Source organism: Kitasatospora sp. NPDC091207 (genome assembly GCF_044768625.1).
GTDB lineage: Bacteria > Actinomycetota > Actinomycetes > Streptomycetales > Streptomycetaceae > Kitasatospora.
Window position 1 is genome coordinate 1 of sequence record NZ_JBIVVS010000038.1, and the last position, 55,617, is coordinate 55,617.

Consider the following 55,617-nt stretch of genomic DNA (forward strand, 5'->3'; position numbering starts at 1 on the left):
AAGAAATCTCCTTCAAAGGGGACTTTCCGAAACCCGCACAGCGCGCGCTCCGAGTCACCGCGATGAGCACCCACCCGGGGAAGAGCCGGGAAACAGAAAGGCGCCTGCGATACATCAGCAGGCGCACACAAAGTTCATGGGAACCACTACTGCAACTGAGACGACTCTAGCAGGCCCCGGCCCGCCACGGGCGGATATTTCACCCCCGGTTCCACGAGGCCCCTTCCCCGGGCCGCCGGCCGCGAGGCGCCAGGACCATCAACACACCTGGAGAGCAGCCTCGTTGAGCATGCCTCCTGCCCTGTCGGCGCCGCCGACTCCAGGGAGGGGAGGGCGGCCAACGCGTGTGCGCAGCGCCTGCCCCGGCCGCGAACAGCGAGGCGCCGACGCCCGCCGGCGCCATCCGGGGGCCCGGGCCCGCCATCCGGCCGGCGACGCCCGGCCCCGCACTGTGGGCGCCCGGCAGCGCGATTTCACCCGCCGCTCCGGCGGCGGCGGCGAGCTCGACGCCGACCACCATCCGTTCCTCTCCCGACCGGCAGCTGCCACTGAAGCCGTGACGGCAGTGAGCAGATCCTGCACAGAATCGCGGGCAGAGCCTTCGGTGGCTCTGGCGCGAGATCCGTGAACAGTCTTGAACCTGACGCAATCCCGGGGTGAGCGAGCTCGACCGACCGAAGGGGGCCGTACGGAGTGAGGTCCCGTCAGCATTCACTCCGCAAAGACCGTCCGCTGTCGCCCATGGGCGCTCATCGCACGACATGCACCGGCAGGTGGCACCGATCCGCCTCATCGGCGGCCCAGGCCAGCACCATGTCGTATCGAATCAGCCGGCCCCCGACGCCCGCGAGGTCGCCGGGCGGGAAGGCCGAGCCGCTTCTACGGTATTCCCGAGCCGCTCAGAGATCTGCCGGACTGCGCGGCCAAGAAACGACCCGAGGGCCTATGGCAGTGTGACGGTATCGCACGGCGGCTGCCACTTGGCGGAAAAGCAAAAAGGCCGCCTCCGCATCTCTGCGGAAACGGCCCACGCCCTGCATAAACACTGATCCGAACAACAGGATTTGTACCTGCGCCCCCGACGCCTAAGTGGTCCCGCTATCTCCCGCCCGAAAAGCCGGGTAGGGATTTCGCGATCACGAGCCGCAGAATCAGGGCTCCTGCTTCTCTGATCTGCATATGTACCTCCTCGTGATCGTCCTGCCGGTAACTTCTCCGGCACTGTCCAGGCTACTCCGGCAGAGCGTGAATTCAGGCACGTCAGGCGCACGAATACCGTCGCGCCAGTTCCAACGCGGTTGTCGGGCCGCCCGGGACAGGCACCGGCCGTGGGGCCGACCGCCCCACGGGGTCCGGGCCCACCGGATCCTGGAGCGAGCCCGCCGTCGCTCCGCCACTTCTGGCTCACCTGAACAGCGGCGCAGGGATGGCCCCGGCGCGGGAAGGGTTGGCAGCCTGCAGTCATGGACCAGGTGGCACAGCAAACCGGTGATCTGCCGGCGCCCGATCGCGGAGGCTCCGCGGACACCGGCACGGCGTCGCGGGCACCGGCCGTACGGGTGGAGAAGGACCTTCTTGCGGTGACAGCGGTGATCCTCGACCGCTTCGCTGCTCTCGCCGATCAGCCGGCCGGCGTCGGAGCCGCGGAGGTGGCATGGCACCTCCGCGAGGCGGCCGGCCGACCGCCTCGACCGTCGCAGCCCTTGGACCGGGAGCTCCTGGTGAACGCGGCCGAGAAGGTGCTGGGCAATCGCTCCGCCGGGAGGCGGTGCGTGGTGGACGCAACGACGGTGTACGAAGCCGTCGCCGCGCTGCGGCACCTGGACACGGTCCTGGTGGGCGAGCCGCTCGGCCAGGCCTGCCGCCGTCTGTGGGAGCGCCTGTACCTGTGCGTTCCCTTGACGACGATCCTGTCCAGGGGCACCCGGCCGGCTGCGTCGGGCTTCGACCTGCGCCGGCAGTGCACTGGGGAAGGAGGCAGGGAGCCGGGCCGCCGGCGGACGCGGGCGCCGCGCGTGGGGGATGGCAGGTCAGCGAGTCCGGTGTCGGCCTGAGCCCCGCCCCGAGCCCACAGCGAGGAACACCACATCGGCGATGAGGAGCAGGACGCCGATGGCGAGCAGGTACAGCATCCCGTGGACGACGACGCCGACGATGCCCAGCACGATCGCGACGATGGTCACGAGAAGGAACAGGACCACGGCGCGGACGGCTCCTTGGTCGGGAAGGGGCCCTCAACGGCGGGCGAGTTGCCTCTCGCCTGCAGCGCCGGGCCGGCAGGTCAGGCCGTGGTGCCGGAAGACGGTTTCCTCGTCCTCCGGGGGCACGACGTCATCCGTGCCGATCGGCGGGCAGTCCCTCACCGGCGGCTTGTCGGAGACGACCTTGACGTAGCCCGGCCCGACCGCCGCGCCGTCCAGAGGTACGAACACCAGGCGGTGCCGGGTGGACAGGCCGACCTGGACGGTGGCGCGGAGTGTCCGGGTCAGCCGCGGTCCGGGAGCCGGGGCGTGGGGCGGCCGTTGACGTTCGGGTCGGCGGCCGATGCGCCGGCCGTCGAGGTCGCCGCGGAGTGCTGGAGGGACCGCAGTATGGCCAGCCCCTGGCTGGCGATGCCCGCCGCGATCTGGTTCACCCCGTCGCTGCCGTTCAGGACGGTCAGATCGGCGCCCGCCATGCCCCGGGCCGCCGCGTCGGTGAGTGCGGGCAGGTTCTCCACGATCCGGTTGGCCGCGATCAGCTCCTGGTTGCCGTCCCGCAGTGACGCCGCGCGGGCGGCGTTGGCGTCCGCCTGGGCCTGGGCCAAGGCCCGTTCGGCGTAGGCGCCGGCGTCGGCCTCGAACTTCACCCGGTCGCGGTCCGCCTCGGCCAGCGTCCGCTTCCGGTAGGCCTCGGCGTCGGCCGGGCGCCGCACCTCCGCCTCCAGCCGCTGCGCCGTGAGTGCCGCATTGCGCTGGGCGAGGGCGGTCTGTTCCTCGATGACCTCCTGGGTGGCCCGTGCCTGGGCGAGCGGCCCGGCCTGTGCGGCGTGCGCCTTGGACCGCTCGGTCTCCGCGAGGAAGCCGGCCCGCTTGATCGCGGTGTCCCGCTCGTACTCGGCCTTGAGCGCGGCGGCCTGCTGCTCCCGTTCGCTCGCCTCCTGGTCGGCCTTGGCCTGGGCGATCCGGGCCTGACTGGCGACCGCTGCCGCGTGCGGCGCGGCGAGGTTGTTGATGTAGCCGGTGGCGTCCTCGATCTCCTGGATCTGCAGGGCGTCCACCACGATGCCGAGTTTCTCCATCTCGCCGTGGCTGCCCGCCATGACTTCCTGGGCGACGCGGCTGCGTTCCCTGATGATCTGCTCCACGGTCAGCCCGCCGATGATGGAGCGCAGGTGGCCTGCGAATATCCGTCCGACCAGTTCCTGCATCTGGTTCTGCTCGGACAGGAAGCGCCGGGCGGCGTTGGCGATCGACACGGCGTCGTCGCCGACCTTGAAGACGCAGACGGCGCGGACGGTGAGCCGGATGCCCTGCTGGGTGACGCAGTCCTCGGCGATCTCCGCCTCCTGCAGGGCCAGGGACAGCATGCGGGCCTTCTGCTTGACGGGAACGACGAAGCTCCCGTGGCCCGTGACGATCCGGAACTGGGTGTCCTGCGACTGCCGCTTGGAACCGGAGATGAGCATGGCCTCGTTGGGCGCGGGCACGTGCCAGAACAACATGACGAACCACCTGACCTGCAACAGCTCGACGAGGGCCGCGGGGCCGCCGGACTCAGGGCGGCAGCGGCTCGACGAGCACCGACCGGGCGGAGATCGTGTCGATCACGACCACCCGGGTGTTGACCGCGATCGGCCCGGCGGACCAGGCCGCGAACACCTCCGACCCGCCGCGCAGGCCGACCAGCACCTCGCCCGGCCCGCCCGTCGGGATCGGCACCGTCACCCTCCCGACGGCTCCGACCGGGGTCTGGCGGGAGTCATCAGCCGCGTACATGACACCTCATACGGTGCGGCACGACGGCGCGGTGGGGGGCCGGAACACGAACGGCCACGGGCGGCACCCCTCCTGGAGGCACCGGGCCCCCGGTCGAGTCCTTCGGCAGAATGCCTGCGAGCAGCGCGTGCGGCGCGTCCGCCCCGGCCCCTCCCACGGTACTCCGGCCGCAGCGGGGAGGCGTTTGTCGGGTACCCGGCTCGGACCCCGGCCCGGGAGTCCCGGCCCGACGCCCACCGGGCCCGGCTCGGAGGCTGGGCCGGCAACCACCCGGACCGGCGGACTTCCGGGCCGCCCGGATGATGTCGCCACCGTCGTCAAGGCGGCGGGCGAGCGCTACACAGCGGCGCTCCCGTCGTTCGGTGCGTGACCTGCGGCCGCGCCAGGCCCTGCTGCTGACGCCGGCGGCCCGGCGCGTCGATGGTGTGCAGCTGTGCTCCGGTCGAGGGGGCCTGTCGTACGGTCGAGGCCGGAGACCGGTGTCCACGCTCACGCCGGCGAACAAGATCCCCGACAGAGTCGAGCTTATGAGTCACGCCGCGTGGCGGGCAGACGCTCCGTGTCGGCGCCGAAGGGTAGGAACGTGGCTCGGGCGGAGAGGAGCCACGCGCCTCCGACCTTCCGAAACGTGTCCTCGTAGTGGCCGACGTTGGCGGGGAGCCGCGGCGGGAGCATCCCGTCAACGTAACCGTCGACCCGGTAGGTCGTGAGATACGAGGTCGCGGTCGCCGTCGTCGCGGAGCCCACAGTGACCAGGATGTTCGTCATCATGCGACGTGACAACCGGTCCGCCGGCCGAGAGCCGAAGTACGCACGCAGCGCTTCCCGGCCCTCGATACGGCGGCCCCCGTGGGGCCACTCCCAGATTCCGTCGACGGTGAACAGATCGGCCACCGAAGCGGGGTCCCCAAGGTCGAGGCGGCGAACGAAGTCGACGATCAGACGTTCGCAGGCTCGCTCAGCGAGCAAGCGGTCCATGGGGTCGATCGCTTCATCAATCATCTTCACTTCCTACCAGCCCCACCCCGATGCTGGACAACGCTTTTCGAGGCCCCCGTGTTGTAGACCGCGGGCAGACCCCTCGTCCAGTGACTGTCCGTCAAGAGCGCCACAGGATCGCCGAGGAATCCGCGATAGTCGAATACGCGAGCTCACCGGTATCAACCCCTGGTCCAGCGCATCCGGGCGCCGGCCACGGGCGCGGGGGCGGAGCACGCCTCGCCCGGCCGGGCACCAGTCCGACGGGCCGCCACGGTGGCCCGGCTGCCGCCCGGACCCGGTCGTGCGGCAGGCAGATGCTGCGCCTGACCGGGGTCGGGAAGAGCGAACGGGCGGTCGGTAGGCAGTCGGGCACCCACCGGTCGCCGGGCTGGTTCGCGGGCTACCGGTCGGGCAGCAGTTCGGCGAGCATCGCCACGAGCGGGTCGAGCTGGTCGGCCTGGACGACGACCGTCGGGCCGGCCCCGTACTCGGCGTCGTCCAGGTGGAACACGGTCGTGCCGGGGCCCCGGCGGCGGAACTCGGTGGGGAGCAGGTCGAGCAGCTTCTCCAGGACGCCGGCGAGTTCGGCACGGGCGTGGTCGATCACGTCGATGGACAGGGAAGCCTCAGGTGCGGGAGTGGTCATGACAGCCATGCTGGCGCGTCGGGCACTGGCCGGGACAGTGGTCCGGCCGAGGATCACCGGAAGGGAGTAGAGCGCCCGCGGGTACGAGCGCGGCTCGATGAGCGGCTGAGCGCCGTGATACCCGGGGCGGTCTTCTGACCGTCAATCGAACGGCCGTCGCACTCCCTCGCGATGTGACGATGTGATTCCGGACAGTGACCGCGCGGATCGGGACACCCCCGCTCAATACGCCCCCTGCCTGGTGGAGCGCCCACCACGCTTGGCCCGGGCACGGGCCCACCGCCGCGCGCTGCCACCGGGAGGGCACATGACGAGGACCGCTGACCAGATCGCGCTTCTCCGGACCGAAACCGCCCCTGCCTTACTGAAGGAACTACGGGGACTCCAGGCCGGCGGCGAGGAGTTGCGCACCGAGCTGGTCACGACGATCAGCCAGGGCCTGGACGAGACCCGCACGCAGGTACTCCGCGTCCTTGACCGCGATCAGCGTGAACTCGCCCAGGCACGTCAGGAGATCGGCGACCTGCGCCGGGAGCTGGCCGAGGCCCGGGCCGCCTGGGAGACCAGCATCGCGGAGCTGACGACGACACCCCCGCCCGCCCAGCCGGACGCCACCGACCCGGTGACGACAGCCGAGGGCTCCGCCCTGGCAGAGCCGGCCGACGCCGCGAACCCGGGCGCTGACGTAGGCACCCCGACCACCGAGCCCGCGAAGGAGACCGCCGTGTCCGACCAGCAGCCCGACCAGTCCCCCGACACCACCGAACAGGCCGCCACCGACATGCTGACCGAACTGACCGCGGTCGCCGGGCACCAGGTACCGGTTCCCCAGCCGGCCGCCGTGGCCCCGACGCCCCCGCCGACAGCGGAACAGGCACGGGCCTCCCTGGAGGCGGCGCTGTTCGACACGTTGAAGACCGCCGCCCGGATCAGTACGGCAGAGCTGGTCTGCCACCCGCACACCTGGCAGTTCATCGCCTCCCGTACCGCGGCCGCCGAGTACTTCCGGCTGCCCTCGGCCGAGGGCGACGGCAAGGACGACATGGTGACCGTCCGACTGCCCGGACTCAGCCTCATGGCCGCCGTCAACTCACTCTTCACCACCTATTGGGAAGCCAGTACCGGCCCGGTCCGAAACCTCCAGGACAGCGCCATGGCCCTGGCCTACTACATCGACCTGTCCAGCGCGATCCGCCGCACCCAGCCCGCCGACTCCGGCACGCAGGTCGACGGCCGCCCCCTGACCCGCATCGTCATCGACAACCGACCCAGCCCGGCGGCCTGACCCCACCCGACCGCTCCCGGCCCTCCACCAGGCGCACGTACGCTGATGGCCGGGTCCCTCACGTCGACGAGCGTGAGGGACCCGGCCACTTCGTCGTCGCGACGCGGCCGGTCGGCCTCGCGGGGAGCGGCCGGGTGCGCCTGCGCCAGGTCCCCGGCACGACCGACCCGATGGCCGAAGGCCGCGTCGGCCCGGACCGCATCCCGCCCAACGCCTCTTCCTCCCCGGCCGAGGCCTCTTCGTTCCCCGCTGAACACTGCCGCGCGCCCCGGCCCGCCGTACCGTACGCCGCGGCCGGGCCCTCACGATCTCCGTGTGAGGGCCCGGCCGTCTCGGCACTCACACTGCTACCGGCGCAGCGCTGCGGGGTTGAGGTCGAGGGGGAACGGGGGTCGGTGAGCTGGGTGGTCTCAGCTGAGGGGCGCCGCGGCGGGCTGCGTGGGCGCGCAGGGTCACACCCTGGTGACATCCCGCGTCCCGGTTCCGGGCCGGATGATGTAGATCCCGGATCCAGGGAGGGTCTCCCGCGAATCATCCCGGAGCCGGTCGACGCTGATCTCCGCCGGCCAGCGCGTGTGCAGCTCGGACCAGCGGACTCCTGCGAGGTCGACGCGGGTGAGGTCGGCGGTACTCAGATCTGCGGTGGTGAAATCGTCCAGGACTTCGGAGAGGAATTCCAGGTCCAACGTTTCCGGCTCACCGAGCCCGAGCAGTTCACCGATCTGTGCGGCCAGCGCCCGGGTAAGGTATTCAACCTCCTCTACCGCGCGGGTCAGATCACCGCCGCGCACCGCGTACATGAACACCTGACAGGCCCGCAAGAACTCCGCAATCGCCGGATGATTCGCGCTTCTCACCCGATGGTCGATCGTCGCCGCCATCTCTCGTACGAGGACCTGCCCGACCGTTCCCGCCTGGTCGATCGCCGGATAGTGGGGCTCCAGCAACGCCACGATCTCGTGCGCCATATCTCGCAGTTCCCACGCGAGAGCCGCCCGCCCGTCCAACTCGTGGGCGATGCCCCGGGCAATCCCCTGAGCGGCGAATACGGCTCTCTTCAACGACATCCCGTGATACCGGCCGAACCCAAGACCGTAGGTGAGATCCTGTGCCAGCACCACCGTACGGATCAGAAGATCGGCAAGGATCGCCGATGTGACCAGCGGATGCTCGCGCAGCACAAGCCGCTGCTCGGGGCCGATCAGTTCAAACCGCTGGTGCATCAGGCCGACGTCGTAAAGAGGCGCAGCCGCTTCCTCGAACTCCGTCCGGGCCGTGGTTCGGGACATGATGGACACAAGTCCGGCCTCGACGTCCAGCACCGTGTCCAGGCTCTCGGCGAGATCTTTGTGTCGAGCACACAGCATCACCTCACGCAGCCCGGCTTCCAGGTCCAGATGACCGTCAAGCCCGTCCAGAAACGCCTTCTGCAAAGCCGCAAGCCGGTCCGAGGAGTCACTGGCACGGCGCTCCGGAACGAAGTTCTCTCCCATCAATCCCCCTCTCGCTCGGTCATCCTGCTGGAAACAGTCATGCGCGCTTTGAACAGACTGGCCCGAACAGCTGCTGGATTCATTCCCAGCTCGGCCGCAATCTCTGTCGGCGTGTAGTCGTCCAGCGTCCAAGCCATCACCTGTCGCTGGCGGGCGGGGAGACCGCTCAACAGATTCAATATCTCCTGCCGCCGCTCCCATTCAGCCGCCTCGCCGGGCGACGGCAACAATGAGGTCGGTTCGAGAGTGAGTTCCTCGATGCTTTCCTCGACCCGGCTAAAGGCGCGCACCAGCTCACGGGACGCAACTCTTCGACTCCACGCTTCCGGCGACTGAATGCGGTCCCACCGCTCGTACGCCTTGAGCATCGTGTCCTGGGCCAGATCCGCGGCCAGGGCCGCCGAGGCTCCCTGCCACATGAGGAACGCCACCAGCTTGCGGAGGCAGGTGCGATAGAAGTACGCGAACTCTCCGTTCCGGGAGCTGGTTTCGATTCCGCTGTCGGAGGCCGGCAGACGTCCGAGGGACGCTGCCGAGGCGGCCTCCCCGTCCGGACCGGTTTCATTCATGCGCGCCGCAACCCCGCTTCTCCTGCTCCACCGACTGCCCCGGGCCGACTTCGGCGGCATCACGCTCGAGGAGCGCGAGGACGACCACGACCGGGGGCGGCGGAGGTAGTTGGGGCCGGCCCCGCAGGCGTGGCCGTACCTGTCCTACGAGGGTGACCAAGGCCCCCACTACCCCCAGCACAGCTGCCACAACCGAGCCCGTGACGGGATCCACCAGCACTCCCTGCTCTCGTTCAACACTTCTACAACTAGGAGTGCTGAGAGGGCAGAAGCGTTAACTTGCCCAAGCCCAAAAGTCCTGTTGCGGTCCAACCGACTCTCAAGGCGGGTCTCCTTCATCTAGCCACGACCGGCGCGCCTGAGGTCCGCCAGGTAGGCGTACACCTCGGGGAGCTTGGGGTGCTGCGGGCCGCCGGCCCGCACCAGGTCCGCGATCAGCCGTTCGGTCGCCGCGATCGCCTCGGCGAGCCGCCCGGCCTGGTCGTAGCCGGAGATGAGGGAGATCAGGGCCTCCAGGGTCCCCGGGTCGTCGAGGCCCCGGCTGTGTTCGCGCGCGGCGAGGGACGCCTTCAGGTACGGCAGGGCCACCTCCGGGCGGCCGGCTTCCAGGTGGGCGATCGCGAGGTTGTGGTAGCGGTAGGAGATCGCGTCGCTGTCGGCTCCATGGATCTGCTCGAAGCCGCGGACGACCCGTTCGTAGCAGGCGATGGCGCCGTCGAGGTCACGGGCGTCGTGGAGGAGGTGGGCCAGGTTGTCCACCCAGATGTAGGTGCTGAGGTGGTCCGGGCCGTAGAAGCGCTCCTTGTCGGAGATGATCTCCCGGCACAGCGCCGTGGCCTCGGGCCGGCCCGCCTTGTGGTAGGCGGAGAACAGTTTCTGCTTGCGGGCGTCCAGCCGTTCGCCGCCCGGCGGCAGGATGCGCCTGCTGCCGGCCAGAGCCTCCTCCAGCAGGGCGGTCGCCCGGTCGCTGTCGCCCGCCGCCGCGTAGGCGTCCGACAGCTTCTCGCGGCGGTCAAGGATCCGCTCCTCGTCGCGGTCGGGGCCGAGTTCACTGCCCTCCAGAGCCCGTCGCAGGTACGGGAGGGCCTCGGTCGGGCGTCCCGCCGAGAGGTGGGCGCTTCCGATCCCGTCCAGGGTCAGCAGGGTGTCGCGGGCGTACGGGCCCAGGCTCGCCGTCTGGTGATCCAGGTTGACCAGGAACAGGGGGATCGCCCGGTCCTGCATGTACGTGTCTCCGGGCGGGGCGGCGGCCGACCAGACGCACAGGAAGAAGGCGTAGTTGTGGCGCAGCCCCAGGACGTCGGGGTGGCCCGGGCCCAGCCTCCGTTCCGCGTCGAACAGGTTGTCGCGCATGCGCAGGATGGTGTCGATGCCGAGGTGCGTCGGCCCCTCCTCGTGCTCGCCCAGCCGGAGGTCGAGGGGGTCTTCCGGACTGCCGGACTCCTGCGGCGGGTTCGGTGGCCGCTCGGGGAGGTCAGGGTGCTCGGGGAGGTCAGGGTGCTCGGGGTGGTCAGGGTGCTCGGGGTGCGTCGGCCTTCCGGGGTCCGGCGGGGTGCCCTTGGCGCGTTTCCTGCGGAACATTCGCGGTCACTCTCCCTGCCTCGGTGGCGGTCACATGGGGGACCCGAGGTCCCGTACGAGCTCCAGCAGTTCGCGGATCGCGGCCGACGGCGCCCTCCCCCGGTCGAGGTAGGCGCCGAGGAGCTCCCGGTCTGCCGGGGTGAGCGAGGCGAGCGGTCTGCCCACGAAGGAGAGCGGGTCGCCGAGGTCGTGCACGGCCGAGCCGTGGACCACGTGGCGGCCTCCGGGCGAAGCTGCCAACAGGCGCGGCGGGTCCTCGCGCGACGCCCCCGCGAGCAGGCGCGGCGCCGGTACCGGGGCGAGGGTGACCGAGTCGTGGAAGTGCGTCCTCGCCCCGCCGCGGGACCGGCCGCCGACGACGCGCCATCCGGGGACGGCGATCAGGTCCTCCAGCGGCGGCCCGACGTGCCAGGCGGTCACCATGGTCCGGTCGGACTCCTGCTGGAACAGGTAGACGCCGCCGGTCGACGCGGCGGTGACGAACTCCTCGGGGGACAGGAACACCGCGGACTCGACCGTGCCGTGCTGCTCGGGCACTCCCCACCAGCCGTCGGCCGACAGCGGCTCCAGGGCGGCGTCGGTGAGGAGCACGCGGCGCCGGTCCGCCAACAGGAGCCGCTCGCCGGAGGGGTCGACGGCGTGGACGGTGACGTGCTCCAGACCGAGGTCGTCGTACAGGTCGACCTGCTCCAGCCGACCGTCGTGCGTGCCGATCAGGGCAGCCGTCGTGCCCCGCAGCAGGACGACGAAGACGCGCGAAGTGGCGAAGATCCGGGCCCCGTCGAGGGCCCGGCCGTGCGCGAGGACCTCCGCCCCGTACGGCCCGTAGCGGACGAGTTCCGATTCCGCCCGGTACGGTCGCGTGCGCAGGGCCACGACCGCGTCGGCGCCGAGACAGGTCACGGCGGCGGAGCCGGTCCTGCGGTGGTCGGCGGACCAGAGCACGGAGCGGGAGCGGAGGTCGTACACGTCGATGCGCGTGGCGAGCACGCCGTCGGGCCGCGCCCCGCCGGGCAGGTACGCCTCCCGGGCCATGACCGGCGCCCGCCCCGGCCCTCCGGGGGCGAAGGAGAGCAGGCCGACCCCCGACAGACCGGCCGTCCCCAGACCCCCGCGGTCGGGCAGCCGCCACACGGCCGGCTCGGCGGCGGCGCGGGCCGTGCGCTCGGCGGCCCGCGGCCTGTGGCGTCGCGAGGTGAGCCGGGCGACCAGACCACGGGGGTCCTCCGGCGGGGCCCAGCGCTCGGGCGGGTGGCGGTGGGCGATCCGCAGCGCGTCAGTGACGGGGACCGCTTGGATGAGGCTCCACAGCCCCGCCGGGTCGGCGGCCCGTACGAGCCGCTCGGCCGCCGCGTCGATCTCGGCCGGCGCTCCCCAGGCCAGGCGGTCGGCGCCGCGCCGCTCCCGTAGGTAGCGCAGCGCGGTGCCGATGGCACGGCGTTCGGCTTCGGCGGCGGCCCGGCCGTCGGCGGTGTCCGGAAGGCGGGCGAGGCGGTCCCGGCGCAGGGCGAGGCTCTCCTCGACGATCGCGGTGGCCTCGGCGTGCCGCTCCAGGGAGATGAGCTTGGCCGCGGCGTCGTGGAGACGGGCGGCGAGGAGGTCCTGGAAGCGGGGGCCCACCTCGGCGAGTTGGCGGTAGAGGCGGATGGATTTCAGGAGCGCGTCGACGGACTCGGCGTGCCGCCCGGCGTCCCACAGGTGCAGGCTCTCGGTGTACAGGCCGCCCGCGAGTTCCTCCCCGTGGCCGGCCGGGTGGAGGCCCGCCATCCGGGTCAGGAACTCCACCATCTGGCCGGCGCCCTCGGCGGCCTCCGCCGAGCGCCCGGACTTGGCCAGCAGGTAGCCGCTCACCATCTCCAGGCCGTTCACGTCCGCCGTCAGGGCCAGGTACAGCATGGGATCGCGGTCCAGGATCTTCCCGAAGAGCCGCCGTGCCTCGGCCACGGACTCGTGGGCGGCCGCCGCGGCCCCGGTCTGCCAGAGCGCGAAGGCGAGCCGGGTGTGCGCCTGGGCCAGGGAGACCAGGGGTTCGTCGTCCGCCGCCTCCTGCTCCAGCAGCCCGATCGCCTCACGAAGGAGTTCGACCTGGCGCTCGGAGTCGATTTCCTCGATGAAGAGGCCGCCCAGGTTGAGGAGGGCGTCGGCGTAGTCGGGCCGGTGTGCCGGATCCTGTCGGGCGGCCTCCCGGGTGAGCCGTACGACCTCCTCCATGAGGGCCAGCGCGTCGCTCCTGCGGTTCGCCTTGAGGTGGGCGGCGACCAAGCCCGGTAGGAGCCGGGCCCGTTCCGTGGGGTCGGCGGCCCCTTCGAGGCGGTGGGTGGCGAGGCGCGAGGCCAGGACTGCGGTGCCGGTCTCCACCCGTACGTCGCGCGAGGACACCAGCGGCTCGACGGCCTCCAGGATGTCGAGGTCCACGGAGTCCAGGGCGGCGAGCGCGGCCAGGACGGCGCCGCCGCCCCGGACCGCGAGGGCGGGGTCGCGGCGCAGCAGCGGGAAGAGGACGGCGGGGCCGACGTGCGGCCAGCGTTCGGCGGCGGCGATGAGGAAGGTGAGGGCGCGGGGGGTCCAGGGGGGTGCGGCTCGTCCGTCGCGCTGGAGGACGAGGGTGGTGCCGGTGACCGACCACAGGTCGGTCGGGTATCCGGTGACGGGGCTCCCGGGGAGGGTGAGGGCGAGGTAGTCCTCGGCGAGCCGGTCGGGGAGCAGGGGTTCGAGTACGTGGGCGGCCGCCGGGTCGGTGGGCGGGTAGTGCACGGCGTGGGCGGTCAGCGCGTGGTCGGCCGGGGTCCGTAGCAGGAGGCGGTCCAGCAGGGGGCGGGCGGCGTCGCGGCGCATCGGGCCGGTGAGGACGGCGGTGAAGACGGTACGGGCGAGGTCGAGGCCGCGGCGGTCGTCGGCGGCGGCGTCCGCGACCGGGGCGCCCGGGTCGCGCGCGTCGGGGCGGCGCCAGTTCTCGTGCTCGCGGTCGAGGAGGTAGGCGGTCATCCCGGCGAGGTCCTCGGGTGGTTCCCGGCCGGCGGCGCGGGCGTCGACGGCGGTGAGCGCGGCCATGTGGACGGCGAGGGTCAGCCCGAAGTCGGGGCGGGCGAGGTCCTCGTGGGGCGGGCGGAGGGCTTCGAGGGCGCCGGGGTCCGGGTAGTGGGCTGCGAAGCCCCGGCGGGCAGCCTCGAACATCCGGGCGCGCTCCGCCTCGCGGCCGGAGTCGGCCAGCGGCTCCAGCGGCTGGTCGGAGAGTTCGGTGGGGAGCCGCCGGCGGCCGAGCTGGGCGCGCAGGGCCGGCCAGGGCCGCACGGAGCGGGCGACGAGCAGGACCCGTGCGGGGAGTTCGCCGCGCAGGAGGCCGTTGTGGAAGAGCCAGGCGAGGTGGACGTCCGGCCAGCGGTCGGCGTAGTCGACGAGGATCAGCACCCCAGCGCGGTGGTCGGTGCGCAGGTCCTGGCTGCCCTCGGCGGGCGGGTGGGTGTCGGTTCCGTGCACGGCGTCGACGACGAGCCAGCCGGCGTCGGCGCATTCGGCGGCGAAGCGGGCCGCGAGGCGGGACTTGCCCGCGCCGCCGGGTCCGTGCAGCCAGCGCACAGCCGTCCGCGCGGGCTGGTCGCGCCACGCGCGGAGCCGGCCCAGCTCCGCCTCGCGGCCGGTGAACTCCACGATCTCGCTGCGGGCGTCGAGCATCCTGCTGGGCTGGGCGCGCAGCCAGGCGGAGTCCCGCCGCAGGCCGTCGGCGGCGCCGTGGGTGTCGCGGGCGTACAGCAGGTAGACGGGGGTGCCGTCGCCGAAGACGTGGATGTCGGCGCCGACCGCGCCGTAGGCGAAGCCGGCGACGGCGCGGACCTGCTGGTGGACCTCGTCGGGGAGGCCCACGGTCAGCCGGTCCCGTCCGCGCCGTCTTCGTCGGCGGGCGGTGGCACCTGCCCTTCGGCCGCCTGGTGGTAGTGCAGGCTGCCGCCCTGCACGGCGAAGAGGGTGCCGTGGTCGCGGGCGGTGTTCGACTGCGTCCACACCTGGCGTCCGGCGGGCAGGCCGTCCTGTACGCGGGCGACGATTTCCCGCAACTCGCCCTCGGAGTCGGGGTGTTCCTCCAACAGCAGGAGCAGCCGCCGACGCCATACGGGCAGCAGCTCGGCCCTGATCTCGTCCGCGCCGGCCGGCTCGGCGCGGCCGACGAGGACGGCGTCCTCGTCGAGCTGCGCGCCGATCGCCTCCCCGCGGGCCTCGCCGCCCCGTCCGAAGAGCCGGACGACCCCGCCGCGGGCGCCCTGCCACAGGTCGGTGGCCATGGCTCCGATCAGCGCGCTGGCCCCCGCGCCGGCGAGCGCCGTCAGTGACTCGGCCAACATCCGTCCTCCCGACTCCGATGTGGCGGGCGGCCCCGAGAGACCCAACTCCGCACGTCCCGGACCAGGTTAGCCCCGGGTCGGGCCGGTCGTGGCTGGATGACTGAGCCGGCCTCGGCAAAACCCGCCGGACTCAGCCACCTGCCTGGTCAGGTCCGCGTGGATCGCCGGGTCGTCGCCCGGCCCCGGATCCCCGGGAGGGTACGCGCCGCCACCGGCCGGGCGGGGAGAGCGAGGGGGCGGAAGCCGGGATGAACGCACGGTTCATCGTGGTGAATGTGGTGTCCCCCGAAAGGGAAGGAGATGCTCCTGGCGGCGCTTGCCGCCCGGTGGGCCGCGATCGAGGGCAACTACGAGGCCGTCGACGACTTCACCCGCGACGTCCTCGGCCACGCCAACGCGGTGCAGTGGCGGGACGCGGTGATCGACGCGCTGCCGGGCGACTGGGTCGACCGGCTCGGCAGCTACCTCACCGACCCGGAGCCGCTGGCGATCCTGCACCGCTGCACCGCCGCCGAGCGACGACGATGGACGGAGCCGTGGGAACGCAAGGCAGCAGGGTTCAGGCGCAAGGGCCGTGACGGCGTCGTCCGCACGTCCACCGGGACGCGGGTGGGACTCCTGGAGGCGCCGAACGAGTAGTCTCGCTGCCGCCCCGGCCCTTGCCGCCGGCGCCGCCGGGGTCCGCGCGATCCGGGCCCGGCTGAAGCGGTGGCCGACCACGAACGGCCCCGGTCAGTTCGGCCGGGGCCGGTTTCGCCGGCCCCGGCCAGGATCGCCCGCTCCGGCCCGCCCGACTTCGAGCAGGCCACCCTGTGCTGAGTCCCTGGTTCCCCCGCCACTCCTGGCCCGGCACGGAGGCGGGTCCTGTCGGCCGGATTCACCCACGACGTGTCAGAGAGCGACTACCTTCTGCAACATGAGTGAGACTCGACCGGTCGACGACCGTTCCGCGCCGCAGGCCCGCCGGGCGGAGCCGCTATCGGGCGCGCTGCCCCTCGGTGACAAGGTGTGGTACGCGGCGTACGGGTCGAACATGCACGCCGACCGCCTCGCCCACTACATCGCCGGCGGCCGCCCGCCCGGCGGCGCCCTCACCTATCCGGGCTGCCGTGACCGCCGACTGCCAGAGCGGACGCTGCCGGTGCTGCTGCCCGGCGCGCTGTACTTCGCCCTGGAATCCGCGGTGTGGACCGGTGGCATGGGCTTCTACGACCCGGCCGCCGACGGTGAGATGCCCGCCCGCGCCTACCTCGTCACCACCGAGCAGTTCGCCGACATCGCCGCCCAGGAGATGCGCCGGCACCCCGGCACCGACCTGGACCTCACCCGCGCCCTGGCGGCCGGCAGCGACCACCTCGGCCCAGGACGCTACGAGACCCTGGTGTGCCCGGGCGCGATCGAGGACGTCCCGGTGTTCACCTTCACCGCCCCCTGGGCGCTCGCCGACGCCGAACTCAACGTGCCCTGCGCCGCCTACCTCGCCAACTTCGCCGCCGGCCTGGCCGAGGCCCATGGCTGGAGTCCGGAGCAGGCCGCGGCCTATCTTGCTGATCGGCCCGGCGCCGCCGGCCACTGGAGCGCCGACGCGGTGCTGGCCGCCCTGCGCCCCGCATCGGCCCTGCCGTGAGCGCCCGGGCCGGGCCGGACGAGCCGCTGGTGGAGTGCCCGCGGTGCCGGGCGCGGCCCGGGGTGATGTGCGGCGGCCGCGACCGGGCCCGGCGGCCTGACCCACCCGACCGCTCCCGGCTCACCACCAGGCGCACGTACGCTGATGGCCGGGTCCCTCACGTCGACGAGCGCGAGGGACCCGGCCACTTCGTCGTCGCAACGCGGCCGGTCAGCCTCGCCGGGATACGCCGTTCGAACCTGGGCGCGCGGCCGGCCGTTTCCACCTCGGCCAGGACGCGTGCCCGCGTACTCCTCGGCCCGCTCGGGCTCGTCGGGCCGAACGGGCCTTCCGGTCGGCCTCCTCCTGCTCGGCGCGGGGGAGGACGCGTCGCCGGATCGGCGGAGTGCGCGCTGTCGTACGGGCCCGGAAGATCACCCCGACGTTCCCGCGCCCCGGTGTCTCGGACCTTCGAAGACCTTCAGTCGAGGGTCCCGGGGAAGCGGTCGATGTTGAGTTCGACCCAGTCGCGCAGGTGGGAGAGGGGGGCGCAGGCGTCGGCGCCGAGGGGGGTGAGGCTGTACTCGACGCGGGGCGGGACCTCGGCGTGGATCTCGCGGTCGACCAGACCGTGCTCCTCCAGACGGCGCAGGGTCTGGGTGAGGACCTTGGGGCTGACGCCCTGCAGACGGGTGCGCAGCATGCCGAAGCGCTGGGGGCCGTCCTCCAGGGCTCCGAGCGCGAGGGCACTCCACTTGTTGGCGAGCAGGTCGAGCATGTCCCGGCAGGGGCAGGCGGCGAGGTAGACGCTCCTGGGGTCGTCGCAAGTGCCGGCGGTGGTGGCGGGAGTCGTCGTCATGCTGCAACAGTACCCAATGGGTACCAATGGTCCTTGCGGGTAACCACTACCTGTTGCATACCGTCTCTGACGTGCCCCGAAGTCACGGGCCGCCCTGATAACCACGTCAGCGAAGCAGGACCCTTTCCCATGAGATCCCCGACTCCCCTCACCCTGGGCACCATCGCCCTGTCCTTCCACCGCGCCGCGGCGGCCGTCACCCAGCGCGTCCTGGAGGCCCACGGCCACCGGGTGCGCGTCATCGAGGCCCCGCACGAGGAACTGTTCCACCGGCAAGCGCGGGGCGAGATCGACGTGCTGGTCTGCGCCTGGCTGCCCTCCAGCCACTCCACGTACCTGTCGTCCTACCGCGACCAGGTCCGTGTCCTGGCCCCCTACTACACGCCGTACTGCCTCTGGGCCGTGCCCCCGTACGTCCCCGCGACGGTCGCCGGCGTGGCCGACCTCGCCCGGCCCGAGGTGGCCGCACGGATGACCCGGACAGTCGGCGGCATCAACGCGGGGGCGGGCATCAGCCGCTTCTCCACCGACATGATCGGCGCGTACGGGCTGGACCGGGCCGGCTACCGCTTCACCCCCGGCACCGAGGCCGGCTTCCTCACCCGCGTCGAACGCGGCATCGCCCGGCAGGAGTGGTTCGTCATCCCGCTGTGGCGCCCCCAGTACCTCAACCGCCGCCACGGACTGCGCCCCCTGGTCGAACCCAAGGGCCTGCTGGGCACCGTGGACGCGGCCCGCCCCGTCGTCCGCCTGGACGCACTCGAACGCATCCACCCCGGGGCCCTCACCCGGATGAACGCGCTGCGCCTTGGCAACGAGGGCATCGAGGAGCTCGACACTCTCATCAACGCCGACGGCCTCACCCCCCTCCAGGCCGCCGACCACTACCTCGCCACCCGCCCCGAGCCGCTGCCGTGACCGCGCGGAACCACAGCCCGCACCACCGACCCGAGGACGTTCCCATGAACCGGATCCCGAGCACGATGCCCGCCGTCGCCTACCGCAGGAGCCTGCCGATCGACCACCCCGAGAGCCTGACCGACATCGAGCTGCCCGTCCCGGCCCCCGGCCCGCGCGACCTGCTGGTCCGCATCGAGGCCGTCGCCCTCAACCCGGTGGACCACAAGATCCGCCAGAACGCCGACCCGGCCGGGGAGCCCAGGGTGCTCGGCTGGGACGCGGCCGGCACCGTCGTCGCCGTCGGCACGGAGGTGGAGCTGTTCGCGGTCGGCGACGAGGTCTACTACGCCGGAGCCCTGGACCGGCCGGGAGTCGACTCCCGCTTCCACGCGGTGGACGAGCGCCTGGCAGCCCGCAAGCCCGCGACCCTCTCCTTCACCGAGGCGGCCGCGCTGCCGCTGACCGCGCTCACCGCCTGGGAGGGCCTCTTCGAGCGGCTCGGCCTGCGCACCGGTGCGCTGGAGCGGACCGGCACCCTGCTGGTCACCGCCGCCGCGGGCGGCGTCGGCTCCATGGTCGCCCAGATGGCGCGCGCCCTGACCAGCCTGACCGTGATCGGCACCGCCTCCCGTCCGGAGTCGGCGGAGTTCGCCCGCCGGATGGGTGCCCGGCACATCGTCGACCACACCAAGCCGCTCGGCCCCCAGCTCGCCGAGGTCGCGCCGGGCGGCCTGGACTACGTCTTCAGCACCGCCCGCACCGACCGCAACCTCGAAGCCTACGCCGAGGCCCTCAACCCGTTCGGCCGGATCGTCGCCATCGACGACTTCGACTCACTGCCGATCGGCGTACTCAAGGCGAAGAGCATCTCCTTCCACTGGGAGTTCATGTTCACCCGCTCGATGTTCCGGACCACCGACCAGGCCGTGCAGCACCACATCCTCACCCAGGTCGCCCGCCTGGTGGACGCCGGCATCCTCACCACCACCGCCACCCGGGACCTCGGCCCCGTCAACGCCGCCAACCTCCGCGAAGCCCACCGCATCCAGGAGAGCGGCAGCGCCATCGGCAAGACCACCCTTACCGGCTTCTGACCCCCGACACGCACCTTTGAGCGATTGCCAGGCCGGCGGGGGCGCGGGGGCCCCGGCCGGCCCGGTGACGCGGGCACGGATCATTGCGCCGAGCTGGGACGGTGATCGAAGTCCGCCAGCAGGGATCGATCCGCGCCGGCTCCAGACGGCTCTCGTAGGCCACCGTCGCCCGGGTCGTCGCCGCCCAGTGCCATCCCGAGTAGTGCCGCCGCCCCCGGTACGAACGGAACTCGCGCACCGGCATCCCGGCCGGCACCTCGGAGATCAACAGCCGGTCGAGCGTGCTCTCCTCGAACTCCCCGTCAGCCTGCCGGTACCAGAGCCGGGCCTTCCCACCCCTCACCCCAGTCACGGGCGTTGACCCTGGACCGAGATGTCACGGTAGCCAAGATCGTTGTCCCGTCACGTTGGGATTCGTCTGTATCGGGGAGCGACGTGCCGCAGCGACCGTAGGGTCGGTGTTCATGGTGCTGCAGAAGCGTTGGACATCTCGTGTTCTTCTGGTTGATGAGCGTGACCGTCTACTGCTGTTGTGCGGGCGGGATCCGCGCAGGCCGGGTGCGCGATGGTGGTTCACGGTCGGTGGCGGCGTGGAGGAGGGCGAGGATGCGCTCGATGCCGCAATACGCGAGGTGTGGGAGGAGACGACGCTGTCGCTGCCTGTCGAGCGACTGGGTCCTGTCGTCTGGACTCGGCAAGCGATCTTCAGCGTCGACGGCCGCGGCTTCGACCAGTTCGAGGAGTACCGTCTCGCTCGCATCACTTCCGGTGAGGCGAGCCTGATCAGGATCGAGACGGAGGAGGCCCGCTACGGGCATCGTTGGTGGTCGATCGCGGAACTGGCCACCACCAGGGAGACGGTCCGCCCCAAGAAGATGGCCGCCCTCCTCACGGATGTCGTGAAAGGCGCGCTTCACCAGGCCCCGCTTGATCTGGGGCACTTCAACGAGGACACCGATCCGGAGTAGAACGCCGTCTCCGCCCTGGGCGGGCGGTTGGATGCGACGCTGGTTGCTCGCCGCTGGCAGGAACGGCGGCGAGGCCGGCGACCTGGTCGCCGGATTCCCGCGTGCTTGCCGTCAGACCAGCCGGAAGGTCACCGGGTGAGAACCCGTCAGCTGCACTGGGACAGGATCGTTGTCCGGTCGAGGTGTCACCAACGACAAGTTGATGACACCTCGACCGGAAAACTGACAGGTCCCACCGGAACCTACAGCCACCGCCCTGGCTCAGGCCGGGCGGACGGCACCCATGTACGGCATCACGCTGATCGGCAGGACCTCGACGTTCTTGCCCTTGCGCGGAGCGTGGATCATCTTGCCGTCGCCGATGTAGAGGCCCACGTGGTGGATGTCGTCGTAGAAGAAGACGAGATCACCGGGCTGGAGGTCTCCCCGGGCGATGTGCGGGCCGGACTTCCACTGGTCCTGGGAGATCCGCGGGAGCCTGACGCCGGCCGCGCGGTAGGCGGCGCCGGTGAGTCCGGAGCAGTCGAAGCTGTTCGGCCCGGTCGCGCTCCACTCGTAGGGCTTGCCGAGCTGGGCGGTGGCGAACTTGATGACGTCGGCGGCGTGGCCGCTCGCGCCGGCGCTCGCCGTAGCGGGTCCGGCGGCGGATCCGGCAGGGGCTCCGGCGGGGGTCCCCGAAGGGGCTCCCTTAGGGGTTCCCGAAGGGGTTCCGGCGGGGGCGCCGGCAGAAGGCTTCGCCGCGGCTGTTGCGGGAGCACTCGGCGCAGGGCGCTCGGTGGAGCGTGACGAGCGGTCGGCCGCGGCGGCCTGCTGGGCGGCGGCCTTGGCCTTCTCGGCGCTCTCCTGGGCGTTGATCCTGGCCCGCTCGTCCGCGCTGAGCTTGTTCAGCAGAGCCTCGGCCTGGGCGAGCTTGGCCTGGATCTGCTTCTTCTCCTCGCCCAGCGACGCGCCCGCGGCGTCGAGCTGGGCGAGCATCGCGGTGGCCTCGGCGCGGTCCTGGTCGAGCCGGCGCTGCGCGTCGCGGGCCTTCCTGAGCAGCGCGGCCTGGCTGTCGGCGACCTGGTTCTGCACGGCCGCGCGCTCGAGGTAGCCGTCCGGGTCGGAGTCGAGCATCAGCTGGACGCCCGGGTCGATGCCGTTGCTGCGGTACTGCTCGCCGGCGACCGCGCCGAGCGAGGTCCGCAGTTCGTTGAGCGCGTCCTGGCCACGGGCGATCTTGTCCTGGATGCGGTTGGCGTCGCCCTGGAGCAACTGCCGCTTCTCCTGGAAGCCGTTGTAGCGCTCGATGGCCTGCTCGGCCTCGTCGTTGAGCTTGTCCACCTGCTCCTTGACAGAGGCGAGGGTGGGCGTCGGCTCGGCGTGCGCCGCCCCGGCGGCGAGCACCACGCCACCGACCACCGCCGTGGCGACGACCGCGAGGCGGGCCCGGCTCGGGAGGCTGGGTTTGCGGTGATTTCCCATGGCGGTGGGCTCCTTCGGGGGGACGGGACGTCGAGAGCGACGGCGAGCGGGGTGAGGCCCTGCCGGGCAACGGACCGGACGGGGTGGCGCCGGGCAGAGGTGAGTGACACGGGCGGGGCGCAGCCGTGCCGACACGGCTGGTCGGCGAGCGTGTGCGGAGGTTGTCAGCCGCACCGCCTTCCCCGAGGTGGCTCGAACGGGTCGGTCCCGCCTCCACCACCGCTCCCTCTACACCCACGTGGAACGAGGGGTGGCGCCACTTCGGTTCGATCATGGCCGCCGGGCGGCCTCCGGTGCGATGCCGACGGCGGTGGGCGAGGGGGCGGACGGACGCATGCCACCGCCCGTGGCGCCCACTGCGCGCGGGCCGCGCAGAATGAGGGCGCGACCTGGGCGAATCGCGCCCCGACGCGCTCCGGGAGCCGTTCTCCACGCTCTCGTACGTACGGGAACCACTGCGCACTCTGAGGACGGATGCCCACTGCGGCTGTCGTCGTCCGTGCTCCTGGACACGGAGGCGTGCCGTGAGGCCGTGGCCTCCTTCCGCCATCCCCTCACCACCGCACCGAGGGACGGACCCGCTCCCGGTCGACCGGACCGGAACCGCCGCTCCCCCGCACCGGGCACCCGATCGTCCGGGCCGTTGAACCCCGGGGCCCGTGAACCTGGGGCCCGTGGACCTCGGGACCCGTGAGCCCGGGGCCCGCGAGCCTCCGGGCCGACGAACCTCGGGACCCGTGAGCCTCCGGGCCGGCCGGCGCCGGCATCCAGCCCTCCGCATCGACCGAAAGGGAAGACCGTGACCACTCCCGTCCCGTCCCGCATCACCCTGGCGAACGGCAGCTTCGAGCAGCCCCCCATCGGCGGCGGCAACGCGCTCCTGCCCGACGCCTCCCAGACCCAGAGCCCGAACCACGTCCCGGGCTGGCTGACCAGCGCCACCGACCACGTCATCGAGATCTGGCACGACGGCTTCAACGGCGTCCCCTCCGCCGACGGCGTCCAGTTCGCCGAACTCAACGCCAACCAGGTCTCCACCCTCTACCAGGACCTGCCCACCACCCCCGGCGCCACCCTGTACTGGCGGCTCTACCACCGCGGGCGACTCGGCCAGGACACCATGGCCCTGGACATCGGCCGGCCCGGCGCGGCCGTCCAGCAGCGCCAGTTCACCGACGGCACCACCGCCTGGGGCTTCTACACCGGCACCTACGCCGTCCCGGCCGGGCAGACCACCACCCGCTTCGCCTTCCGCTCCGTCGCCTCCGCCGGCGGCAACCAGTCGGTCGGCAACTTCCTCGACGGCATCTTCTTCGGCACCGCCCCCAGCGTCACCCTCACCAAGTACGCCGTCCCCGACGGGCCCCTCCCGGTGGGAGACGTCATCACCTACCGCGTCGTCGCCAGGAACGAGGGCGGCGGCAACGCCGAAGCCCTCGTCCTGACCGACACCGTCCCGGACGGCACCACCTACCTGCCCGGATCCCTGCGGATCGTCACCGGCCCCAACGCCGGCGCCAAGACCGACCAGGAGGGCGACGACCAGGCCCACTTCGACCCGGCGGGCAACCGGGTGGTGTTCAACCTCGGCAACGGCGCCGCCGCCGGCCGGGGCGGCAGCCTGCCCAACACCGAGACCCTGCCGAACGGCACGACCGTGGAGTACCGGGTCACCATCGACGAGGCCAGCGCCGGCGGACACGCCACCAACACCGCCACCGCCGCCTACGAGAACCGCCTCGGCCCCGCCCCCGAACCCCTCACCGCCACCTCCGACCGGACCGACACCCCGATACTCCCGGCCGCCGACCTGAGCGTGACCAAAGCCGCCGACGCCACCACCGTCACCGTCGGGCAAACCGTCACCTACCGTGTCACCGTCCGCAACGCCGGGCCCAACACGGCCACCCGGGTCACCGTCGCCGACACCCTCCCGGCCGGCCTGGCGTTCCTCTCCGCCACCCCCGGCCCCGGCACCTACGATCCCGACACCGGCCAGTGGAGCGTCGGGACCCTGGCCGTCCACGCCTCCGCCACCCTCGTCCTCCGGGCCAAGGCCATCACCACCGGCCCGGTCACCAACACCGCCACGGCGCAGGCGGCCGAGACCGACCTCCACCCCGCCGACAACACCGACTCCGTCACCGTCTGCGTCGAGGCCGCCCCCACCTGCTGCCCGCCCCCCGGCTGCTGCTGACCCTGCTGACCCCGGCCGCCACCCGGCCACGGGAAGGTGAGCGGCCGACAGCCGGCCACCGATCCCCGGTGGTCGCCGATGGCCACCGGCCCGGCGGCACGGTATCGACACCCGTGCCGCCGCGCGGCACACCCCGGCCGCCGACACGGCCCCGGTCGTGCGGGCGGTCGACCACCGTGCCCGCCCGCACGACCGGGAGCGGCTGGGCGGACCGCGCCCGCGCCCAGCACGACGAGGTACGGCTGATCCGCGCCCCCGACCCGGCCGACCTCGACCCGCGTCCGGCACCCGGCACCCCGGGGCCGATCGCACCGGGGTCCGAGCCGTTCGACCTGCCGCCGGACCGCCGCTGCCCGCAGCGCGGAGGGACCGCTGGATCTCGGGACGGGAACGGCCGGCGGTGCCGCGACATCTCCGTTGCCATGGGCGAGCGACGGGTTCATCATCAACAGATGTTCGAGCTGCTGCCCGGGAGGGGCGTCGTCCTGCCGCGCCAGGTGGGGGTCCTGAGGTTCGGCATGACCGAGCGGGCCGCCCAGTGGGCCGTCGCGAGCCTGGCCGATGTGCGGAAGTCGTGGGTCTGCCAGGCGGGCTGGGCCTTCACGGCCGTGTACGACGGTGTGGAACTACTCGTCTACGGTGACTGTGCCGACCGTGAGGGCCGCTCCGAACGGGACAGGCACGGCCTCGCCTCGGTCGTTCTCGATCGCTGCCGGTACACCCTCACCGGTCCCTCGGCCGTGCCCGTGGTTCTGGGCGGCATCGACGTCTTCGGGTATCCGGCCGCCGAGGTGCTGGACGTGCTCACGCCCGCCGACCACCCCGGGCTGGGGCTCCCCGCCGGGTCCCTGAGCACCTATCTGTCGCAGGTCTCGGTCTCCTGCCCGCCGTTCGACGCCCGAGAACGGACCGGGACGTGACGCGACCGGATCGCCAGGCCGGTGCCGCTGTCGAGCGGGCGACCCGTTGTCCCGCCGGTGACGACGTCACCCGGGTGGCCGATGACGCCGGGCGGACCCGCCCCCGGTCCCGGGGCCCCGCGGTACCCCCGGCCCCGCCGCGCGTCGGACCGGCGGCCCTCAGTCGGGGGTGTCGGGGGTGGTGCCGTGAACGAGCTCCAGGCCGAGGTGGGTCGGCTGGTGATGGACCGTCCGGCCGTTGCGGACGGTGACGACGAGACCGGCCTCGCGAAGGACGGAGGCGTGCCGTGACGCGGCGGCGGCGGACGCGCCGAGGATCGCGGCGAGCCTCCCGGTGGTGAGGGCGGGGGTGCGGACCACGGCGACCAGGGCGGCCGCCCTGGTCGGGCCCAGCAGGGACCGCAGGGCCGGGGGCGGCGTGTGGAGTACGCGGTCCCGGGTGAGCGGGGTCGCGGCCGCGGGGTAGCTGATGATCACCACTTCGGCGAGCGGGTTGAAGGTGATCCCGGTGGCGAGCGCGGAGGGCTGGAAGATCAAGGGTCGTCCTTCGAGGTCGTCCACGGAGTCGACGCGGGTGTTCAGACGCAGGTGACGGCCGTCCCAGTCGACGGACGGGTGGATCGAGCGCAGCAGGCCGTCGGGGCCGCCCAGGGCGGAGTGGGCCAGGGTCCGGGCGGACGCGGTGGCGACGAGGGAGGAGATGCGCCGGCGGTAGGGGTCGAGCGCGGTGGCCCGGAGGCCGGCGAGGATCCGGTCCAACGCGGTGGCGGCTCGCGGGTCGCCCTCGGCCAGTCCGCGGGTGAAGGGCGTCAGGACGTTGGAGCGGGCCAGGTCCCACAGGTGGGCGACGGCGGGCGGGGAAGCGGGGTCGACCGGGGTCGGTGCGGCCAGAGCGGCCTCGTCGAAGAAGGCCGGCAGGTAGAGGTCCGTGTAGAGGTCGAACAGCCGGCTGTGCCGCGGGTTCCAGGAGCGGGCGACGTCGAGGCGCCATGCCGCGAGCTGACGGCCCGGCGATCCCGTGACCAAGTGCCGTCCACTCAGAGCGAGTTCGTACCCGAAGTCGGGCGTGCCGGCGACCTGTAGGCGGTCGAGGTCGTCGGCCCTCAGCCGGATCTGTATCAACGTGGCATCCCTGGGCGCGATCCCTGGCGGTGCTGGTCGTGGATCCTTTGCATCCTGGTGCAAAAGCGTAGCCGCCGGGTGCGGTGAGCGGAATGCTGGTCGCAGGTCGACCGACCCTCCGGCTCCCCGCCACTCGTCGCGGCCGGCGCGTACCGGACCGCCGCGACAACGGGGGGTGGCGGTGCGCCGGAGCGGGCCGCGCCCCGGGAGGACCGGCCGGGCGAGCCCAGGGCGACCGCTGCCCCGAGAACTCCCGGGGCATACCCGCGAACAGAGGAGATCCCATGCTCAGGCGCATTCTCGCCACGACGGCCGCGCTCGGTGCCGCCCTGACCGGCACCGTGTTCGCGGCCCCCGCCGCCTCCGCGCAGGAGGCCGGCTACGCGTGCCGGTCCGACACCACGCCGAACCACGCGTGGGCGAACTGGGCCGGCGCCAACATCGACTCCTGCATCGCCCACCAAGCGGGGGACTTCGCCTCGATCGTCGCCGGGATCGGCATCAACAACGCCTTCCCGTCCGATCCCTGCGCACAGCTCGTCGACGTCTCGACCGGCAAGTGGCTGTACGACTACGGGTGCGTCGGCTGGGTCGCCGGCGGTTCCGGCAACCACTACTTCAACCGGGCCTCGACGGACCTCGCCAGGACCGGGCACCAGGTGGTCGTCCAGGTCGGTTTCTGGGCGGACTTCGGCTCCGGGTTGCAGTACTACATGAACGTGCAGAGCCCGCGGTTCGACTTCTAGACGATCGATGCCGAGGGCTCGGCCGGCGCACATGAGATGAGGCGAGGGAGCCCAACCCCTGCGCCAGACCATCGAGTCCGTCAACCAGACCTTCGAAGCCCCGGCTCGACCTCGAACGCCACCAGGGCAGCGGAACACCGCGGGGGCGCGAGGCTCCACACCGCCGCGCGGGCGCGAACACCCGGTCCACGAACCGCTGGTCCCCACCACGGTGAGAGCAGCGGACGAGGACGGCCGGGAGGCGGTCGGGCCGGACTCCGGACGCGGGCACCGGACAACTCTGCCCCGAAACACTGCGGTTATGCGCCCGTCATGGCCAGTACGTCCGCACCGGGCGATACTTCCCCGATCCCTGTACGGCGTGCCCGGCGGGTCGTACATTCGCTACAACAGCGGGTGATCGACGACGTAGTGGGAGTGGTTGTGGGAAACGGGAGCACCTTCGGCACCGACAGCGGTGTGGCCTTGACGATCGCGCTGTTGGAGACGCAGCTTCCCGCCGTGCGGGAGCGGCGGCGCCGGGCAGCGGAGGAACTCGCCGCCGTCACCGCGGAGCAGGACGCCATCACCAAGGCCCTTGAGGGGCTGCGACTGCTGTCCGGCACGCCCCTCAGCGACGAAGGCGAGGGCCAGGGCGAGCCGCTCGCCGTCGAGTTGGCGCCGGTCCCGACCGAGGTCGAGGCCCCGGTCGAGGCCGAGGCCGTGAAGGATGCCGCCTCGGCGCCCGAGGCGGTCGAGAAGCCGGCGGCTCCCGCACCGGACGAGCCCACCACGGCCGCGGTCACGGTCGCAGCCGTGGCCGGGACCGGCGCTGGAACCGGGAAGAGGGTGACGGCCAAGAGGGCTTCCGCGAAGAAGGCTCCTGCCAAGAAGACGGGCCCGGCGAAGAAGGCCGCGCCCGCCGCCGCGTCCACCCGGGGAGCACAGGCCTCGGCCCCCGCCGCGAAGAAGGCGGCCCCGAAGCCCGTGGCCCCGGCGGAGGCCGCTCCCAAGCCCGCGGCGAAGCGGGTGTCCCCGGCCAAGAAGTCGGCTGCGCAGCCGAGTCCCGCCGCCGGTGAGGCCCCCGCCGAGGCGCCGGCACCGCAGACGGGCCGGCGGCGGAAGGTCGCGGACGCGGAGAGCGTCCTGGAGGTGCTGGCCCAGGCAGCGGGCCCGCTGCGGGCCCGTGAGGTGACCGAACGGATCGGCCTGGACGCCCTGGCGGGGAACGTCAACGCGATCCGCACCCGGCTGGAGCGCCTCGCCAAGGACGACCGGGCGCAGCGGACCGGACGCGGTCTCTACACGGTGGCGGCGCGACCCGCAGCCGGGAACTGACCACCGGGCGGCCGGCGACGCCCGTGGGCGGTCGCCGCGGTGTCGGCCGTGCGGGGGTCCGGTCACCCGCGACTTCGAGGTGACACCCGACGGGAGGCGACGGTCCGGGCCGTCGCCTCCCGTCCTCGGTTCTCGGCCAACGGTCCACGGCCCACGGCCCACGGACCCGCGCCTGCCGGCCGGAACGGGAGCGCGCCGGTACCCGGTCAGGCGGGCCGGTGCAGGAGGTCCAGCAGGGGTGGGTCGAGCGGCCAGGGGAGGACGCCGGATGCGGCGGCCGCGGCGAGGCGCAGGGCGCCGAGCAGGGGCGGGCCGTCGGGCTCGCGGAGCCGGGCGGCGGGGAGGCCGGCGGTCAGCGCGTCCAGGGCCGCCCGGCGGAGCGGCTCCAAGCGGAAGAGGCCACCGGTCAGGGCGAGTCGGGGCGCCGTGAGACCGGCGGCGCGGGCGGCGGCCGCCGCACTGGCGGCGATCTCCTCCCCCGCCCGCCGGACGAGCGCACCGGCGACCGGGCAGCCCTCCTCGGCCGTGGCCGCCACGTCGGGGGAGAACGCGGCGAGCAGGGCGGCACGGTCCGGGTGCGGCTGGAGCGCCGCCGGGAGGCCGGTCGCCGGGCCGTAGCGGCGTTCGGCCGCCGTCAGCAGCGCGGGCGATCCGCCGGTCCGTCCGTCGTACGCGCGCAGCGCCGCCTCAAGTCCGGCCCGGCCGAGCCAGCTGCCGCTGCCGCAGTCGCCGAGCAGGTGGCCCCAGCCGTCGGCGCGCCGCCAGCCGGTCTCCGCGCGGTAGCCGATCGCGACCAGCCCGGTGCCGCCGGCCACGGTCACGCCGGCGCCCGTCCCCAGGGCGCCGACGTGCGCGGCGATCGCGTCGCCGGCGAGTACGAGGCGTTCGGTCCCGGTGGCGCGGGCCAGCGGGCCGGGCAGGCGCTCCGCGAGGTCCCGTCCCAGCAGGGCCATCCCGGTGGCACCGACGGCGACCGCGCCGATCCGGGCGCCGGACGGCACCCCGGTGCTCAGTTCGGTGAGCGCGGGAAGCAGCCGCCCGAGCAGCGCGTCCGCGTCCTGGCCGGCGGCCGAGGAGGAGACCCGGGCGGCCGCGGCCACCTCGACCGTCCGGGCCCGGGCGAGGTCGGTGGGCCACCCGCCGGGGGCGAGCGCCACCCGGATGCCGGACCCGCCGACGTCGACGCCCACCACCCAGGTGCCCTCGTCCACAGGTTCCCGCCCTCGGACGGAGTCGAGTCGCGGGGCCGGGCCGGCGCCGGGCCGCTCGCGGTCAGCCACGGTGGCGCCGGGGGGCGCGGCCACGGGTGACGGCCTGGTGGGTGCGGTCGAGGGCGTCGGCGGCCTGGGTGTCGAGGCGCTGTGCGAGGCGGACATAGAGGCAGTCCACCACGGTGAGTTGGGCGGTGCGGCTGACCGTGGCGCCGGTGCGCAGTTCGCTCTCCCGGCCGGCGAAGGTGAGGACGCGGGCGACGGCGGCGGCGAGGGGTGAGCCGGGGTCGCTGGTGAGGGCGACGGTGGTGGCGCCGCGCCGGGCGGCCTCGGTGACCGGGTCGAGGACCTCGGGGGTGCGGCCCGAGTAGGAGATGCCCAGGGCGACGTCGGCGGCCGTGAGATGGGCGGCGCCCATCAGGGCGCGGTGGACGTCGGAGTGGGCCGCGCAGACGAGGCCGAGGTGCTGGAGCTTGTACTCCAGGTCGGCGGCGACCACGGCTCCGGCGCCTGCCGCGTACACCTCGATCCGGCGGGCCGAGGCCAGCGCGTCGACCACCGTGTCCAGGGCGTCGAGGTCGAGTTGGGCGGCGGTGTCCTCGGCGGCCCGGGCGGTGAGCCGGGCCACCTTGGTGACCACGGTGCGGGTGTCGTCCCCGGCGGTGATGTCCCCGTCGGCGCCGACCCGGACGGCGAACTCAACGGCGGCCGCCACCTGGGCGGCGGCGAGCGCGAGACGCAGATCGGGGTAGCCGCGCAGGCCGATGGTGCGGCAGAACCTCGTCACCGAGGTGTCGGAAACGCCTGCCTCCGCCGCCAGTTGACTGATACTCAGGGCCGCCGCACCGGGCGGGTCGGCCAGGACGCGTTCGGCCACCGCGCGTTCCACCGGCGACAGGGAGGGCAGCCTGCCCCGCAGTCGCACCATCAGAGCCTGGGCCGACGTGCGGTCCACGACATCCCTCCCACATCCTGTTGCCCGCCGATGTTGCTCTTCCACATTCGAAGAGTCCTGTGCAAGAATCCTCGACATCCCGACGGGTGTCAACCGCGGGTGTGTCCGAAGTGTGCCACCACGACCCCGGAGAGGAGAGCGCGCCGTGTCCCGTGCCGTCGTCCTCACCACCCGGGCCCACGTGGACTTCTGCCGCGTCACCGCCACCGCCTGTCCGGCCGTCGCGCCCCTTCGCTGACACCCTGCGCCACCCGGCCCACCGCCGCCGCGCCCCACGCACCCGGCCCACCGAGGATCATCCGTGCCTGCCCCGGCCGTCCCGACCGCATCCGCGCCCACACCGCCCGCACTCACGCCGCCCACGCCGCCGCGGGAGGTGATCACCGGTCTCGCCCGCGACCTGCTCACCACCGCCCGCCGGGCCGGGCCCGGGCTCCCGACCGGCCTCTTCCTCGTCCCGGAGAAGGACGGCGCGCGCCGGGCGCGGCTGGTCGGCCAGTACGCGGCGGAGCCGGCGCTCCCGGTGGTCGACGCGCCGCCGCCGATGCCGTACCACGCGATCCCGCGCCGCCCGCCGGCCTGGGTCGCCGCGGTCGCCCGGGCGGTCCGGGCGGTCCGGGCGGAGACCGCCGGTTCGCCGGGCACGGCCGTGGTGCCGGTGGTGCGGACCACCTCGTCGCCCGTGCTCGCCCGGGGCGCCGACTGGGGTCCGCCCGTCACCACCCCCGGGTTCCGGGCCGCCCCGGGGGACGCGCTCGACGCCTCCGGGGGCCGGGGCCCCTGTCTCTTCCCCGGCGAGGGCCTGGACGGACCGAAGGCCCGCGCGCTCGCCGACGCCCTCGACTGAAGCGCGTCCCCCGCTCCCCCCTCCCCGCTCACCGTCCCCCGCTTCCCCTCGCCGCTCACGTTCCTCGACCTCGGGGCCGGGTCCGTCGCCGAACCCTGCCCCGCCCTCACCCCCGTCCCCGCACCACACCGGGAGCCCCCGTGCACCACCTGCCGCCCACCGAGGCGCGCAATCCCCGCAGCACCGGCATCGACCGGCTCGACGCGCTCGGCGTCCTGCGGCTGATCAACGCCGAGGACGCCACCGTGCCCGCCGCGGTGGCGGCCGCGCTGCCGGCGCTGTCGCACGCCGTGGACGCCGCCGTCACCGCCCTGCGGACCGGCCGCACCGTGCACTACGTCGGCGCCGGCTCCTCCGGCCGCTACGCCACCCTGGACGCGGCCGAACTGCCCCCCACCTACGGGCTGGAACCCGGCCGGATCCGGGTCCACCTGGCCGGCGGGCCGGCCGCGCTCACCCGGGCGGCGGAGGACGCCGAGGACAGCGAGGACGCCGGCCGGGCCGCGCTCGCCGAAGCGGTGGCCGGTGACGTGGTGCTCGGCCTCGCCGCCAGCGGCCGGACCCCGTACGTGGCGGGCGCGCTGAGGGCGGCCCGCGCCGCCGGTGCGCTGACCGTCCTGGTGAGCGCCGACCCCGAGGCGCCGCTGGCGGACCTCGTCGACCTGCACGTCTGCGTCGAGTCGGGCCCCGAGGTGATCACCGGCTCGACGCGGATGAAGGCCGGCACCGCGCAGAAGCTGGTGCTGCACGGCTTCTCGACGGCCGTGATGGTCCGGCTCGGCCGCACCTGGTCCAACCTCATGACGGACGTCGCGGCCGGGAACCGGAAGCTCGCCGCCCGCAAACTCACCCTGCTCGCCCAGGCCTCCGGCGCCGGCCCGGAGGCCTGCCGGTCCGCGCTGGCCGCCGCCGACGGCGAGTTGAAGGCCGCCCTCGTGGTGCTGCTCGCCGACGCCGCCCCGGCCACCGCGCGCGCCGCGCTCGCGACCGGGGGCGGCACGGTGCGGGGCGCGCTGGACGTGCTCCGGCCGGCGGCCACCCGATGTCCCGGCGACGTACCCGCCCGGGCCGCCGAACCGCTCGCCGCGACCGCTCCTCCCGTCCCGGCCGCACCGCACACGCCACCCGCCACGCCGCCGTCCCCACGGCCGTGACCACGAGCGCCCGCCCGGGGCCCACCAGCCCGCGCCACCGCACCGCCACACCGCCACAGACCGCACTGACAGAGGAGTCCCCCTCATGCACCGCCCCCGCCGCCTCGCCGTCGCACTCGCCGTCGGCGCACTGACCCTGACCGCCTGCGCCTCCACCGGGCGCACCACCGGGTCCGCCGCCGGCGCCGCACCCGCCCCGCAGGAGGCGCTGCCGACCGCCGTCCCCGCGGGCACCGAGCTCCGGATCGGCGACCAGAACGCCCAGTTGGAGACGCTGCTCAAGGCCTCCGCCCAGGACCAGGGCACCGCGTACAAGCTGGGGTACAACGCCTTCCAGGGCGGCCCCGCGATCCTGGAGGCCTTCCGCGCCGGCTCGCTCGACGTCGGCATCGTCGCGGAGACGCCCGCCATCTTCGCCCAGGCCGCCCAGCAGGACGTCAAGGTGGTCGGCGTCGCCCAGACCAGCCGCTCCGCCGTCCACCTGGTGACCTCGCCCGGCAACCCGGCGCGGACCGTCGCCGAGCTCAAGGGCAAGAAGATCGCCTACACCGAGGGCACCACCTTCCAGCCCGCCGTCCTCAACGCGCTCAAGCGCGCCGGGCTGAGGACCGCCGACGTCACCCTGGTCAACCTCCAGGTCCTGGACATCCCCGCCGCGCTGCAGAGCGGTCAGATCGACGCCGCCGCCCTCACCGAGCCGCTCGCCTCCAAGTACCTGCTGCCCAACGCCGAGAAGGGCGCGCACGAGATCACCGACGACAAGGACCTCACCAGCGGCCTGCTGCTGCTCATCACCCCCGGCAAGACCCTCCGGGACCCGGCGCGGACCGCCGCGCTGGCCGATCTGACCGCCCGCTGGGTCAAGGCGCTGGCCTGGCAGAACGCCAACGAGGCCGCGTGGGTGGAGCAGTACTACGTGAAGAAGCAGAACATCCCCGCCGCCACCGGGACGCAGATCTACCGCAACACCGGCACCGCGGTGTTTCCCTCCTACGACCAGGCCCTCGCCGACCACCAGGCCATCGCCGACCTCCTCGCGGACGCCGGGGCGCTCCCCGGGAAGCTGGACGTGTCGGGCGAGTTCGACCGCCGCTTCGAGGCCGTCCAGCGCCAGGCCCTGGCCGGCTGAGCGGCACCCGGCGCTCCCCCGAGAGGACCACCGTGACCGTCACCACCCCGCCCGCGCCCACCCGCCCGCACACCCCCGTCCCGACCGGCCCGGCCGGCCCGCCCCGGCGGGCGCGCCGACCCCGCAGGCCGGTGGGCCGGCCTCGCCGCCGGATCCCGTTCTCCCGTGCCCTCGGGCCGGTGCTGCTGCTCGTCCTCTGGTGGCTGGCCTCGGCCACCGGGCTGCTCGACCCGCAGACCCTCGCCGCGCCCGCCGACGTCGCCGCCACCTTCGGCGACCTGGTCCGGTCCGGCGAACTCCAGGAGCACCTGCTGATCTCCCTGCGGCGGGCCTCCCTCGGGCTCGGCCTCGGCGTGGCCGCCGGACTGCTGCTCGCGCTCGCCGCCGGGCTCAGCCGGATCGGCGAGGCACTGATCGACGGCACGGTGCAGCTCGTCCGCTCGCTGCCGATCCTCGCCCTGGTGCCGCTGGCCATCCTCTGGTTCGGCATCGGCGAGGAGGTGAAGGTGATCCTGGTGGCGCTCGGCACGCTCGTCCCGGTCTATCTGAACACCCATGCCGGGCTCACCGGCCTGGACCCCCGGTACGCGGAGCTGGCGCAGACCGTCGACCTGACGGCCGCCGGGTTCCTGCGACGGGTCGCCCTGCCCGGGGCCGCGCCGGGATTCTTCACCGGGCTGCGGATGTCGGTGACCATCTCCTGGCTGGTGCTGGTGGTCAGCGAACAGATCAACGCCTCCAGCGGCATCGGCTACCTGATGACACAGGCCCGCACCTTCGGCCGCACCGACGTCATCGTCGTCGGCCTGGTCGTCTACGGCCTGCTCGGCCTGCTCTCGGACACCCTGGTCCGCCTGCTCGAAAGGAGGGCGCTGGCATGGCGCCGCACCCTGGCCTGACCGCCGGTCCCGTCCCCGGTTCGGAGCGCACCGACCCGCGCGCCGGCACCGGCACCGTCGACACGACCGGGCCCGCCGTCCGGCTGCGCGGGCTCACCCGCGCGTTCAACGGCCGCACCGTCCTGGACGGTGTCGACCTCGACCTGGCGCCCGGCGAGTTCACCGCCCTGCTCGGCCACAGTGGCTCCGGGAAGTCCACCCTGCTGCGGGCCCTCGGCCGGCTGGACGGGTACGACGGCCGTACCCGCCTCGGCGCCGGCCGCGGCAACACACCCGGAGCGACCGGCGCCGGCACGGCGGACACCCCCGACCGCGTCTCGGTGGTCTTCCAGGACGCGCGGCTGCTGCCCTGGGCCCGGGTCCTGGAGAACGTGGTGCTCGGTCTCCCCGGTCCCGACGCCGAGGAGACCGGGCGGACCGTGCTCGCCGAGGTCGGCCTGACCGGCCGTGAACGGGACTGGCCGGCCGTCCTGTCCGGCGGTGAGGCGCAACGCGCGGCGCTCGCCCGGGCCCTCGTCCGGCAGCCCGAACTGCTGCTGCTGGACGAGCCGTTCGGCGCCCTCGACGCGCTCACCCGGCTGCGGATGCACGCCCTGCTGCGGCAGCTCTGCGCCCGGTACCGGCCGTGCGTGCTGCTGGTGACCCACGACATCGACGAGGCGCTGGCGCTCGCCGACCGGGTGCTGGTGCTGACCGACGGCCGAATCTCGCACGACCTGCGGACATCCCCCGCCGGCTCGGCGAACGGCTCGGCGAACGGCGTGGCGGACGGGCGGCCGAAGTCCCGTGCGGAGCTGCGCGGCGAGCTGCTGGCCGCGCTCGGTGTGGAGGAGTGAGGAGCGGGCGGGCGCTGCGCGAGGCGGTCGACTCACTGAGTGCCGTGGCCGAGAGCGCCGGCTACACCTCGGGATTCGCGTTCTCGAAGGCCTTCGAGCGGCACTTCGGCGCCCCGCCCGGGGCCTACCGGCGGGAGCGGCGGACGGTGTAGGCCGGCACCGGTAGCCGGAGGTGGCGAAACCCGCGACCCGGCGCGGCAGGACGATCGGCCTCCGGACGGCCACCCGGAACCGGACCGGACCCGCGGCCGCCCGGACGAGCCCTGCCGGTGCCCACCACCGCCCAAGCGTTCGCCCCGGCGCCGGTGGGTACCGGCGCCGGGGCGAACGCCGCACGCCGCGACTCCGACGGCACGGTGGCCGTCAGCAAGGTCCTCGCGGCTCGCGGGAGCTCCGCACGAGGGGCTCAGCCCTTCTCCTCACTCAGGAGGCGGCCGACCCCGCGTTCGCCGGGGATCAAGCCGCCCAGATCTGGTCGGCGAAGTCCAAGCAGCGGTACACGATTGCGGCCGTGCCCACGGAGCTGCCCTGTGCGGTCAGGCAGAGGCCGTTGCTGTTGACATTCCTGTACCGCACCGCGCCATTGCGACCCGGCACAAGCTCGGCACTCCACAGCTGGTCCCTGAGCTCGGTGCAGTTGTAGATGAATGCGGGGTTGCCCTCGATGCCGCCCTGCGCGGTCAGGCAACCCGTTCCGTACGTATTCTTGAAATACTTGTTCTGGATTACGCCCGTGGTGCCCGCCTGGGGCACGGTCCAACTCTGGTCGTCGAAAGCGGCGCACTGGACGAGGGTCGCCGTCGAGCCGTAGGCACCGTTCGACGGAACGGCCAAACACTTCCCCTGACCGACCATCGTCGAGAGAAAGTGAATGCCCGGAGGGTCGATGACGCTATCGGGAGCGCCACCCACCGCCGACGCCGAACCCGTGGGAACGAGCATGCTTCCGACAATTGCCGGAAATGCGAGCAGGCCGAGAATCCTCTTGTTCACAAAATCCCCCTTTTGTGGCAGGGGAGCCACTCCGCTCCCCCAGGAATCAGGCTAGCAAGCCGATCTCCCGAATGGAAGATTGCACGAATCTCGTATCAACCGATTCAGGTTGTATGTTGCGCAATGTAACGCGAGCCCGTCCCGGCACCTGCCACGACAATTGACCCAAACCTCCTTGTACGGTCATCACGAGCATTCCCGCCCGACTCGACCAGATCCTCCAGCTGGTACGCCTGGCCACCGGAGCCCAGGCCGCCCTCGCCCGCGCCGCCGAGCGCGCCGTCCTGGGCGACGCCCGGAGGTGACTGTCCGAACGGCTCCGCGGACATCAAGGCGTTCACTCGTTCGTGGAAGTCCAGCGCGTCGGCCTCCGCGATGCCTGACACTGGCCGATACCGAGGAGGAGCCGCCACCGGAAGCCACGACCCGAGGAGGCCCAGAAGTGACCGACGATTTCACATCCGGAAACGCCCTCATCACGACGCCGGACGGGAAGGTCCTCCTTCACCACCGCGAAGACATCGAGGGCATCGAGTGGCCGAACCATTGGAGCTACCCCGGCGGCATGCGCGAGGGCGAGGAATCTCCGTACGAGACCGCCCGACGGGAGCTGCGGGAGGAAACCGGCCTGGACGTGGAGGGGCTGCTCCCGCTGGACGTGGTGCCGTTCGGCGATCACGACCCCGTCGCGAAACGGCTCTACCACGCGGTCGTTGACGTCGATCCGGCGCGGCTGGTGTGTCGGGAGGGCCAGGAGCTACGCCTCGTGCCGCTCGCCGATGTGCAGGCAATGCACGTCCCCCCGCACGTCAAGGACTACGTCCGGCAGCTGGAAGGCCACCTGCGGGTGGGAAAGCCGCGCGTCTGGGCGGTGATCGACCGCCTTCACGGGCAGCTCTCCACACACTGCGAGGCCACCGGACAGCCCTTCCTGCCGATGCAGGTACTCAAGCTCCAGGAGGAGGCCGGCGAGGTGGCGCAGGCGCTCCTGGGCGTTCTCGGCAGCAACCCGCGCAAGGGGTACAGCCATACCATGGCCGACCTCCAGGCAGAGTTGTGCGACGTCATCGCGGCGGGGATGGTCGCGCTGCGGGCGACGACTCCGGACGCCGCCTCGGTGCTGTCGGACCACCTGGCGGGGTGGAGCGCGGACGGAGGCGAGGAGTGATCCAGGACCCGAGGCACAAGTGGCTCTTCGACGGCTACCCGTGCGCCTTCGGCTGGGCGTGCACCTACACCACCGACCTCGCCGGGCGGCCGATCATGCTCAAGTCGCACCACAAGGGCTGGCAGCTGCTCGCGGGCGGGATGATCGACGCCGATGAACTGCCGTGGGAGGCCGCGATCCGCGAGACGAAGGAGGAGACCGGCCGGATCATCGGCGGCGAACCGCGGCTCCTGGCCGCCCTCTTCCGGCTGCCCACCGGGGAGTTCCCGACCCGCTTCGGCTACATCTTCGACGGCGGAGTGATGACGGACGAGGAGATCGAGGCCATCGTTCTCGATCCGAATGAGCACACCGACTACGCGGTGAAGAGCATCGCGGAGTGGCAGCGGATTGTGCCGGCCTCGCAGCACGACCTGGTGTGCGCGCTGGAGACCGCGCGCCGGACCGGTGTGGCCGCGTACGTCACGGCTCCCGTCGACTGACAGCCTCGACTGAACAGGGCCTCGGGCTCAGCTCGGGGCCCTGCGTGCAGGGGGACGCTCGTCGCCACCAGCGTTGCCGCCTCGGGGGCCGTGAAGGCCTCGCGGTACGCCGCGGAGCGTCCCGGCAGGGCGACGGCCACCGAAGCTCCGGCAAGCAGGTGCGCAGGATGTCGGGGTGGCCCTGGCCGGCCCGCCGCCGTTGCCCGGTCGGGGCCCGTCCTCGCCGCCAACCGGCCTTCGGCGGCGAGGAGTACGGCATGCCGGCCCCAGGGCGGCGGCCTCGGCGCCGTCGGCGCTGTCGGCGGACGTCCGGGCGCGCGGCCGGACCCGTGTCCGCCGTCATCCGGCCGCGTCCGGCAGCTGCGCCGGGCAGGTCCCGCCCGGGGTGGTGAGCAGCTCGTAGTGCCACACCTCGTTGGAGTACACCTGGCACAGCCCGTACCGGGGGCCGTACTGCGCCATCCAGTACGCCGCGTCCGTCGGGCCGACGTCCACCGCCCTGCCCGCCACGTGCGTGGAGGCGTCCGGCGTGTTGACGAACCGTCGGGCCCGCTCCGGGGTCCCGTGCTCGACCACCGCGCGGTCGAGCAGCCCCTGCTGGTAGTCCCGGCTGCGCCAGCCGGAGGTGACGGTGATCTCGATGTGCCTGGCGCGGGCGTCGATGGTGGCCTGCCGCAGGGCCGCCAGCAGCGGGCCGTCGAGCTTGCGAACGGCCGGGGCCTCAGTGTCGAAAGGGCTCAACCTGGTCCCCTCGGGGATCACCCCGTCCTCCACCCCCGGCGACGCGCCGCTGATCATCGCCGTGATCCCGCGCAGGCCGGCCGTCCCCGAGCCGGCCGCCCAGACCCCCGCCGAGGCCAGCGCCGCGACCGCGACGCCGCCCGCGACCAGCCGACCGCGGCGCCGCCGCGGGCCGACCGCCGGCCCTCGCGGGCACTCCGTCCGTTCCGTGAGCTCCGCGTCCATCCAAGCCTCCCGGTGTCGTCGTACGTAGCCGGGAGCCATTCGACGGGAGGCGACGTTGCGGGGGTGTTCGCGCGGGCGGATACGTTTTCGATACGCCCGATGGGGTCGAATAGGGTCCGACGGGCTCCCATGGGGTCCAACGGGGTCCAACGGGGTCCAACGGTGGACGAACGACCGCCGACGGCGGTCGTCGGCGGACACAGACGGGAGAACGATACGTGCGGGTCCTGGTGGTGGAGGACGAGATCTACCTCGCCGAGGCGGTCCAGGCCGGACTGCGACTGGAGGCGATCGCCGCCGACGTGGCGGGCGACGGCGACGCCGCGCTCGAACGGCTCGCCGTCCACGCGTACGACGTCGTCGTCCTCGACCGGGACATCCCCGGCACGCACGGGGACGAGGTCTGCCGCATCATCGTCGAGCGCGGCCTCGGCTGCCGGGTCCTGATGCTCACCGCCGCCGCCCGGCTGGGCGACAAGGTCGACGGCTTCGAGCTCGGTGCCGACGACTACCTGACCAAGCCGTTCGACCTCGCCGAACTCGTCGTCCGGCTGCGCGCCCTGGCACGCCGCCCGGCTCGCTCCGCCCCGCCGGTCCTGCAGCAGGCCGGCCTGCGGCTGGACCCGTTCCGCCGCGAGGTCTACCGCGACGGGCGCTATGTGGCGCTCCCCCGCAAGCAGTTCGCCGTCCTGGAGGTCCTGATGGCCGCCCGGGGCGGTGTCATCAGCTCCGAGGAGCTTCTGGAGCGGGCTTGGGACGAGAACGCCGACCCCTTCACCAACGCCGTCCGGATCACCATCTCCAGCCTGCGCAAACGCCTCGGCCACCCCTGGGTCGTCCACACCGTTCCCGGCGTCGGCTACCGCTTCGGCGAGCCGGCCGCCGAAGCGGAGGGCACCCGGTGAACCCGCCCGCCGGTGTCAGGCCCCGGCCACGGCGCCTGACGGCCCGGATGCGCCTGACCCTCAGCTACACGCTCTTCACGCTGGCGGCCGGAGTGCTGTCGCTGGCCGTGATCTACGTCGCCATGAAGTACGTCCCCAACTACCCGCTGACCTCCTCCAACCCGCGCTACCGCTCGGACGCGCCGTCGCGCCAGGAGATCCTCGACTCACTCCTCCGGGCAGGTGGATTCGCCCTGGCCCTGATGACGGCCGTCGGCCTCACCGGCGGCTGGTTCATCGCCGGGCGCGTCCTGCGGCCGCTCCAGGACCTCACCGGCGCCGCGCGGCGGGCCGCCGACGGGGCGCTGGAGCACCGGGTCGCCCTGAGCGGGCCCCGGGACGAGTTCACCGAGCTCTCCGACGCCTTCGACGACATGCTGGAACGCCTCCAGCGCTCCTTCGAGGCGCAGCAGCGGTTCGCCGCCAACGCCTCCCACGAGCTGCGCACCCCGCTGGCCATCACCCGCACCATGCTCCAGGTCGCCGCCGCCGATCCGGCCGGCCAGGACTGGGGCCGCCTGGTCACCCGCCTCCAGGACACCAACCAACGCGGCATCGAGATCAGCGAGGCCCTGCTCCAACTCGCCGCCCTCGACCGGACCCCGCCCGAACTCGCCCCGACCGACCTGGCCACCGCCACCCGGGAGGCCCTGGCCACCGTCCAGGACGAGGCCCGCACCCACGGCACCACCGTCACGGCCTCGCTCGACCCCGCACCCACCACCGGCAACCCGGTCCTCCTCCGTCAGGCCGCGCTCAACCTCCTCCACAACGCCCTCCGCCACAACCACCCCACCGGCGGCACCGTCACCGTCACCACCGGCCCCCACCGCCACCACCCTGACCGCGTCCGGCTCACCGTCACCAACACCGGCCCCCCGCTCGGCCCCGAGACCGTCGCCACCCTCACCGAGCCCTTCCTCCGCGCCCGTGGCCGCACCGCCACCACCGACCCCACCCGGCGCGGCCACGGTCTCGGCCTCACCATCGTCACCGCCGTCATCTCCGCCCACCACGGCGAACTCCAGCTCTCCCCCGGCCCGGACGGCGGCCTCACCGTGACCCTCGACCTCCCCGGAGGCCGGAGTGTGACACCGCGGGCCCGCGCCCGGTGAGGTGATCCGGCACCGTGTCGCCGGGCCTGCGGGGGCATCGCCTCCGGAAGCCGAGCTCCCGCACCTGCCCGACATCGGCGGCCGGGCATCATGGCACGGGCGGATGCGCCCGCACCCCGCCGACCACCCCCGACTCGGCACTCGGCCCCTGGTCACCGTCCGCCCGGCGGGGGTGCGCCCCTGATCGGCCGGCAGCCCGACGGCCGCCTGCTCCCGCTGCGCCGTCCGTTGCGCCTCGCGCGCGCTCCGCCTGATGCTTCACACCTCGGCCAGGCAAGGTGTGGCCTGCCGCGGCCGAGCCCGCCGCTCCTGCGCCGGGTCCCCGGCCACCGGCGACCGTGAAGCGGCGCCGGCACCCAGCTCACCCCGCAGCTCGGCCACGACCGCCACCAACAGCCGAGTCAGCCCCTGCGCCTCCGCCGCACCGGCCTCGGTCTCGCGCTGCGCCGGCCGCGCGGCCGACCGCCCCGCCGCCGGCTGTAGTCCCCGGGCCGCCGAGGTGGCCTGTTCGTGCGGCCGGGCGGCGGTGGCCGGGGGAGACAGGTGCGGTCAGAAGCCGATGTACCGCCCGGGCGGCCGGGGCCGCCATTGGTGAAGACGTCCACACAGCCCACTCACCACGACTCGGCCGAAAACAGCAGCACCCCTGGTCCACCACGCCACGTGCTCACCGAATGCACCACCAGCGACGCGCCGCCCCTCCCCTCCTGCCGGCTCCACCGGCGGCACCAGCCGGCCCGAGCGGCCCTCCGGAGGCCGCGCGGGTGTCGGCCGCCGCGTCGGCTTCTACGTGCCGCCGACCGAACTCCATCTCCACCAAGGCGATCTGGCGACCCGTCAGGAGCAGATGTAATGTCACAGTTCATGACAATCACCCGCTACGCCCTGGTCGCGAGTCTCGTCGGTGCGCTCGCCGTGCCCTTGCTCCCGGGGGTCGCGACGGCCCAGAGCCGGCCCGCCTGCCGCACCACCCCCGCCCCACAGCCCGACGCCGAGCAGGCCCGCCTGGCGGACCCGAGGACGGCCGCCTTCACCGAACGGGCCGGCCTCGGCGAGTTCGTCACCCGCTTCCCCGCCGCCCTGTGCTCCGCCCGGAACGCCGCCGAGGCCCAGGCCCTGGTGGACACCTGGGGCCGGGCGCTCTGGCGGGCCGCGGTGGACCGCGCGCAGGAGCGGCGCCCCGGCGGCGACCTTCCCGCCCGGGACGACCGCCCGCTCTACTGGACCCGGCTCGCCATGACCGTCCGCCTCGCCCAGTGGCGGCCCGCCTTCCCCGCCGACACCGGCGCCCTCCAGGACCGGTTCGAGGACGCCTCCCGCGGGCTGCTGGACAACGAGTTCAGCGGGACGCCCGGCCTGCGGCGGGTGTTCGTCAGCGGCTTCGATCCCTTCGGCCTCGACGGCGAGCTCCGCCGCGCCAATCCCTCCGGCGCCGCGGCCCTGCGACTGAACGGTCTGCGGATCACCCTGGCCGACGGCACCCGGGCCGAGATCAGGGCCGTCCTGCTCCCCGTCCGCTACGCCGACTTCGACCACGGCATCGTCGAGCGCGCCTTCGGCCCGCGCCTGCCCCCCGGCCCCCGTTCCGCCGACCAGATCACCACCATCAGCCAGGGCTACCCCGGGCTGTTCACCCTGGAGGCCTGGGCCGGCCGTGCCCGCTCCGCCGACCCGTACCCCGACAACACCGGCGCGCTCTCCGGCGGTACCCGGGAGCACCCGGTGACCGCTCCGGGCCTCGGCCCCGGTGCCGAGTTCATCCCGACCACCCTGCCCGCCGCGGCCATGACCGCCGTCCAACAGCCGTACCCCGTGGCGCTCAACACCACCGTCACCGAGATCCCCGCCGGCACGGACGCGCCCGTCGACCGCGAGGACGGGCCCACCCCCGGCTCCCGGGCCGTCGAGGGCGGTGGCGGCGGGTACCTGTCCAACGAGGTTGCCTACCGCTCCAACCGACTGCGCCTCGAACTCGCCCCGCAGCTGCCCGGCGGACACCTCCACACCCCCGTCCTCACCGGCCTCCCCGCGAGCTCCGACCAGCTCACCGGCCCGGACCTGGAGCGGAACGAGGCCGCGATCACCGACGAAGTCCTCGACATCCTCCGCCACGCCACCCCCTGAGGCCCCGCCCCCGTGGCGCGCGGTGGCTCCGTCCCGGCGCGGGTCGCCTCGTCCGAACCTCCCGGAGAGCTCTCAGCCGGGCGTTTCGACGAAGCCGGCCCCGGCGTGGGCGCGGTGGTGGTCGACGGGCAGGACGCGACCGTCTGCCATGGGCGCGGTGGCGCCGGTGCCGAGGTCGGGGGCGTCGGGGGTCGGGCCCGTCAACGGTGCCCCAGGACGTTGACCACACGTCCGCTGGGGTCACGTACGAAGAACCGCCGCACTCCCCATTCCTCGTCCTGCAAGGGGTGGACGATCTCCGCCCCGCTCGCGCGCATGACCGCGTACGCCGCGTCCACGTCGTCCACCTCGACGCTCATGTCGGGGGCGACGGGCGCCGTCCTGTCCTCGGTCATGACACTGATCTGCGCCGCCGGACTGGACGGGGAGGCGAGCGTCATGATCCACCCGTGGTTCATGACCTCCTCGAAGCCCAGCAGCCCGTAGAACTCCCGGCTCTCCCGCGCAGCTCCGGAGAGGATGTTGGGCACGACACGGCGAACGGCCATCGACGACTCCTCACGAGAACGAACCTGTCTGCACCACTCCAGGAGTACTACACCGCGTCCGCCACCGCGCGCGCTTTCGGCACACGGCCGCGCCCGGGACGTCCGGCGCCCGGCCGGAGGGCGGCCGTTCGGGCCGCCGGGATCCCCGCCCGACGGGCTCGTCGCCCCGTCAGGCCGTGGGGCCCTGAAGACCGTCGATGAGGAAGCCGTCGTGCGGGTGTGCGGTCAGCCCTTGGTGATGCGGGTCCAGGTGAACGGGCCGAAGGAGGTGGCGGTGGTCGGGTTGTGGGCGCCCGGGGTCACGGTCAGCTTCAGCCACTCCAGCGGGACGGTGCTGCCGTGGACGACGATGCGGTGGAAGTTCGGCACCTGGTAGCTCGGGTGGCTGTTCCAGGCGTCGTAGGAGCAGACGCCCTCGTCGCCGGTGCAGGCCGAGCCCTGGGTGAGCGGGTTGTCCGAGCGGTAGACGTGCGAGTCGCCCATCAGCAGCAGGACCGGCTTGCCGAAGGCGGCGGTGTGCGAAGCCAGGCCGGCGACGAACGGCTCGTAGTTCGCCACGTGCGAGGCCGGCTTGCCGTCCAGGTCCCACATGTCGGCCTGGGCGGTGACCACCACGCTGGAGACGCCGCCGGTCCGGGCGAGGGCGAAGGCGGTGTCCAGCCAGCGCAGGTCGGCGGCGGTGCGGTGGGCGGCCTCGTCGAGCTGCTCCTGGGAGGCGGTCGGCGCCCCGTACCAGGGGTCCGCGTCGTTGTTGGAGCCGCCGGGCAGGTCGAGCGTCACGAACAGGGTGCCGTTCTTGACCCACAGCACGTTCTCCACGTACGTGGAGTCCTCGGGGTGCTTCCAGTTCGGCAGTTGGGCCTGCGACAGGACGCGCAGGGTGTCGCTGCCGAGGGTGTGGCCGGGCCGGGCGAAGAACGTCCGGCGGACCAGGTCCAGGTTCTGCACGGGGTTGCCGGCGGCGTAGTCGACGGGCCGGCCGGTGGCCGGGTCGAGGACCGGGTCGATCCGGCCCGTGGCGGCGTTGTACGTGCCGCCGCCCTCGGCGGCCTTGTGGCAGTCGGACCACTCGTTGTCGCCGGGCGTGTAGACCAGCGGGTCGGCGAAGGTCTTCCAGAGCGCGGCGATCGACCGGTCGTACGCCTCGGTGCAGTACTGCTTGCCGGAGTGGATGTCGCCCACGTGGATCACGGTGCTGACGTCCGGGTCGGCGTTGACAGAGGCGATGAACGCCGGGGTCGCCTGGAACTCGGAGGTGTCGGTGGGAGAGGTGCCGTACGGGGCGTCGCCGTACACGGCCAGCGTGAACGGCGCGCGGGCACCGTGCGCGGCGCGGCCGTCGTCCGCCGTCGCGGCGGTGGCCGGAACCACGGTCATCGCGAGGGCGAGGCCCGCGGCCGCGTAGAACTTGCTGAACATGCTGTCTCCCGATGGGTCGCCCGATTTCGGGAAGCAGTATCGACCCGGCCGCCACGGTGGCGGGCAACGCCCGGATGAACGGGAGTTCAAGAGCTGACGGGGGCCCGATCGAGTGAGGCGGACGAGGCGGCGGCCCGCAGGTGCACCACGGCGTACTTCCGCGACGCCCCGCCGGCTGCCGTACTGCCGCACGCGGCACTGCCCGAGCGAGCCGTCGGCCAACTGGTCACCACCCCGGTGCAAGCCCGGGCCCGCGGCCAGGTCGACACCGTACTCGGCCTTGGGACCGGCGAGTTCGCGTGTGCAGGTGTCGCGCGTTCACTGCCGGGGCGTGGTGGATGTCGCGCTCTCCGACGTCACCCGGCACGAGGTCGACACCTGGCTCGCCCGCAACCCCGGCACCGGCTACGAGGTCCGCGAGTTCGCGGTCTGGCCCGCCCGCCGCAGCCACGGCCGGCCCCTCCTCGTCCCCCACCGGCCCAAGGCCGCCCCCGAGGGCCTCGACGAGGACTCGCACAGGGGCGTGCTCCAGCAGTGCCTCACCGACACGACTCTGCCCCGGGAAATGACACCGTCGCCGACCGGACGCCCGCTCACCCACTCCCGGGGGGCAGATCCGGCGGTTCCGCCCCGGCTGCCCCGGCCGCCCCTGACCGCGTCGGCCGGATGGTGGATGATCGGGGCGTGCTGGTGCGTACCGAGTTGCTGCCGCTGGGTCCATCGGGGTTGCCGAGGGTCCGGGTCCACACGCCCTTCGGCAGCGCCGTGGTGGCGTGGCGCGGTGACCTGGACAACGCGGTTGGCCGGCACCACATCGAATGGACCGTCGACACGGAGATCCGCTGGGGCCGCAACACGCGGTCGGCCACGCTCGCCGGGCCAGGGGTCCGCGAGGAGGCCGGCCTGGTCATCCTGCGAGGACTGCTCCGGCTCGCCGAAGTCGGCGCCGCCTGCCTTGAGATGGGTGACTCACGGGTGCTGTTCGAGGTCGGCTCACCGCCACCGCCCGACAACGCCTGGGTGGAGATCAGCGTCGACGCGGACAAGGTGGACCTGTACCCCTACCAGCTCTGACCGGTCGAAGTCCGCCGGCACATGGTCGAGATCGCCTGTCACAGGATGCCCGGAGCACCTCGTCGGCCATCGGTCGAGATCGCCTGGCGGGCGGGGCCTCCTCCGGTGTGGGGCCCTACAAGGGAGAGTAGGTCTGGTACGTCCCCCGCAGGGATGAGGCGGCCGCGTTGGCGACGTCGGCCCGGGGCCCCTCGGCGCACTCCCGCAGGAACGTGCTGACCCGCGGGCCTGTCCATCCCGCCGCCGCGGCCGCGGCCCAGAATCGGAGGCCGTCGTTGGGGTCCAGAGGGCCGAGGAGGTCGAGAACGTGGTCGATCGTGCCCGTGTCCAGGGACAGCCGTTGCATGGCGACGGCGCGCAAAGCGCCGTCGGCGAGCATCGGAGTGCCGGAGTCGAGGCACCAGCGCAGGGAATCGGCCGTGTCTTCGGGAGTGTTCAGCCGGACGATGGCGTCACCGAGCGCGACGTACACCATGGTGGCCTCGAAGGGGCGCCGGGCGAGGTCACGGAGGAAGCCGAGAGCGGGTCGGTGATCACATGTCCCGAGAGCCATGACCATCTGGTACTGGGTCTCCCAGGTGCGGGCGTCGCGAACTTCCCGCTGGAGGGCTTCCAGCAGCGCGGGGCCTGCGGCGGGGTCGGCGAGCCGGCGCAGGCGCGATGCGGCGGAACGCCGCTTGGGCGAAAGCCGGTGGCCGAGCTGCGCTACGGCCTCATCCAACGTCAGTGCCATCTCGGTCCCCATCCGGTGCTTTCGTCTCGGACACAACGTAGGTCATCGCACTGACAGGGCGGTTCGCGCGGTCGAGCCTCGCCTGCCCTGGTCGGCCCGCATGCGTCGCCACGTGCCGCCGGACGCCCCGCCACCGATCCGGATCGAGTGACGGCGACTGCCGTCATCACGATCATTTAGCGCGGAGTGGGGAGGCCCGGCTGACCCGTCTCATCGAAGTCCGACTGATGTCACCGACCTTCGACCGGTTCGGTGGGGTCGCGCATCCGGCCCGCTCACACCCTGAAGATCCCTGCTCGCCGCATCTGCAGTTCGGAGCGCACGAGTTCGAGAAGACGCCCCGACCAGTTGCGCCCCTGGCCGGCGTCGTCGCCCCAGAAGGCCGAGTTCATGTCGTCGTAGATCACGGTGGCGTCGCCCGTCGCCAGCAGGGCATCGGCCAGCTCGGGGTGCTGGTCGTACTTGGCGCGCAGCAGGCGCGTCATGACGGCGGTCCGGACGTGCCCCCAGTCCTCGCGGCGGGGTACCCCAGCCGCGAGCGTGCGTGCTGCGGAGGCGGTCTCCGCCGTCGCGATCGTGTGCCGGGTCTCGGGCTCGGCGACCGACAAGGCCCAGTAGGCGTGGGCGACGGAGGGATAGTCGGTGTCTGCGACCGTGATCGGGGCGGGGTAGTCGTGGCGCAGGCCGAGCTTTCCGGGATCGGCCACCGGCTTGTCCGGATACGAGTGGTAGAGCTGGACGGCCGGGGCGTGCGGTGTCGCCGGTCCGTCCGCGGGAACGCGGGTGGCCCGCTCCGCCCTCCATCGGGCCCGCTCCTCAAAGTACGTCAGGGCGCTGTCGTAGTCCTCCTGCGTGACCGTTCCGTCGAACGAGTGGTAGGTCCGGCCACCGGGCCCTGCCACCAGTACCCGCAGTGGCCGGTCCTTGCTGTCCATGTCGCCCAGGGCGTAGCGGCGCTGTGACTCCGGGACGGCCAGGAAGGCGGCGCGGGCCGCGGCCCGGTTCTCCTCGGTCCGGTCGGCGAGGAAGGCGTCGACGACGGCCAGGCAGCGGCCGGTCGAGTCGGGCCGCCCGTTCAGCTGGTCGATGGTGTCGCGGACTTCGGCGACCAGCAGCTCGGGCGTGAGCCAGCTCTCCGGCTCGCTGAACTTCCAGTCCGCCAGCTCGTGGGCGGATGCCTCGCCGCCTTCGGGAAGGCTGGTGGCCACCCAGCCGGTGCGCAGCTTCTCCTCGAACTCCTCGACGGTGACCAGGCCCCAGCAGTCGACGAGCCCGTCGGCGTAGATGAAGAGGTCGGTGAGGAAGTAGTGGCCGCCGTTGCGGATGAAGGCGTGCCGCCAGGTTCCGGGTATGCGGACGCCGTCCGCTGTGCGATGGGTGATCCGGTTGCCGATCATCCTGGGATTGTGCCGCAGCGATCATCGCGCCGACCAGGACTTTCCTCCGGGGCAGCCCGGACCCGGCGGACGACGCCCCCACCGCGCGAACCAGGACAGCGGCGAAGGGCGCGGCCGGACGGCACCGCCACCGGGGCTTCCCGGCCCTGGGTACGCCCTGGGTACCGTCGTGCCGAAGATCCCGCCCAACCCGCCCACCCCGCCGAGCCAGCGGTACCGGCCTCCGGGAACGGAACCCGCAGCCGAAGGCCGGACAGGCCGCCGAGCCGAGGGGCCGCAGAACCGAGGGGCCGACGGGCCCACGGCGGGGAGCGGCCTCGCCAAGAGCGGCGGGCGGGCGGACCGGGGGTCAGCGGGCGGGCGCCCGATCGGCCGGGGACCTGTCAGCGGATTCGGCCGCGCCGGAGCCGGTTCGTGGCCGATGATGTGATCTGTTCGGCGGCCGGGTCACCCGGCCGGACCAGAGGGAGGGGGCCGCGTATGGAGATGACCAGCGGCACCGGTCTGCACGGCCGTCCCTGGCCCGAGCTGACACCCGACCGGCGCCCGGTCCTGGTCGTCCCCGCCTTCCCCGGCCGCCTCATGATCCTCGACGACGGCTGGAGCAACCACGCGACCGACCCGCAGCCCGCCTGGTCCGCCGTCCTCGACGGCCACCGGCTGACCGTCCTGCGGCCCGGCGGCCAGACCTGGTACGACGACGAGATCGCCACCACCCACGAATGGCGGCGCGCCGTCCGCGCCCACGCCACCCTCCTCCTGATCACCGGCCCCTTCACCAGCCCCCACGACCTCCGAACCGCCGCCGCCTCCGGCCGACTGCTCCTCCTCACCGCACCGATCCACCTCGCCCACCACCCCTGACACAGCGGCCCGGCCCGGGTGCGGGGGAACGGTCGCGGGTCCTGGTTCAGGAGTCGCTCCACGTCCTCGATGCCGTCTTCGAGGACGTGGAGCGATCGTCAAGAGTTGTGGATCGGTTCCTTGTCGGCGATCGCTGTCCAGACCAGTTGAGCAAGCGCCTCAGCGGGGAGGCTCCCGTCCACGACCAGGTCGGAGGCGTCGCGCAGGGGTTCGATGTGCTGGTCGTGGGCGGCGCGTCGGTGGTTGAGGTAGTTCCGGAGGAGGACATCGAGGGGGAAGCCGTCCCGTAGGCACTTGCGCTCGATCTTCCGGGCCAGGCGGAGATCGGCGGGCAGGTCGACGAACACATCGAAGCGCGCCCTTGCTGTCTGCGGTGCGACGTGGCGGGCGAACAGTCCGTCGACGATCACGACGGGCGAGTCGGCCAGGGCGGCATCGGTGTCCTGGGCGAGGCCTACGAGGTTCAGTGAGCGGGGGTCGCCGACATCCAGTCGCGGGACCCCGGACTCATCGGGTGCCCACACCCCGTGCTCGGGAGTCTGGAAGTAGTAGTCGTCGCCGTGGAGAACCCGTGCGGGCGTCCGGGGCGTGGTGGCCGCCAGCGCCGCGGCGAGTGTCGTCTTCCCTGCTCCGGCTCCTCCGGTGAGCGTGACCAGCATGCTTCCTCCCAGCCATCGTGTGACGGCCCGAGGATCGCATACCGCGTGGTCGGTCATGCCACGAGGTCCGAGGAGCGTTCGACGAGGACACCGTGGTCGAACCTGGCGCCGGACCGGACCAGTGCGACGAGATGGGCTCCGGTGATCGCGCGCCGGCGGGCCCGGGCGGGCTCCACCAGTTTGCACACCATGGCCAGGGCCGCGGCCGGGCTGCCGGCGCCGCGGGTGACCTTGGTACGGAGCTTGACGGTGGAGAACGTGGACTCCATGGGGTCCGTGGTCCGGAGGCGGACCCAGTGCTCGGCCGGGAAGTCGTGGAACGCCAACAACTCCTCCCGGCCCTCGGTGATCTTCGCGACGGTCTCGGGCCACTTGGCGCCGAAGGTACCCGCGAACGCGTCGACGGCCTTCTCGGCGTAGGCACGGTCCTCGGCGTCATAGATCTCCTGCATCGCCTTCGACGCGCCCGGCTGTGCGGAGTTCGGCAGGCAGTTCGTGACATTCGGGGCCTTGTGGACCCAGCAGCGCTGGTGCCGGGCGGCGGGGAAGACCTCGGCCAGGGCGATCAGCTCCTTGGTGCCGTCCAGGCGGACGCCGAGCAGGACCAGGACGCACGAGTGAGCCTGACCGAGCCGCACCTTCGGGTGCACGCCGTCGGCCCACACGTGGACGAAGTCGCGGTCGGACAGGTCCCGGTCCTGGAAGACAGCGTGGTCGTCGCGCTCCACCTGCTGCGCGACAACGAGGACGCCGACAGCGACGCGGCCCGGGACACGACCGGCCACCTCGTCCTGTCGCTGGTGGACTTCGCCGCCGACACACCCGCCTTCGCCCGGCAACTCGGCCCGACCTGCGCGAGGCGGTGCGACGGCTCCTCGACCGACGTGGCACCACCGCTACCGCGCCGGACCGGGACACCAAGCTCTACCCCAACTACCTCGGCCGCATCGCACCGCAGGACCGGGACCTCGTCCTGCCCTCGCTGATGAACAGCCTGGCCCTCGTCGGCACCCGCGACGACCTCCGCACCCGCATCACGGCCCTGGAACAGGCAGGCGTCGACGAGCTCCTCATCCAACCGGTGATCGACCCGCCCACCGAGATGGCCCAGCTCGCCGAACTCCTCGCCTGAGCACCCGCTCGTGGAGGAACGGCTGCAGCCGGTCCCATGGCCTGACCGCCCCGATGTCCGGGCCGGCCCGCAGAAGCGGGTCCGCGACGCCGTGACGCTGCCCAGCCCGGCCCGGCCCGCTCGGGCGTGTGCTCGAAGAGCCCGCGCGACCGTTCCGCCACCCACACCAGCGGCGACCACGAGAACGGGTTCTCAGCCCAGCTGCTCGGCCAGTCCGACGATGACGCCCTCCGGACCGCGCACGTAGCAGAGCAGATAGCTGTCCTCGAACCGGGCGATCTCGCCGACGAGTTCGGCGCCGTGAGGACGCAGGCGGGCAACGGTGTCCTTGATGTCGTCGACGGCGAACATGACGCGGTGCGTGCCCAGAACGTTGTGCGGCGGGTTGCGCGGCCCGGCGTCGATCACCGCGGGGCTGCGGTACTTGGCCAGCTCCAGCCGGCTGTGACCGTCCGGGGTCCGGAGCATCGCGATGGCGCAGCGGACGCCGTCGAGTCCGGTGCACTGGTCGGCGAAGAGGCCCTCGACCTCCCCCGTGCCCTCCAGCTCCATCCCGAGCTCCACGAAGAACGCGATGGCGGCGTCCAGGTCCTCGACGACGATGCCGACGTTGTCCATCCGCTGAATCGCCATGCTGGTCTCTCCTTCCTCGTGCGGCCGGTGGTGGCCGCGGATGTCCCTGGGACGGAGCCGGTGGCCCGTTCTCGACATCCGCATGCCCCCGGACTCCGAAGGAATCCGGATCCTCGGAGGAAGTCCGGATCGCGCCTCGACACCGCTGCCGCAACCCGCGGGCCGGGCGCCGTCACCGCGGCCCGGGCGGCGGCAGGGCTCAGGGGCGCCGGTCGTTGCCGGCGGCCGCGATGGTCCGGAACTCCACGGCGACCGTGTGGGCGGCGGCGATGAACCTGTCCGGGTCCGTCGAGCAGTTCGGACGGCCGCCCTGGAGAACGTCCGGATCGGGCTGGACGCTGTGCACGGTGTACCGGGCCGGGGTGAGCGCCAGGGCCCGGCCTTCCTCCGGCGTGCTGGTGATCAGGGTGTTGCCGGGGACCAGGACCGGGCCGTCGTCGGGAACGCGATTCATGGCACCACTCTCCGCCCTCCGCGCTGCGCGCGCGGCCCGGGATTCGCGCCCCCTCGGCCGCGCGGGTGACGAGCCGGGCCGAGCGGCCGGGCCCCGGCGGCACCCGGCCGTACGCCCACCGGGGTGTCGCCCGCATCCGCGGGTCACCCGGCCCGGGTGACCCGCCCGGGACGGGGCGCGGTCGGGTTCCCGGGCCCGGGTGCCGCGTCAGGTGCCGGCCGGCTCAGCCCTCCCCGGGGCCGTCGGCGCCCTCCCCGTGCTGCGGGTCGCAGTCGATCAGGATCTCCAGGCAGTGCTCCTGCTCCACGTTCTGGGCGTGGTCGTCCGAGCGGTACCCGACCTCGTGGCGGCCGTCGCCGCTCACCGTGAACGGCCCGGTGTAGCGGGTCCATTCGCCGCCGTCGACCCGGTAGTCGGTCATCGCGACACCGCTGATGTCGTCGGTGGCGTCGAGGGTGACCAGGACGTCCGAGTGGTAGACGCCGTGCCGGTCGGGGTGCGGCCGGGTGCTCGCGGTGGTGACCGGCGGCAGGACGTCGAGCGGCAGCTCCATCTCGGCCTCCTCGGCGGTGATCTCGTTCTCCTCGGTCGGTGCCGGCACCCCGGCCGCGCCCGAGTGGGCGATCGAGCCGCCGCGCAGCTGGATGCTGCCCCAGTCGTCGTGGCCGTTCAGCGCGGTCTGCAGCCCGTCGTTGTTGGTGTCGAACGCGACGTTGTTCGGGGCGATCATGCCGTCACAGTTCCAGTCGACCTGGCCGGCGCCCGCCTGGACGGTGACGAAGCGGGAACCCTGCTTGGTGTTCGGGCACCAGTGCATGACGTCGTAGCCGGTGCTGCTGGCCGGGAACTGGCGCTCGTTCAGCGTCGGCTCGTTCAGCGAGCCCGCCGCCCGCGAGTAGTCCAGGACTCCGGTGGTGGTGCCGATCGACAGGCCGCCGAGCTGGTACGAGTAGTTCATCACGCTGAAGTACTGCGGCTGGTGGTTGGGCGTGTCCGCGTTGCCGGCGTGCTTCAGGCCCAGGTCGTGCCCCAGCTCGTGCATCAGCGTGCCGGCCTGCTGGTTGGTGTTGCCGACCCGGTTGTCGAAGCTCCCCAGGCTGACGATGAAGTCGCTGCCCGGCACCCCGGCGGCGATGCCGCTGTACGTGACGCCGGGCTGGAGGTTGTGCGCCGCGATCGCGTAGTGGAAGATCGAGCTCCGCCCGGTGCTGACGAAGCCGCCCTTGGCCGTCTTGATCTTGTTGAAGTCGTTCCACAGGTAGCGCCCGTTGGCGTCCACCGTGCCGAGGTTGGCGGCCTCGGTCTGCTTCTTCGCCTTGCTGAGCGCCCCCCAGGTGGTGTTCTTGGTGAAGTCGAGGAGGCTGTCCGGCCCGGCGTCGACGTGCAGGTTGATGCCGGTGCTGGGGCTGTGCCGGTTGAACGGGGAGTTCTTGAAGGCGTCGACGACCTTCCTGATCGCGTCGTTGGTGATCGCGTGACTGTGGGTGTCGTCGGCCATCCAGTCGACCTGGACGAAGATGTCCGGCTTGTTCACGTCGGCGCCCATCGCCTTGAGGTCGATGAACTGGTCGGGGCTGCCGTCGCCGGGCTTGATCGTGACGCCGTTGCGCTTCCAGTCGTCCGGAATCCCGTCGCAGGTGCTGGAGTTGCAGTCGACCGTGAAGGTGACGGGGTCGAAGCTGTTGGCGCCGCCGGTGTGACTCGCCAGATAGCCGGTGGGCGCGGTCTCGGTGAAGGTGTTCGGCTGGTCGAGCGGGGCCGGGACGTTCCAGCCGAAAGTGATCACGGTGCCCTGGCTCTCACCGCCCACCTGGTAGCTGACGGTCCCCGACGCGCCGTTGGATCCCTCGCACACGCCGACGTTGAACTGTCCGGTCCCGCCGAGGGCGCCGAGCCTGGCCGGCGGATTGGTGTAGGCACACCCGTCGGTGACTTGGAGCCCGCTCAAGGTCAGGTCGCGGTCGCTGCTGTTGACGAGGTTCACTCCGAGCAGGCCACCCGCCCGGCGCGCGGCCGCGGCGGGGGTGATGGCGGCGACGAGGGTGAGCAGGGTGAGGGCCAGCACGAACAGTGGCGCCAGGCCGCGATGCCGGTGGAGCCGCGGGGGCGCGGCGGCATCGAGAGAACGATTTGTGGTCATACGATAACGCTACGTGTCGACTCGCCGCGAACCTGTCATGACCCGTCGAACAGTCACCCCGTCGGCGGCGCGCCGTCGGATCAGCACAGCCGGAGCAGCACGGCCGGAGGCGAGCCGCCGCCGTAGGCACACCGCCGGAGCGGCGCCGACACCAGGAGGGCGGACCTGAGCGCCAGCGCCACCGTCGGGTCAGCCGGCGAACCGGGCGGCCGCCGGCAGCGGTTCGACCCCGACGACGCGGCGGATCCGGGTGGGCTCGATGAAGACCGTGACCCGCCGCTCGCCCGGGACCCGCCAGCCGTACCGCTCGACGCCGAGGTACTTGTGCGTGAGGCGGTCCATCTGCCGGTCGGCCTCGTCACCGGTCACGAACTCGACAGCCCGGCCGTGGATCTGGATCCGGTCGAAGGGATCGGCCGGATCGGCGTGCGAGAGGCACACGCGGGGGTCGTGGCGCAGGTTCCGCTCCTTGGTCCGACCGAGGGACGTGTTGAAGAGGACCCGGTCACCCTCGATGTCGATCCACATCGGCGTGACGTGCGGGGCGCCGTCCGCCCCGGTGGTCGCCACGAACCAGATCCGCGGTTCGCCCACGCGCGCCCGAATCTCCGCCGTCCATCCGCTCATCGGCCCTCTCCCGCTTCGGTCCTGTGGCGGGCCCGGCGTCTCCGCGTCCGGCCGCGCCCGTCCGACGTACCGTCAGGGTACTGAACCGGCGGGCACACTGTGGCCCGCGGCGCCCGCCGGAGGCCGGTGAGAAGGCCCGACCTCGAGGCCGGTGTTCACTTGCCCTGCCGCTGGTGGGCGGCCAGGACCCGTCGGGCGTGGGGCTCGTTCATGATCCGTGGCAGCCGTGGCAGCCGTGGTCATCGCCGACGGCCTGTTCGCCCGTCACGTCCGCCCACAGGTCCCGTGCGCGTGCTCCGATGTCTTCGTGGACTTGCCTGCTGATCTTCGGCCGGCACGAGAGATCCAGCGCAAGTCCGTCCGTGACGGTTCTCCGCTCGACGTTCTCCCGCGGAACTACCTCAACCACCGCGGAGACGCCCACGAGCGCCACGTCGAGCCGCTACGCCACGGCTCCGGCACTGTCGTTGACGGCGCACTGGACCCCGACATCCTGGCTCGTCAGGTCTGGTCGGCAACCGCCGAAGGGAAGCCCAACCACAACGCTTGACAATTCCTCAGGGGACTCCGGGGGTTGCGCGGCCCGTACGCCGATGACGAAGCCTGACGCCTTCACGATGGCAGGCATCGCCCGGGTCTCGCGCGCTGCTGCTGGGGCTGACCACGTCGAAGCAGGAGTTACGGTCTGCCCGAGGCATAGCGAACCGGTGACGTACCGACCGTTGCCGTGAAGTCGCGGGTGAAGTGGGCCTGATCGGCGTAGCCGAGGTCGACAGCGAGCGTTGCCCAGTCGATGTCCGTGCCCTGGTCGGCGCGCTCGGCGGCCTCATGCAGCCGGGCTCTGCGCAGAACCCACTTCGGAGCGGCACCGACATACTCGGCGAACAGACGCTGCAGCCGGCGCACAGTGATGCCGAACTCCTCGGCCACTTGGTCGACCCTTCGCAGATCGGGCGAGCCGGTGATGCGCTCAACCATTGCGGCGATCTGCTCCGCCACCGGATCGGGCGCGGGCATGCGAGTGAGCAGGAAGGAGTTCACACGGGAGGCGACGG

General features: G+C 72.8%; 54 protein-coding genes and 1 pseudogene (1 of these 55 only partly in view). 26 read left to right on the forward strand and 29 right to left on the reverse strand.

All coding sequences use genetic code 11. The annotated features are described in order from the left end of the window. Positions 1 to 1,463 precede the first annotated feature (1,463 nt). A complete protein-coding gene (locus ACIQTO_RS35635) occupies positions 1,464 to 2,054 on the forward strand; it encodes a hypothetical protein (RefSeq protein ID WP_402397213.1) in 591 nt (196 codons plus the stop codon). Here ACIQTO_RS35635 and ACIQTO_RS35640 read toward each other — a convergent pair. The 6 genes from ACIQTO_RS35640 to ACIQTO_RS35665 all read right to left on the reverse strand — a co-directional run bounded on the left by ACIQTO_RS35640 (position 2,031) and on the right by ACIQTO_RS35665 (position 5,604). Further along, a complete protein-coding gene (locus ACIQTO_RS35640; RefSeq protein WP_402397215.1) occupies positions 2,031 to 2,201 on the reverse strand; it encodes a hypothetical protein in 171 nt (56 codons plus the stop codon). The two genes, ACIQTO_RS35635 and ACIQTO_RS35640, sit on opposite strands and share 24 nt — an antisense overlap. 33 nt (positions 2,202 to 2,234) lie before the next feature. Further along, entirely contained in the window at positions 2,235 to 2,546 is a 312-nt protein-coding gene (locus tag ACIQTO_RS35645) for a hypothetical protein (RefSeq protein WP_402397383.1), read from the reverse strand. Continuing rightward, positions 2,486 to 3,703, reverse strand: coding sequence for an SPFH domain-containing protein (locus tag ACIQTO_RS35650; RefSeq protein WP_402397218.1), 1,218 nt, complete (start codon positions 3,701 to 3,703; stop codon positions 2,486 to 2,488). Before ACIQTO_RS35650 ends, ACIQTO_RS35645 begins: the two co-directional genes overlap by 61 nt. A gap of 52 nt (positions 3,704 to 3,755) precedes the next feature. Next, entirely contained in the window at positions 3,756 to 3,977 is a 222-nt protein-coding gene (locus ACIQTO_RS35655; protein WP_402397220.1) for a hypothetical protein, read from the reverse strand. Positions 3,978 to 4,502: 525 nt separating this feature from the next. After that, a complete protein-coding gene (locus tag ACIQTO_RS35660) occupies positions 4,503 to 4,979 on the reverse strand; it encodes a nuclear transport factor 2 family protein (protein WP_402397223.1) in 477 nt (158 codons plus the stop codon). A 379-nt stretch (positions 4,980 to 5,358) separates the two neighbouring features. Then, positions 5,359 to 5,604 (reverse strand): hypothetical protein, encoded by a 246-nt coding sequence (locus ACIQTO_RS35665; protein WP_402397225.1) that lies wholly within the window; start codon positions 5,602 to 5,604, stop codon positions 5,359 to 5,361. Positions 5,605 to 5,911: 307 nt separating this feature from the next. On the opposite strand from ACIQTO_RS35665, the gene ACIQTO_RS35670 reads away from it, so the two are divergent. Continuing rightward, entirely contained in the window at positions 5,912 to 6,889 is a 978-nt protein-coding gene (locus tag ACIQTO_RS35670) for a hypothetical protein (RefSeq protein WP_402397228.1), read from the forward strand. Between the two features lie 452 nt (positions 6,890 to 7,341). Here the strand turns inward: ACIQTO_RS35670 and ACIQTO_RS35675 are convergent, their stop codons facing one another. From ACIQTO_RS35675 to ACIQTO_RS35695, 5 genes are all read right to left on the reverse strand, one after another. Further along, a complete protein-coding gene (locus ACIQTO_RS35675) occupies positions 7,342 to 8,382 on the reverse strand; it encodes a hypothetical protein (RefSeq protein WP_402397231.1) in 1,041 nt (346 codons plus the stop codon). Further along, a complete protein-coding gene (locus ACIQTO_RS35680) occupies positions 8,382 to 8,951 on the reverse strand; it encodes an RNA polymerase sigma factor (protein ID WP_402397234.1) in 570 nt (189 codons plus the stop codon). Before ACIQTO_RS35680 ends, ACIQTO_RS35675 begins: the two co-directional genes overlap by 1 nt. Before the next feature lie 339 nt (positions 8,952 to 9,290). Further along, positions 9,291 to 10,532 (reverse strand): tetratricopeptide repeat protein, encoded by a 1,242-nt coding sequence (locus ACIQTO_RS35685; protein ID WP_402397237.1) that lies wholly within the window; start codon positions 10,530 to 10,532, stop codon positions 9,291 to 9,293. A gap of 30 nt (positions 10,533 to 10,562) precedes the next feature. Then, positions 10,563 to 14,393 carry a hypothetical protein gene (locus ACIQTO_RS35690; protein ID WP_402397240.1) on the reverse strand — a complete coding sequence of 1,277 codons (3,831 nt, stop codon included), beginning with the start codon at positions 14,391 to 14,393 and terminating at the stop codon, positions 10,563 to 10,565. Positions 14,394 to 14,395: 2 nt separating this feature from the next. Continuing rightward, complete coding sequence (locus ACIQTO_RS35695) at positions 14,396 to 14,869, reverse strand: hypothetical protein (protein ID WP_402397244.1); 474 nt, start codon at positions 14,867 to 14,869, stop codon at positions 14,396 to 14,398. Between the two features lie 300 nt (positions 14,870 to 15,169). Here ACIQTO_RS35695 and ACIQTO_RS35700 point away from each other — a divergent pair, with 300 nt between their 5' ends. Together ACIQTO_RS35700 and ACIQTO_RS35705 are read left to right on the forward strand one after the other, a co-directional pair. Further along, positions 15,170 to 15,508: a hypothetical protein gene (locus ACIQTO_RS35700; RefSeq protein WP_402397247.1), complete on the forward strand. Its 339-nt coding sequence runs from the start codon at positions 15,170 to 15,172 to the stop codon at positions 15,506 to 15,508. A 277-nt stretch (positions 15,509 to 15,785) separates the two neighbouring features. Beyond that, positions 15,786 to 16,496, forward strand: a complete 711-nt coding sequence (locus ACIQTO_RS35705; protein ID WP_402397249.1) for a histone deacetylase — start codon at positions 15,786 to 15,788, stop codon at positions 16,494 to 16,496. Positions 16,497 to 16,956: 460 nt separating this feature from the next. On the opposite strand, the gene ACIQTO_RS35710 is transcribed toward ACIQTO_RS35705, so the two are convergent. Then, positions 16,957 to 17,334 (reverse strand): winged helix-turn-helix transcriptional regulator, encoded by a 378-nt coding sequence (locus ACIQTO_RS35710; RefSeq protein WP_402397251.1) that lies wholly within the window; start codon positions 17,332 to 17,334, stop codon positions 16,957 to 16,959. A gap of 129 nt (positions 17,335 to 17,463) precedes the next feature. Between ACIQTO_RS35710 and ACIQTO_RS35715 the strand changes: the two genes are divergently transcribed. The 3 genes from ACIQTO_RS35715 to ACIQTO_RS35725 all read left to right on the forward strand — a co-directional run bounded on the left by ACIQTO_RS35715 (position 17,464) and on the right by ACIQTO_RS35725 (position 20,296). Continuing rightward, entirely contained in the window at positions 17,464 to 18,252 is a 789-nt protein-coding gene (locus ACIQTO_RS35715) for a glycine betaine ABC transporter substrate-binding protein (protein WP_402397254.1), read from the forward strand. 44 nt (positions 18,253 to 18,296) lie between these two features. After that, a complete protein-coding gene (locus ACIQTO_RS35720; protein WP_402397256.1) occupies positions 18,297 to 19,328 on the forward strand; it encodes a zinc-binding alcohol dehydrogenase family protein in 1,032 nt (343 codons plus the stop codon). A 464-nt stretch (positions 19,329 to 19,792) separates the two neighbouring features. Beyond that, positions 19,793 to 20,296, forward strand: coding sequence for an NUDIX hydrolase (locus tag ACIQTO_RS35725; RefSeq protein ID WP_402397259.1), 504 nt, complete (start codon positions 19,793 to 19,795; stop codon positions 20,294 to 20,296). A gap of 261 nt (positions 20,297 to 20,557) precedes the next feature. On the opposite strand, the gene ACIQTO_RS35730 is transcribed toward ACIQTO_RS35725, so the two are convergent. Further along, positions 20,558 to 21,757 carry an NlpC/P60 family protein gene (locus tag ACIQTO_RS35730; protein ID WP_402397262.1) on the reverse strand — a complete coding sequence of 400 codons (1,200 nt, stop codon included), beginning with the start codon at positions 21,755 to 21,757 and terminating at the stop codon, positions 20,558 to 20,560. Positions 21,758 to 22,556: 799 nt separating this feature from the next. Between ACIQTO_RS35730 and ACIQTO_RS35735 the strand changes: the two genes are divergently transcribed. Together ACIQTO_RS35735 and ACIQTO_RS35740 are read left to right on the forward strand one after the other, a co-directional pair. After that, the gene (locus ACIQTO_RS35735; protein WP_402397265.1) at positions 22,557 to 23,954 is read left to right on the forward strand and encodes a hypothetical protein; all 1,398 of its coding nucleotides are present in this window, start codon (positions 22,557 to 22,559) and stop codon (positions 23,952 to 23,954) included. 452 nt (positions 23,955 to 24,406) lie between these two features. Next, entirely contained in the window at positions 24,407 to 24,874 is a 468-nt protein-coding gene (locus ACIQTO_RS35740) for a hypothetical protein (protein ID WP_402397268.1), read from the forward strand. A 159-nt stretch (positions 24,875 to 25,033) separates the two neighbouring features. Here the strand turns inward: ACIQTO_RS35740 and ACIQTO_RS35745 are convergent, their stop codons facing one another. Beyond that, positions 25,034 to 25,996, reverse strand: a complete 963-nt coding sequence (locus tag ACIQTO_RS35745) for an ArsR family transcriptional regulator (RefSeq protein ID WP_402397271.1) — start codon at positions 25,994 to 25,996, stop codon at positions 25,034 to 25,036. A gap of 284 nt (positions 25,997 to 26,280) precedes the next feature. On the opposite strand from ACIQTO_RS35745, the gene ACIQTO_RS35750 reads away from it, so the two are divergent. Continuing rightward, the gene (locus tag ACIQTO_RS35750) at positions 26,281 to 26,742 is read left to right on the forward strand and encodes a hypothetical protein (RefSeq protein ID WP_402397274.1); all 462 of its coding nucleotides are present in this window, start codon (positions 26,281 to 26,283) and stop codon (positions 26,740 to 26,742) included. Positions 26,743 to 27,165: 423 nt separating this feature from the next. Then, the gene (locus ACIQTO_RS35755) at positions 27,166 to 28,059 is read left to right on the forward strand and encodes a hypothetical protein (RefSeq protein ID WP_402397277.1); all 894 of its coding nucleotides are present in this window, start codon (positions 27,166 to 27,168) and stop codon (positions 28,057 to 28,059) included. Between the two features lie 206 nt (positions 28,060 to 28,265). Here the strand turns inward: ACIQTO_RS35755 and ACIQTO_RS35760 are convergent, their stop codons facing one another. Both ACIQTO_RS35760 and ACIQTO_RS35765 read right to left on the reverse strand, forming a co-directional pair. Continuing rightward, on the reverse strand, positions 28,266 to 29,270 hold the full coding sequence (locus ACIQTO_RS35760) for an N-acetylglucosamine kinase (RefSeq protein WP_402397280.1): 1,005 nt from the start codon (positions 29,268 to 29,270) through the stop codon (positions 28,266 to 28,268). 61 nt (positions 29,271 to 29,331) lie between these two features. Then, positions 29,332 to 30,225: a MurR/RpiR family transcriptional regulator gene (locus ACIQTO_RS35765; RefSeq protein ID WP_402397283.1), complete on the reverse strand. Its 894-nt coding sequence runs from the start codon at positions 30,223 to 30,225 to the stop codon at positions 29,332 to 29,334. A gap of 301 nt (positions 30,226 to 30,526) precedes the next feature. Between ACIQTO_RS35765 and ACIQTO_RS35770 the strand changes: the two genes are divergently transcribed. The 6 genes from ACIQTO_RS35770 (at position 30,527) to ACIQTO_RS35795 (ending at position 35,242) form a co-directional block, all read left to right on the forward strand. Beyond that, positions 30,527 to 31,072, forward strand: coding sequence for a hypothetical protein (locus ACIQTO_RS35770; protein WP_402397285.1), 546 nt, complete (start codon positions 30,527 to 30,529; stop codon positions 31,070 to 31,072). A gap of 140 nt (positions 31,073 to 31,212) precedes the next feature. After that, positions 31,213 to 32,226 carry an N-acetylmuramic acid 6-phosphate etherase gene (locus ACIQTO_RS35775; RefSeq protein WP_402397288.1) on the forward strand — a complete coding sequence of 338 codons (1,014 nt, stop codon included), beginning with the start codon at positions 31,213 to 31,215 and terminating at the stop codon, positions 32,224 to 32,226. A gap of 85 nt (positions 32,227 to 32,311) precedes the next feature. Further along, a complete protein-coding gene (locus ACIQTO_RS35780) occupies positions 32,312 to 33,355 on the forward strand; it encodes an ABC transporter substrate-binding protein (RefSeq protein WP_402397291.1) in 1,044 nt (347 codons plus the stop codon). A gap of 32 nt (positions 33,356 to 33,387) precedes the next feature. After that, a complete protein-coding gene (locus ACIQTO_RS35785) occupies positions 33,388 to 34,254 on the forward strand; it encodes an ABC transporter permease (protein WP_402397294.1) in 867 nt (288 codons plus the stop codon). Then, positions 34,233 to 35,090: an ABC transporter ATP-binding protein gene (locus tag ACIQTO_RS35790; protein ID WP_402397297.1), complete on the forward strand. Its 858-nt coding sequence runs from the start codon at positions 34,233 to 34,235 to the stop codon at positions 35,088 to 35,090. Before ACIQTO_RS35785 ends, ACIQTO_RS35790 begins: the two co-directional genes overlap by 22 nt. Further along, complete coding sequence (locus ACIQTO_RS35795; protein WP_402397300.1) at positions 35,087 to 35,242, forward strand: helix-turn-helix domain-containing protein; 156 nt, start codon at positions 35,087 to 35,089, stop codon at positions 35,240 to 35,242. Before ACIQTO_RS35790 ends, ACIQTO_RS35795 begins: the two co-directional genes overlap by 4 nt. 304 nt (positions 35,243 to 35,546) lie before the next feature. Here the strand turns inward: ACIQTO_RS35795 and ACIQTO_RS35800 are convergent, their stop codons facing one another. Beyond that, positions 35,547 to 36,083, reverse strand: a complete 537-nt coding sequence (locus ACIQTO_RS35800; RefSeq protein ID WP_402397302.1) for an RICIN domain-containing protein — start codon at positions 36,081 to 36,083, stop codon at positions 35,547 to 35,549. A gap of 442 nt (positions 36,084 to 36,525) precedes the next feature. Here ACIQTO_RS35800 and ACIQTO_RS35805 point away from each other — a divergent pair, with 442 nt between their 5' ends. Next, the gene (locus ACIQTO_RS35805; protein WP_402397304.1) at positions 36,526 to 37,251 is read left to right on the forward strand and encodes an NUDIX domain-containing protein; all 726 of its coding nucleotides are present in this window, start codon (positions 36,526 to 36,528) and stop codon (positions 37,249 to 37,251) included. Next, a complete protein-coding gene (locus ACIQTO_RS35810; protein ID WP_402397307.1) occupies positions 37,248 to 37,733 on the forward strand; it encodes an NUDIX domain-containing protein in 486 nt (161 codons plus the stop codon). The genes ACIQTO_RS35805 and ACIQTO_RS35810 overlap by 4 nt, the downstream gene beginning before the upstream one ends. Positions 37,734 to 38,072: 339 nt before the next feature. Here the strand turns inward: ACIQTO_RS35810 and ACIQTO_RS35815 are convergent, their stop codons facing one another. Next, entirely contained in the window at positions 38,073 to 38,699 is a 627-nt protein-coding gene (locus ACIQTO_RS35815) for a M15 family metallopeptidase (protein ID WP_402397310.1), read from the reverse strand. Between the two features lie 218 nt (positions 38,700 to 38,917). On the opposite strand from ACIQTO_RS35815, the gene ACIQTO_RS35820 reads away from it, so the two are divergent. From ACIQTO_RS35820 to ACIQTO_RS35830, 3 genes are all read left to right on the forward strand, one after another. After that, positions 38,918 to 39,604 (forward strand): response regulator transcription factor, encoded by a 687-nt coding sequence (locus ACIQTO_RS35820; protein ID WP_402397313.1) that lies wholly within the window; start codon positions 38,918 to 38,920, stop codon positions 39,602 to 39,604. 47 nt (positions 39,605 to 39,651) lie between these two features. After that, entirely contained in the window at positions 39,652 to 40,758 is a 1,107-nt protein-coding gene (locus tag ACIQTO_RS35825) for a sensor histidine kinase (RefSeq protein ID WP_402397314.1), read from the forward strand. 864 nt (positions 40,759 to 41,622) lie between these two features. Further along, positions 41,623 to 42,882 (forward strand): pyroglutamyl peptidase, encoded by a 1,260-nt coding sequence (locus ACIQTO_RS35830; RefSeq protein WP_402397317.1) that lies wholly within the window; start codon positions 41,623 to 41,625, stop codon positions 42,880 to 42,882. Positions 42,883 to 43,082: 200 nt separating this feature from the next. Here the strand turns inward: ACIQTO_RS35830 and ACIQTO_RS35835 are convergent, their stop codons facing one another. Together ACIQTO_RS35835 and ACIQTO_RS35840 are read right to left on the reverse strand one after the other, a co-directional pair. Further along, a complete protein-coding gene (locus tag ACIQTO_RS35835; RefSeq protein ID WP_402397319.1) occupies positions 43,083 to 43,430 on the reverse strand; it encodes a VOC family protein in 348 nt (115 codons plus the stop codon). Between the two features lie 225 nt (positions 43,431 to 43,655). After that, a complete protein-coding gene (locus tag ACIQTO_RS35840) occupies positions 43,656 to 44,849 on the reverse strand; it encodes a hypothetical protein (protein ID WP_402397321.1) in 1,194 nt (397 codons plus the stop codon). A 684-nt stretch (positions 44,850 to 45,533) separates the two neighbouring features. On the opposite strand from ACIQTO_RS35840, the gene ACIQTO_RS35845 reads away from it, so the two are divergent. Then, the gene (locus ACIQTO_RS35845) at positions 45,534 to 45,923 is read left to right on the forward strand and encodes a hypothetical protein (protein WP_402397324.1); all 390 of its coding nucleotides are present in this window, start codon (positions 45,534 to 45,536) and stop codon (positions 45,921 to 45,923) included. Positions 45,924 to 46,038: 115 nt separating this feature from the next. On the opposite strand, the gene ACIQTO_RS35850 is transcribed toward ACIQTO_RS35845, so the two are convergent. Continuing rightward, complete coding sequence (locus ACIQTO_RS35850) at positions 46,039 to 46,656, reverse strand: HEAT repeat domain-containing protein (RefSeq protein ID WP_402397326.1); 618 nt, start codon at positions 46,654 to 46,656, stop codon at positions 46,039 to 46,041. Between the two features lie 275 nt (positions 46,657 to 46,931). Next, positions 46,932 to 48,053 carry an NADAR family protein gene (locus ACIQTO_RS35855; RefSeq protein WP_402397328.1) on the reverse strand — a complete coding sequence of 374 codons (1,122 nt, stop codon included), beginning with the start codon at positions 48,051 to 48,053 and terminating at the stop codon, positions 46,932 to 46,934. A 480-nt stretch (positions 48,054 to 48,533) separates the two neighbouring features. On the opposite strand from ACIQTO_RS35855, the gene ACIQTO_RS35860 reads away from it, so the two are divergent. Then, on the forward strand, positions 48,534 to 48,917 hold the full coding sequence (locus ACIQTO_RS35860; RefSeq protein ID WP_402397330.1) for a hypothetical protein: 384 nt from the start codon (positions 48,534 to 48,536) through the stop codon (positions 48,915 to 48,917). Between the two features lie 98 nt (positions 48,918 to 49,015). Here the strand turns inward: ACIQTO_RS35860 and ACIQTO_RS35865 are convergent, their stop codons facing one another. Both ACIQTO_RS35865 and ACIQTO_RS35870 read right to left on the reverse strand, forming a co-directional pair. Next, positions 49,016 to 49,576: a hypothetical protein gene (locus ACIQTO_RS35865; protein WP_402397333.1), complete on the reverse strand. Its 561-nt coding sequence runs from the start codon at positions 49,574 to 49,576 to the stop codon at positions 49,016 to 49,018. 53 nt (positions 49,577 to 49,629) lie between these two features. After that, entirely contained in the window at positions 49,630 to 50,361 is a 732-nt protein-coding gene (locus tag ACIQTO_RS35870) for a transposase (protein ID WP_402397336.1), read from the reverse strand. On the opposite strand from ACIQTO_RS35870, the pseudogene ACIQTO_RS35875 reads away from it, so the two are divergent. Next, positions 50,287 to 50,708, forward strand: a pseudogene (locus ACIQTO_RS35875) (5,10-methylene tetrahydromethanopterin reductase); the annotation flags it as partial. The gene ACIQTO_RS35870 and the pseudogene ACIQTO_RS35875 sit on opposite strands and share 75 nt — an antisense overlap. A gap of 192 nt (positions 50,709 to 50,900) precedes the next feature. Here the strand turns inward: ACIQTO_RS35875 and ACIQTO_RS35880 are convergent. The 4 genes from ACIQTO_RS35880 to ACIQTO_RS35895 form a co-directional block, all read right to left on the reverse strand. Then, a complete protein-coding gene (locus tag ACIQTO_RS35880) occupies positions 50,901 to 51,341 on the reverse strand; it encodes a VOC family protein (protein ID WP_402397339.1) in 441 nt (146 codons plus the stop codon). 199 nt (positions 51,342 to 51,540) lie between these two features. Beyond that, complete coding sequence (locus tag ACIQTO_RS35885) at positions 51,541 to 51,795, reverse strand: hexameric tyrosine-coordinated heme protein (protein ID WP_402397342.1); 255 nt, start codon at positions 51,793 to 51,795, stop codon at positions 51,541 to 51,543. 223 nt (positions 51,796 to 52,018) lie between these two features. Continuing rightward, positions 52,019 to 53,935 carry an OmpL47-type beta-barrel domain-containing protein gene (locus ACIQTO_RS35890; protein ID WP_402397345.1) on the reverse strand — a complete coding sequence of 639 codons (1,917 nt, stop codon included), beginning with the start codon at positions 53,933 to 53,935 and terminating at the stop codon, positions 52,019 to 52,021. Positions 53,936 to 54,124: 189 nt separating this feature from the next. Further along, positions 54,125 to 54,562: a PPOX class F420-dependent oxidoreductase gene (locus ACIQTO_RS35895; protein WP_402397348.1), complete on the reverse strand. Its 438-nt coding sequence runs from the start codon at positions 54,560 to 54,562 to the stop codon at positions 54,125 to 54,127. Positions 54,563 to 54,788: 226 nt separating this feature from the next. Between ACIQTO_RS35895 and ACIQTO_RS35900 the strand changes: the two genes are divergently transcribed. Beyond that, positions 54,789 to 55,112, forward strand: coding sequence for a hypothetical protein (locus ACIQTO_RS35900; protein ID WP_402397351.1), 324 nt, complete (start codon positions 54,789 to 54,791; stop codon positions 55,110 to 55,112). A gap of 128 nt (positions 55,113 to 55,240) precedes the next feature. Here ACIQTO_RS35900 and ACIQTO_RS35905 read toward each other — a convergent pair whose 3' ends face one another. Continuing rightward, positions 55,241 to 55,617, reverse strand: partial view of a DUF6597 domain-containing transcriptional factor gene (locus ACIQTO_RS35905; protein ID WP_402397354.1) — the 3' end only. 424 nt of this gene lie beyond the right edge of the window; the window shows 377 of its 801 coding nt (coding positions 425-801); its start codon lies off the right edge, out of view; its stop codon occupies positions 55,241 to 55,243.

Bases quoted from the DNA above. Each gene is read 5' to 3' on its own strand.
- ACIQTO_RS35635 (WP_402397213.1), top strand. From the start codon at position 1,464: ATGGACCAGGTGGCACAGCAAACCGGTGATCTGCCGGCGCCCGATCGC.
- ACIQTO_RS35855 (WP_402397328.1), bottom strand. From the start codon at position 48,053: ATGATCGGCAACCGGATCACCCATCGCACAGCGGACGGCGTCCGCATA.
- ACIQTO_RS35705 (WP_402397249.1), top strand. From the start codon at position 15,786: ATGAGTGAGACTCGACCGGTCGACGACCGTTCCGCGCCGCAGGCCCGC.
- ACIQTO_RS35695 (WP_402397244.1), bottom strand. From the start codon at position 14,869: ATGTTGGCCGAGTCACTGACGGCGCTCGCCGGCGCGGGGGCCAGCGCG.
- ACIQTO_RS35850 (WP_402397326.1), bottom strand. From the start codon at position 46,656: ATGGCACTGACGTTGGATGAGGCCGTAGCGCAGCTCGGCCACCGGCTT.
- ACIQTO_RS35665 (WP_402397225.1), bottom strand. From the start codon at position 5,604: ATGACCACTCCCGCACCTGAGGCTTCCCTGTCCATCGACGTGATCGAC.
- ACIQTO_RS35890 (WP_402397345.1), bottom strand. From the start codon at position 53,935: ATGACCACAAATCGTTCTCTCGATGCCGCCGCGCCCCCGCGGCTCCAC.
- ACIQTO_RS35675 (WP_402397231.1), bottom strand. From the start codon at position 8,382: ATGGGAGAGAACTTCGTTCCGGAGCGCCGTGCCAGTGACTCCTCGGAC.
- ACIQTO_RS35680 (WP_402397234.1), bottom strand. From the start codon at position 8,951: ATGAATGAAACCGGTCCGGACGGGGAGGCCGCCTCGGCAGCGTCCCTC.
- ACIQTO_RS35740 (WP_402397268.1), top strand. From the start codon at position 24,407: ATGTTCGAGCTGCTGCCCGGGAGGGGCGTCGTCCTGCCGCGCCAGGTG.
- ACIQTO_RS35670 (WP_402397228.1), top strand. From the start codon at position 5,912: ATGACGAGGACCGCTGACCAGATCGCGCTTCTCCGGACCGAAACCGCC.
- ACIQTO_RS35880 (WP_402397339.1), bottom strand. From the start codon at position 51,341: ATGGCGATTCAGCGGATGGACAACGTCGGCATCGTCGTCGAGGACCTG.
- ACIQTO_RS35815 (WP_402397310.1), bottom strand. From the start codon at position 38,699: ATGGACGCGGAGCTCACGGAACGGACGGAGTGCCCGCGAGGGCCGGCG.
- ACIQTO_RS35835 (WP_402397319.1), bottom strand. From the start codon at position 43,430: ATGGCCGTTCGCCGTGTCGTGCCCAACATCCTCTCCGGAGCTGCGCGG.
- ACIQTO_RS35725 (WP_402397259.1), top strand. From the start codon at position 19,793: ATGGTGCTGCAGAAGCGTTGGACATCTCGTGTTCTTCTGGTTGATGAG.
- ACIQTO_RS35830 (WP_402397317.1), top strand. From the start codon at position 41,623: ATGACAATCACCCGCTACGCCCTGGTCGCGAGTCTCGTCGGTGCGCTC.
- ACIQTO_RS35825 (WP_402397314.1), top strand. From the start codon at position 39,652: ATGCGCCTGACCCTCAGCTACACGCTCTTCACGCTGGCGGCCGGAGTG.
- ACIQTO_RS35650 (WP_402397218.1), bottom strand. From the start codon at position 3,703: ATGTTGTTCTGGCACGTGCCCGCGCCCAACGAGGCCATGCTCATCTCC.
- ACIQTO_RS35685 (WP_402397237.1), bottom strand. From the start codon at position 10,532: ATGTTCCGCAGGAAACGCGCCAAGGGCACCCCGCCGGACCCCGGAAGG.
- ACIQTO_RS35790 (WP_402397297.1), top strand. From the start codon at position 34,233: ATGGCGCCGCACCCTGGCCTGACCGCCGGTCCCGTCCCCGGTTCGGAG.
- ACIQTO_RS35885 (WP_402397342.1), bottom strand. From the start codon at position 51,795: ATGAATCGCGTTCCCGACGACGGCCCGGTCCTGGTCCCCGGCAACACC.
- ACIQTO_RS35780 (WP_402397291.1), top strand. From the start codon at position 32,312: ATGCACCGCCCCCGCCGCCTCGCCGTCGCACTCGCCGTCGGCGCACTG.
- ACIQTO_RS35720 (WP_402397256.1), top strand. From the start codon at position 18,297: ATGAACCGGATCCCGAGCACGATGCCCGCCGTCGCCTACCGCAGGAGC.
- ACIQTO_RS35715 (WP_402397254.1), top strand. From the start codon at position 17,464: ATGAGATCCCCGACTCCCCTCACCCTGGGCACCATCGCCCTGTCCTTC.
- ACIQTO_RS35660 (WP_402397223.1), bottom strand. From the start codon at position 4,979: ATGATTGATGAAGCGATCGACCCCATGGACCGCTTGCTCGCTGAGCGA.
- ACIQTO_RS35840 (WP_402397321.1), bottom strand. From the start codon at position 44,849: ATGTTCAGCAAGTTCTACGCGGCCGCGGGCCTCGCCCTCGCGATGACC.
- ACIQTO_RS35655 (WP_402397220.1), bottom strand. From the start codon at position 3,977: ATGTACGCGGCTGATGACTCCCGCCAGACCCCGGTCGGAGCCGTCGGG.
- ACIQTO_RS35700 (WP_402397247.1), top strand. From the start codon at position 15,170: ATGCTCCTGGCGGCGCTTGCCGCCCGGTGGGCCGCGATCGAGGGCAAC.
- ACIQTO_RS35710 (WP_402397251.1), bottom strand. From the start codon at position 17,334: ATGACGACGACTCCCGCCACCACCGCCGGCACTTGCGACGACCCCAGG.
- ACIQTO_RS35860 (WP_402397330.1), top strand. From the start codon at position 48,534: ATGGAGATGACCAGCGGCACCGGTCTGCACGGCCGTCCCTGGCCCGAG.
- ACIQTO_RS35730 (WP_402397262.1), bottom strand. From the start codon at position 21,757: ATGGGAAATCACCGCAAACCCAGCCTCCCGAGCCGGGCCCGCCTCGCG.
- ACIQTO_RS35865 (WP_402397333.1), bottom strand. From the start codon at position 49,576: ATGCTGGTCACGCTCACCGGAGGAGCCGGAGCAGGGAAGACGACACTC.
- ACIQTO_RS35895 (WP_402397348.1), bottom strand. From the start codon at position 54,562: ATGAGCGGATGGACGGCGGAGATTCGGGCGCGCGTGGGCGAACCGCGG.
- ACIQTO_RS35750 (WP_402397274.1), top strand. From the start codon at position 26,281: ATGCTCAGGCGCATTCTCGCCACGACGGCCGCGCTCGGTGCCGCCCTG.